Source organism: Paraburkholderia sp. BCC1884, assembly GCF_900996225.1.
Taxonomy (GTDB): domain Bacteria; phylum Pseudomonadota; class Gammaproteobacteria; order Burkholderiales; family Burkholderiaceae; genus Paraburkholderia.
Genome location: NZ_CAAJGL010000067.1, coordinates 1 through 57671, shown reverse-complemented (window position 1 = coordinate 57671; position 57671 = coordinate 1). Strand labels below are relative to the sequence as shown.

The 57671-nt window shown below is 61.7% G+C and carries 46 protein-coding genes and 1 pseudogene (1 of these 47 running past the window's edge); 31 read left to right on the top strand and 16 right to left on the bottom strand.

Going from position 1 to position 57671, the window contains the following annotated elements:
• Together FQ705_RS06805 and FQ705_RS06800 are read right to left on the bottom strand one after the other, a co-directional pair.
• Positions 1-201 carry the beginning of a flavin reductase gene (locus FQ705_RS06805; protein ID WP_144138666.1) on the bottom strand. It extends 342 nt beyond the left edge of the window, so 201 of the gene's 543 nt are visible here — the first part of the coding sequence; the start codon lies at positions 199-201; its stop codon lies off the left edge, out of view.
• A gap of 83 nt (positions 202-284) precedes the next feature.
• Positions 285-1679, bottom strand: a complete 1395-nt coding sequence (locus FQ705_RS06800; protein WP_144138665.1) for an LLM class flavin-dependent oxidoreductase — start codon at positions 1677-1679, stop codon at positions 285-287.
• Between the two features lie 183 nt (positions 1680-1862).
• Here FQ705_RS06800 and FQ705_RS06795 point away from each other — a divergent pair, with 183 nt between their 5' ends.
• Complete coding sequence (locus FQ705_RS06795; protein ID WP_144138664.1) at positions 1863-2432, top strand: helix-turn-helix domain-containing protein; 570 nt, start codon at positions 1863-1865, stop codon at positions 2430-2432.
• A 142-nt stretch (positions 2433-2574) separates the two neighbouring features.
• Here the strand turns inward: FQ705_RS06795 and FQ705_RS06790 are convergent, their stop codons facing one another.
• Complete coding sequence (locus FQ705_RS06790) at positions 2575-2934, bottom strand: BON domain-containing protein (protein WP_144138663.1); 360 nt, start codon at positions 2932-2934, stop codon at positions 2575-2577.
• A gap of 184 nt (positions 2935-3118) precedes the next feature.
• Positions 3119-4924, bottom strand: a complete 1806-nt coding sequence (locus FQ705_RS06785) for an acyl-CoA dehydrogenase (protein ID WP_144138662.1) — start codon at positions 4922-4924, stop codon at positions 3119-3121.
• A gap of 277 nt (positions 4925-5201) precedes the next feature.
• Between FQ705_RS06785 and FQ705_RS06780 the strand changes: the two are divergent.
• From FQ705_RS06780 to FQ705_RS06755, 6 genes and pseudogenes are all read left to right on the top strand, one after another.
• Positions 5202-5974 (top strand): annotated as a pseudogene (locus FQ705_RS06780) (SDR family oxidoreductase).
• A gap of 64 nt (positions 5975-6038) precedes the next feature.
• Positions 6039-7742 carry a long-chain fatty acid--CoA ligase gene (locus FQ705_RS06775; RefSeq protein WP_144138661.1) on the top strand — a complete coding sequence of 568 codons (1704 nt, stop codon included), beginning with the start codon at positions 6039-6041 and terminating at the stop codon, positions 7740-7742.
• A 355-nt stretch (positions 7743-8097) separates the two neighbouring features.
• The gene (locus FQ705_RS06770) at positions 8098-9276 is read left to right on the top strand and encodes a glycine betaine/L-proline ABC transporter ATP-binding protein (RefSeq protein ID WP_144138659.1); all 1179 of its coding nucleotides are present in this window, start codon (positions 8098-8100) and stop codon (positions 9274-9276) included.
• Positions 9269-10171 carry a choline ABC transporter permease subunit gene (choW, locus tag FQ705_RS06765; RefSeq protein WP_144138657.1) on the top strand — a complete coding sequence of 301 codons (903 nt, stop codon included), beginning with the start codon at positions 9269-9271 and terminating at the stop codon, positions 10169-10171. Before FQ705_RS06770 ends, choW begins: the two co-directional genes overlap by 8 nt.
• 7 nt (positions 10172-10178) lie before the next feature.
• Positions 10179-11177, top strand: a complete 999-nt coding sequence (locus FQ705_RS06760) for a GlxA family transcriptional regulator (RefSeq protein ID WP_144138654.1) — start codon at positions 10179-10181, stop codon at positions 11175-11177.
• A 60-nt stretch (positions 11178-11237) separates the two neighbouring features.
• Positions 11238-12173, top strand: coding sequence for a choline ABC transporter substrate-binding protein (locus FQ705_RS06755; RefSeq protein WP_144138652.1), 936 nt, complete (start codon positions 11238-11240; stop codon positions 12171-12173).
• A gap of 34 nt (positions 12174-12207) precedes the next feature.
• On the opposite strand, the gene FQ705_RS06750 is transcribed toward FQ705_RS06755, so the two are convergent.
• Entirely contained in the window at positions 12208-13290 is a 1083-nt protein-coding gene (locus tag FQ705_RS06750) for a GlxA family transcriptional regulator (protein WP_144138650.1), read from the bottom strand.
• Between the two features lie 295 nt (positions 13291-13585).
• Here FQ705_RS06750 and FQ705_RS06745 point away from each other — a divergent pair, with 295 nt between their 5' ends.
• From FQ705_RS06745 to FQ705_RS06715, 7 genes are all read left to right on the top strand, one after another.
• Positions 13586-14980, top strand: a complete 1395-nt coding sequence (locus FQ705_RS06745) for an L-serine ammonia-lyase (protein ID WP_144138648.1) — start codon at positions 13586-13588, stop codon at positions 14978-14980.
• Positions 14981-15049: 69 nt separating this feature from the next.
• Positions 15050-16294 carry a sarcosine oxidase subunit beta family protein gene (locus tag FQ705_RS06740; RefSeq protein WP_144138646.1) on the top strand — a complete coding sequence of 415 codons (1245 nt, stop codon included), beginning with the start codon at positions 15050-15052 and terminating at the stop codon, positions 16292-16294.
• Positions 16295-16310: 16 nt separating this feature from the next.
• Positions 16311-16625, top strand: a complete 315-nt coding sequence (locus FQ705_RS06735; protein ID WP_144138643.1) for a sarcosine oxidase subunit delta — start codon at positions 16311-16313, stop codon at positions 16623-16625.
• Entirely contained in the window at positions 16622-19624 is a 3003-nt protein-coding gene (locus FQ705_RS06730) for a sarcosine oxidase subunit alpha family protein (protein WP_144138641.1), read from the top strand. The genes FQ705_RS06735 and FQ705_RS06730 overlap by 4 nt, the downstream gene beginning before the upstream one ends.
• On the top strand, positions 19614-20270 hold the full coding sequence (locus FQ705_RS06725; RefSeq protein WP_144138639.1) for a sarcosine oxidase subunit gamma: 657 nt from the start codon (positions 19614-19616) through the stop codon (positions 20268-20270). The genes FQ705_RS06730 and FQ705_RS06725 overlap by 11 nt, the downstream gene beginning before the upstream one ends.
• Positions 20271-20329: 59 nt before the next feature.
• The gene (locus FQ705_RS06720; protein ID WP_144138637.1) at positions 20330-20593 is read left to right on the top strand and encodes a hypothetical protein; all 264 of its coding nucleotides are present in this window, start codon (positions 20330-20332) and stop codon (positions 20591-20593) included.
• 150 nt (positions 20594-20743) lie between these two features.
• A complete protein-coding gene (locus FQ705_RS06715; protein WP_144138635.1) occupies positions 20744-22162 on the top strand; it encodes an MFS transporter in 1419 nt (472 codons plus the stop codon).
• Between the two features lie 58 nt (positions 22163-22220).
• On the opposite strand, the gene FQ705_RS06710 is transcribed toward FQ705_RS06715, so the two are convergent.
• The 6 genes from FQ705_RS06710 to betI all read right to left on the bottom strand — a co-directional run bounded on the left by FQ705_RS06710 (position 22221) and on the right by betI (position 30464).
• Positions 22221-22712 carry a hypothetical protein gene (locus FQ705_RS06710; protein WP_260854406.1) on the bottom strand — a complete coding sequence of 164 codons (492 nt, stop codon included), beginning with the start codon at positions 22710-22712 and terminating at the stop codon, positions 22221-22223.
• 17 nt (positions 22713-22729) lie between these two features.
• A complete protein-coding gene (locus FQ705_RS06705; RefSeq protein WP_144138631.1) occupies positions 22730-25195 on the bottom strand; it encodes a DUF6531 domain-containing protein in 2466 nt (821 codons plus the stop codon).
• A 147-nt stretch (positions 25196-25342) separates the two neighbouring features.
• A complete protein-coding gene (gene ampC / locus FQ705_RS06700) occupies positions 25343-26521 on the bottom strand; it encodes a class C beta-lactamase (RefSeq protein WP_409934683.1) in 1179 nt (392 codons plus the stop codon).
• Between the two features lie 158 nt (positions 26522-26679).
• Complete coding sequence (gene betA, locus FQ705_RS06695; RefSeq protein ID WP_144138626.1) at positions 26680-28365, bottom strand: choline dehydrogenase; 1686 nt, start codon at positions 28363-28365, stop codon at positions 26680-26682.
• Between the two features lie 12 nt (positions 28366-28377).
• Positions 28378-29847 (bottom strand): betaine-aldehyde dehydrogenase, encoded by a 1470-nt coding sequence (gene betB, locus FQ705_RS06690; protein WP_144138625.1) that lies wholly within the window; start codon positions 29845-29847, stop codon positions 28378-28380.
• 29 nt (positions 29848-29876) lie between these two features.
• Positions 29877-30464 (bottom strand): transcriptional regulator BetI, encoded by a 588-nt coding sequence (betI, locus tag FQ705_RS06685; RefSeq protein ID WP_144138624.1) that lies wholly within the window; start codon positions 30462-30464, stop codon positions 29877-29879.
• 204 nt (positions 30465-30668) lie between these two features.
• Here betI and fdhA point away from each other — a divergent pair, with 204 nt between their 5' ends.
• On the top strand, positions 30669-31868 hold the full coding sequence (fdhA, locus tag FQ705_RS06680) for a formaldehyde dehydrogenase, glutathione-independent (RefSeq protein ID WP_144138623.1): 1200 nt from the start codon (positions 30669-30671) through the stop codon (positions 31866-31868).
• Positions 31869-31946: 78 nt separating this feature from the next.
• On the opposite strand, the gene FQ705_RS06675 is transcribed toward fdhA, so the two are convergent.
• Positions 31947-32942 (bottom strand): GlxA family transcriptional regulator, encoded by a 996-nt coding sequence (locus tag FQ705_RS06675; RefSeq protein WP_144138622.1) that lies wholly within the window; start codon positions 32940-32942, stop codon positions 31947-31949.
• Between the two features lie 444 nt (positions 32943-33386).
• Here FQ705_RS06675 and FQ705_RS06670 point away from each other — a divergent pair, with 444 nt between their 5' ends.
• The 10 genes from FQ705_RS06670 (at position 33387) to FQ705_RS06625 (ending at position 45885) form a co-directional block, all read left to right on the top strand.
• Positions 33387-34661 carry a serine hydroxymethyltransferase gene (locus tag FQ705_RS06670; protein WP_144138621.1) on the top strand — a complete coding sequence of 425 codons (1275 nt, stop codon included), beginning with the start codon at positions 33387-33389 and terminating at the stop codon, positions 34659-34661.
• Positions 34662-34679: 18 nt separating this feature from the next.
• Positions 34680-35651, top strand: a complete 972-nt coding sequence (locus FQ705_RS06665) for a dipeptidase (protein ID WP_144138620.1) — start codon at positions 34680-34682, stop codon at positions 35649-35651.
• Between the two features lie 48 nt (positions 35652-35699).
• Positions 35700-36242: a DUF5943 domain-containing protein gene (locus tag FQ705_RS06660; RefSeq protein ID WP_144138619.1), complete on the top strand. Its 543-nt coding sequence runs from the start codon at positions 35700-35702 to the stop codon at positions 36240-36242.
• A gap of 37 nt (positions 36243-36279) precedes the next feature.
• Entirely contained in the window at positions 36280-38343 is a 2064-nt protein-coding gene (locus tag FQ705_RS06655) for an NADH:flavin oxidoreductase (RefSeq protein ID WP_144138618.1), read from the top strand.
• 2 nt (positions 38344-38345) lie between these two features.
• The gene (locus FQ705_RS06650; protein WP_144138617.1) at positions 38346-40259 is read left to right on the top strand and encodes a (Fe-S)-binding protein; all 1914 of its coding nucleotides are present in this window, start codon (positions 38346-38348) and stop codon (positions 40257-40259) included.
• 4 nt (positions 40260-40263) lie between these two features.
• The gene (locus FQ705_RS06645) at positions 40264-41436 is read left to right on the top strand and encodes an electron transfer flavoprotein subunit alpha/FixB family protein (protein WP_144138616.1); all 1173 of its coding nucleotides are present in this window, start codon (positions 40264-40266) and stop codon (positions 41434-41436) included.
• Entirely contained in the window at positions 41433-42209 is a 777-nt protein-coding gene (locus FQ705_RS06640; RefSeq protein ID WP_144138615.1) for an electron transfer flavoprotein subunit beta/FixA family protein, read from the top strand. The genes FQ705_RS06645 and FQ705_RS06640 overlap by 4 nt, the downstream gene beginning before the upstream one ends.
• Positions 42210-42283: 74 nt before the next feature.
• Positions 42284-43597, top strand: a complete 1314-nt coding sequence (locus FQ705_RS06635; RefSeq protein WP_144138614.1) for an aromatic ring-hydroxylating oxygenase subunit alpha — start codon at positions 42284-42286, stop codon at positions 43595-43597.
• A 33-nt stretch (positions 43598-43630) separates the two neighbouring features.
• Positions 43631-44878, top strand: coding sequence for a hybrid-cluster NAD(P)-dependent oxidoreductase (locus tag FQ705_RS06630; RefSeq protein WP_144138613.1), 1248 nt, complete (start codon positions 43631-43633; stop codon positions 44876-44878).
• A gap of 149 nt (positions 44879-45027) precedes the next feature.
• Entirely contained in the window at positions 45028-45885 is an 858-nt protein-coding gene (locus FQ705_RS06625) for a glycine betaine ABC transporter substrate-binding protein (RefSeq protein WP_144138612.1), read from the top strand.
• Positions 45886-45970: 85 nt separating this feature from the next.
• Here FQ705_RS06625 and purU read toward each other — a convergent pair whose 3' ends face one another.
• Together purU and FQ705_RS06615 are read right to left on the bottom strand one after the other, a co-directional pair.
• Positions 45971-46846 carry a formyltetrahydrofolate deformylase gene (gene purU, locus FQ705_RS06620; protein ID WP_144138611.1) on the bottom strand — a complete coding sequence of 292 codons (876 nt, stop codon included), beginning with the start codon at positions 46844-46846 and terminating at the stop codon, positions 45971-45973.
• Between the two features lie 138 nt (positions 46847-46984).
• Positions 46985-47899, bottom strand: a complete 915-nt coding sequence (locus FQ705_RS06615) for a choline sulfate utilization transcriptional regulator (protein ID WP_144138610.1) — start codon at positions 47897-47899, stop codon at positions 46985-46987.
• 121 nt (positions 47900-48020) lie between these two features.
• Here FQ705_RS06615 and betC point away from each other — a divergent pair, with 121 nt between their 5' ends.
• The 3 genes from betC (at position 48021) to FQ705_RS06600 (ending at position 51972) form a co-directional block, all read left to right on the top strand.
• Positions 48021-49559, top strand: a complete 1539-nt coding sequence (betC, locus tag FQ705_RS06610; RefSeq protein ID WP_144138609.1) for a choline-sulfatase — start codon at positions 48021-48023, stop codon at positions 49557-49559.
• Positions 49560-49599: 40 nt separating this feature from the next.
• Positions 49600-50553: a choline ABC transporter substrate-binding protein gene (locus FQ705_RS06605; protein ID WP_186307806.1), complete on the top strand. Its 954-nt coding sequence runs from the start codon at positions 49600-49602 to the stop codon at positions 50551-50553.
• Positions 50554-50823: 270 nt separating this feature from the next.
• Positions 50824-51972, top strand: a complete 1149-nt coding sequence (locus FQ705_RS06600) for a porin (RefSeq protein WP_144138608.1) — start codon at positions 50824-50826, stop codon at positions 51970-51972.
• A 46-nt stretch (positions 51973-52018) separates the two neighbouring features.
• Here FQ705_RS06600 and FQ705_RS06595 read toward each other — a convergent pair whose 3' ends face one another.
• Entirely contained in the window at positions 52019-52927 is a 909-nt protein-coding gene (locus FQ705_RS06595; RefSeq protein ID WP_144138607.1) for a LysR family transcriptional regulator, read from the bottom strand.
• A 108-nt stretch (positions 52928-53035) separates the two neighbouring features.
• On the opposite strand from FQ705_RS06595, the gene FQ705_RS06590 reads away from it, so the two are divergent.
• Both FQ705_RS06590 and FQ705_RS06585 read left to right on the top strand, forming a co-directional pair.
• On the top strand, positions 53036-53677 hold the full coding sequence (locus FQ705_RS06590; RefSeq protein ID WP_144138606.1) for a glutathione S-transferase family protein: 642 nt from the start codon (positions 53036-53038) through the stop codon (positions 53675-53677).
• A gap of 46 nt (positions 53678-53723) precedes the next feature.
• The gene (locus FQ705_RS06585) at positions 53724-55784 is read left to right on the top strand and encodes a pyridoxamine 5'-phosphate oxidase family protein (protein ID WP_144138605.1); all 2061 of its coding nucleotides are present in this window, start codon (positions 53724-53726) and stop codon (positions 55782-55784) included.
• A gap of 156 nt (positions 55785-55940) precedes the next feature.
• Here the strand turns inward: FQ705_RS06585 and FQ705_RS06580 are convergent, their stop codons facing one another.
• Positions 55941-56876: a hypothetical protein gene (locus tag FQ705_RS06580; protein WP_222105633.1), complete on the bottom strand. Its 936-nt coding sequence runs from the start codon at positions 56874-56876 to the stop codon at positions 55941-55943.
• Between the two features lie 150 nt (positions 56877-57026).
• Between FQ705_RS06580 and FQ705_RS06575 the strand changes: the two genes are divergently transcribed.
• A complete protein-coding gene (locus tag FQ705_RS06575; RefSeq protein WP_144138723.1) occupies positions 57027-57455 on the top strand; it encodes a DUF1810 domain-containing protein in 429 nt (142 codons plus the stop codon).
• Positions 57456-57671 lie beyond the last annotated feature (216 nt).

Below are 57671 nucleotides of genomic sequence, written 5' to 3'. Positions count from 1 at the left end.
GAGCTTGCCGTTCGCGCGAAACGCCGCGTTGTTGCGGCTGCTGCGATTGATGCAGACGAGCAACGTAGGTGGCGCGTCGGTCACGGTGCAGACCGCCGAGGCCGTGCAGCCGGCCAGACCCGCTGCGCCATCGCTCGTGATGATGTTGACGGCGGCGCCCAGACCGGCCATCGCGTCGCGGAAAATGCGTGGGTCAAGCATGGGAGCCTCTGCGTTGACGAGCGAATGGAACCCTCACCGCGTGTGGCGCCACGCGGCAGCAACGAGATACACACAGGGTCATGTCAACGTGCAACATCGGCGGGTGTAGCCATTGCGTTCGACGGCGAACGGAAGCGCGCCGCCGTATGCGTCGCGGGCAAACGCGCATGACCGAAGAGTTTTTCACGCAACGTGCCATCGCGATACGCGCGCTTATAGGCGCCGCGTTCCTGCAGAATCGGCACCACGAGGTCGATGAAATCCGCGAAGCATTCCGGCGCGACGGTGCGCGACAGATTGAAGCCGTCTACGCCGGTCTGTTCGGTCCACGCGATCAGTTCGTCCGCGATCCGTTCAGCCGAACCGACGAGCGGCGCCTGGCGGCTGCCGAGCATCATCTGTTCGAGCAGCTTGCGTTTGGTCCATTGCGGGCCGGCCGCGCGCGTCATGGCTTCGACGTTCGACACGATCGCCTGACTCTTGCCGGTCTCGATCGGTTCATCGAGGTCGTAGCGCGCGAAGTCGATGCCGAGCGACGCCGCCGCATGCACGAGCGCGGCTTCGGAACTGACGTAGCGCCGATACTCCGCATACTTCTCCTGCGCCTCGCTATCCGTGCGCCCGGTGATGACGGTTTGCCCGAGCAATACCTTGATATCGTCCGCTTGTCGGCCACCAGCGAGCGCGTGCGCGCGGATATCGTCGACGATCGCTTTCACGGCGGGTTTCGCCTGGCCGTTCACGAACACACATTCCGCGTGCGCCGCGGCGAACTGCTTGCCGCGCGAAGAGGACCCCGCCTGATAGAGCACCGGCGTGCGCTGCGGCGACGGTTCGCTCAGATGCATGGCGTCGACCCGATATTGCTTGCCGTGATGATGGATCACATGAACCTTCGACGCGTCCGCATAGACGCCTTGCGTCCGGTCGCGCAGCACCGCGTCGTCTTCCCAACTGCATTCCCACAGTTTGTAGACCAGCTCCATGTATTCGTCGGCGAGGTCGTAGCGATCGTCGTGCGCCATCTGTCCCGTGAGGCCGATCGCGCGCGACGCGCTGTCGAGATAACCCGTGACGATATTCCAGCCGACCCGTCCGCGCGTCAGATGATCGAGCGTCGACATGCGGCGGGCGAACAGATACGGTTGCTCGACCGTGAGGTTCGAGGTGACGCCGAAGGAAAGATGGTGCGTGACGGCAGCCATGGCTGGAATCAGCAAGGTCGGATCGTTGACCGGCACCTGCACGGCACCGCGAATCGCCGCGTCCGGGTTGCCGCCGTAGACGTCGTAGACGCCCGCGACGTCCGCGAAAAAGATGCCGTCGAAAAGACCGGCTTCGAGCGTGCGCGCGTAATCGGTCCAGTAGTGAAGATCGGTGTAGCGCGTGGACTGGTCGCGTGGATGCGTCCACAGTCCTTGCTGGATGTGACCGACGCAGTTCATGTCAAAAGCGTTGAGAACGATTTCCTTCGGCATGGCGACTTCCCGGTGAGGTGGACGAATGCGCACGGCTGGTGTCCGTTTAATATAGTGGACGAAAAATCACTATGCAAGACATTGATTCCGGCTTTTAATGCTCGGGCGGTTGGCCGTCTCGTCGAGGCGCATCGCTATAATCGGGCGCTCTCCCGCTCTTTATTTCAACCTCAGGCACTTGCCATGTCCGACTCCACGGCTGTCGATCTGACCCAGGCGATCTCGTCCCGTGTGAGGACCGAGCGTGAAGCGCGCAACTGGTCGTTGAGCGAACTGGCCGAACGCTCGGGCGTGTCGAAAGCGATGATCAGCAAGATCGAGCGCGCCGAAGCAAGTCCGACCGCCACGGTGTTGGGCCGGCTGTCGGGTGCGTTCGGGCTGACGCTCTCGACTTTGCTGGCGCTGGCCGAGCAGACGGGCGAGAGGCTCGTGCGGCGTGCGGACCAGGCCGTCTGGCAAGACCCGGAAACCGGCTATATCCGGCGACGCATTTCGCCGCCCACCGGTGGGGTGCTGGAACTACTCGAAGTGGAATTGCCGGCGGGCGTGAAGGTGCCGTATCCATCGGATGCCTTCGTGTTTCAGCATCAGCAGATCTGGGTCACGCAAGGTGTGCTGACGTTTCGCGAAGGCGCTCAGGTGTATCGGCTGGAGGCGGGGGATTGTCTGCAACTCGGCGCGCCGGTGGCGTGCGAGTTCTTCAATGCGGGGCAAGCACTATGCCGCTACGTGGTGGGGCTGGTGCGACGCTGAGGTCGGCTGGGATGCTGCGATGTTGCAAATACCAGGAAAGCCACTCTGACCACGATCGGGGAAACTACCAGGATGCGGGTGACGCCACGCGCTCGTCACCCGACATCGTCCGGCCGACGCCCGTGAGGCGTCAGCCGCCGGATTAGCCTCCGCCGCCGCCTTGCGTGCCGATCGTCAGTTTGTTCGACACGGACTTCACGCCAGCCACGTTCTTGGCCACTTCTTCAGCTTGCGGGATCTGTGCGCCATCGGGCACGGAGCCCGTCAACGTCACGGCACCGCCGCGCGCCCGCACGAACACGTTCGAGACATCGAAGCCCTGCGCCTTAGCCAATGCCTTGCGCACCTGGAGACCCAGCGAGCGGTCCGTCTTCTTCATCGTCTTGGCGCTCGGAGCCGGCGCCATCGCTGCGTCCGCATCGCTCGCCTGGGCGTAGGCGCTGGACGCAGTTGCCACACACAACGCAAGACCGAGCGCCTTCAATAGATTGACTGTTTTCACGTTTTCTCCATCCTCGAAAAGTTGATGTCGCTTCGTTGCATGCAAAAAACCACGCGCTTGCGAGCGTTTTTTCGCCCACGGGGAGCCCTGTGTCTTCTAGAAGAGTCGTGCTGCGGCGCTCCCGGCGCGCTTAAACAATACTCCAGCCGACGCGCTCATGCTCGAAAAACTGACCAGCCTGGGGTTAGAACCACTGCGGCGCCATGCGAAGTGTGGTGTCGTCGAGACTACGCGAGGTGGAAAGCATCAACGCGACGCGCGGCAACTCCCAGCGGAAAAACCATTGGCATGCCTGCAACTTGCCGCGATAGAAGTCGGTGTCGGCCGCGCTCGTCGAACCTGCTAACGCGGCACTCGCGACGACGGCCTGCCTGAGCCAGGTCCATGCGATCACGACATGACCGAAGGCCTCGAGAAAAGCGTTTGCATTGGCGAGCGCCCGTTCGCTCTCGCTGGCAAGCGTGGGCAGCAGGGCGTCGACCGTCGCGTTCAGGTCGCTCAGTGCACGGGCGAGAGCGTCCGCATGGGCATGCAACGGCGCATGAGCGCGCGCGGCTTCGATCGTGCCGCCGACTTCGCGTGCCAGCAGTTTGAGCGCCGCGCCCTGTTTCATCACCACCTTGCGGCCGAGCAGGTCGATGGCCTGAATGCCGTGCGTGCCCTCGTGAATCATGTTCAGGCGGTTGTCGCGATAGAACTGTTCGACCGGATATTCGCGCGTGTAGCCGTAGCCGCCATGAATCTGGATCGCGAGGCTATTGGCTTCAAGGCACCACTGCGACGGCCAGGACTTCACCACCGGCGTCAACAGATCGAGTAGTAGCGCCGCCTCGGCGCGTGCCGTGTCGCTCTCGCCGGTGTTCTGCTCGTCGACGAGGCGCGCCGCATACAGACAGAGCGCATAAGCACCTTCCACGTAGGCCTTTTGTGCGAGCAGCATGCGCCGCACGTCGGCATGCTCGATCAGCGGCAGTTGCGGCTCGAGCGGGTTCTTGTTGTCGGGACGCCGGCCTTGCGGCCGTTCACGCGCGTAATCGAGTGAAGCCAGATAGCCGCGATAGCCGAGCATCACCGCGCCGAGACCGACACCGATGCGCGCCTCGTTCATCATATGGAACATGTAGGCAAGGCCTTGATGCGGCTCGCCCACCAGTTCGCCGACGCATGCGCCGCGCTCGCCAAACGACAGCATGGTCGAGGTGGTGCCGCGCCATCCCATCTTGTGGATCAGGCCGGCGAGCGCGACGTCGTTGCGCTCGCCGAGGCTGCCGTCGTCGTTCACGCGGAACTTGGGCACCGTGAAGAGCGAAATGCCCCTGACGCCCGGCGGCCCGCCGGGAATGCGCGCCAGCACGAGATGAACGATGTTTTCGCTCAACTCATGGTCGCCGCCCGAAATGAAAATCTTGTTGCCGCGAATCGAATAAGTGCCGTCTTCATTGGGTGTGGCACTGGTGACGAGGTCGGACAGGCTCGAACCCGCTTGCGGTTCCGTGAGCGCCATGGTGCCGAAGGCGCGGCCGTCGAAAAGAGCCTGCAGATACTTGCGCTTTTGCACGGCACTGCCAAACCGTTCGATCACGTTCGCGTTCGCCATGGTCAGCATCGCGTAGGACGAGGTGGCCATGTTGGCGCTCTTGAAGAGCGACAGGCAGGCAAACGACATCACCGACGGCAACTGCATGCCGCCCCATTCGTAGTCTTTGCCGGCGGCGAGAAAACCGGTGGCGCGCAGCGCGTCGAGCGCCTCTTTCACCTCGGCGGGCAGGATGACGCGTTGACCGTCGAACTGCGGTTCGTGTTCGTCGGAGAGGCGATTATGGGTGGCGAATTTTTCGACGGCGACGGCATGCGCGGTATCGAGCGCGGCGTTGAACGTTTCGCGGCTGTGGTCCGCATAACGCGGGCGTTGCGTGAGCTTCCCGGCCTCGAGAACTTCGAAGAGCTGGAACGCCAGATCGCGCGAATTGATGATCGAGGCATCTTGCATGAGAGACGACCTTCCAGAGTTGAGCCGCCATGCACGAACCGCTTCGCGACGCACACTGAAAGAGGCGCTGAAACAGGCGTAAACACGGGGATTCGGCCCGGTTGAACAGTGCGGTATGCGGGTAAGTCCCGATGAACTACCGACCGGCGATGCGTGTCAGTCTATCGCAAAAGTGAATGAGCGTGCTTTTATTTACAGGCGGAAAATCGGCACGTATGATGGCCCAAAAAACGTGACGATCAGTCTGCAATGCAGAACAACCTGGAGGAGACACTGCATGTCGGTAAAGGACCTGTTTCAACTGGACGGCAAGGTGGCCTTGATTACCGGCGGCTCGCGCGGACTCGGCCTGCAAATGGCCGAAGCGCTCGGCGAAATGGGCTGCCGCGTGGCCATCACCGCGCGCAAGGCCGGCGAACTCGCTGAAGCGAAGGCGCATCTGCGCGAACTCGGTATCGAGGTGCAGACGGTGGTGAACGACCTGCAGCATTTCGAGGGTATTCCCGGCCTTGTCGACGAGATACTCGGCGTGCAGGGCGACATCGATATTCTGGTGAACAACGCGGGCGCGACATGGGGCGCCCCGGCTGAAGACTACCCGACGAAGCGTGGCACAAGGTGATGAACCTGAACATCAACGCACCGTTTTTTCTGGCGCGTGAGGTGGGCAAACGCAGCATGATCGCGCGGCGTGCCGGCAAGATCATCAACATCGCTTCGGTGGCCGGACTGAAGGGTTCGCTGCCCGGCATGAATACGATTGCGTACAACACCTCGAAGGCCGCGGCGATCAATTTCACGCGTGCGCTGGCGTCGGAATGGGGCAAGTACAACATCAACGTCAACGCGATTTGCCCAGGCTTTTTCCCATCGAAAATGTCGGCCGGATTGCTCGACAAGATCGAAGACTCGATCGTCTCGCGCACGCCTTTGCAACGTCTTGGCGGCGACGAAGACCTCAAGGGCCCGGTGGTATTTCTCGCGAGTGAAGCGTCGCGTCATATCACGGGCCAGTACTTTGCCGTGGATGGCGGCTCGGTCGTCACCTGAGCGGATCGCCGAGTCCGAGTCTTTTCGCTTACGCGACCCACCGCCCGTCGAGCAGGAGTGCCCCATGAACGAACGCCATTTCCCGCACTGGCCGCCGCAGGTGCCGTTGCATCTGACGCTGCCGCAGACCAACCTTTTCTACAACGCCGAAGTCTCGGCGGCGCGCTTTCCCGACAAGCCGTTCATCATCTTCTACGACACGCCGCTTGGCTTCGCCGAATTCAAGGACGAAGCCGAGCGCGTGGCCGGTTTTCTGCAGCAGGAATGCAAGGTGAAAGCGGGCGACCGCGTGCTGCTGTATATGCAGAACAGCCCGCAGTGGATCGTCGCGTATTACGGCATTCTTCGGGCGAATGCGGTTGTCGTACCGGTCAATCCGATGAACATGGGCGCCGAGTTGGCGCATTACGTCGAGGATAGCGGAGCGAATACGATCATCGCGCCGCAATGCCTGTTCGCCAATGTCGAACCGTTGATCGGCAGCGGTCCGGGGCGAGGCATCGAGCACGCAATCGTCGCTACGTATAGCGATTATCTGAAGCGGTCGTCGCCGATCGACGTGCCGGAATTCGTCGCCGCGCCGCGTAGGCGCTTCGATCTGCCTGGCGTCACGCCCTGGCACGACGTGCTCGAACGGCGCCTGAAGCCGGGGCCGCTCACCGCCGGTCCCGACGATCTGTGCGTGATGCCCTACACGTCGGGCACCACCGGCAAGCCCAAAGGCTGCATGCACACGCATCGCAGCGTGATGAGCACCTTGCTGGGCGGCTGCGTGTGGTTCGCATCGCCCTCGGACGGCGTCTATCTGTCGGTGTTGCCGCTCTTTCACGTGACCGGCATGCAAGGCGGCATGAACAGCGCGGTGTATGCGGGCGCCACCATCGTGCTGTTGCCGCGCTGGGATCGCGAAGCCGCCGCGCAATGCATGCAGAAATATCGCGTCACCGCATGGCAGTCGATCTCGACGATGATGGTCGATTTTCTGTCAAACCCGAAACTCGGCGAGTACGACCTGTCGAGTCTGAGCGGCACGCGCGGCGGCGGCGCGGCGATGCCCGATGCGATCGCCCGCAAGCTCAAGGCGCTCACCGGCCTCGATTACGTGGAAGGCTACGGTATGTCCGAGACGATCGCGGGTACGCACATCAACCCGCCGCATCGTCCCAAGCCGCAGTGCCTCGGGATTCCCGTTTTCGACGTCGACTCGCGCGTGATCGACCCGCTCACGCTGCAGGAACTGCCGCAAGGCGAAACCGGCGAGATCGTCACGCACGCGCCGCAGAACATGCAAGGCTACTGGCGCAATCCGAAGGCGACGGCCGAAGCGTTCATCGAACTCGACGGCAAGCTTTTTCTGCGCACGGGCGACTTGGGGCATATCGACGAAGAAGGCTATTTCTTCATGACCGATCGCCTCAAGCGGATGATCAACGCATCCGGCTACAAGGTCTGGCCGGCCGAGGTCGAGGCGCTGATGTACCGGCATCCCGCGATTCACGAAGTGTGCGTGATCGGCGTGAAGGACGACAAACGCGGCGAGACCGTGAAGGCGCTGGTGGTGCCCGCCGCGGCGCAGGCGGGCACGATCAGCGAGCAGGACATCATCGACTGGGCGCATGAGCAGATGGCGTCTTACAAGGCGCCGCGCATCGTCGAATTCGTCACATCGTTGCCGAAGTCAGGCAGCGGCAAGATCCTCTGGCGCAAATTGCAGGAGGAGGATGCGGCTCGCAGCGCGGCGTCGAGTGGTGCGAACGGAGCAGGCTGAGCGCTTCCTGGTCCGGCGGGGGCGCGTGACGAGCGCCTCGCCGGGGCAAAAAAGGCGCTTGCTGCATCGCCACAACCGTGCGCATCGTCCTTTTATTGAAACCGGCTCCTCCTGAAGCGGGTTATTTTCACTTTTCGCCTCACCACTTGCTCTGGCGCGACACGCCCGCCAGCCCCGCCGATCTCCCGCAACCCCCTGTCCCACAAGGCTCTCCCAGCCACGCACCGAGGCTCGCCCGGCGCGGTTGTCGCATTTCCACATGTGGTTGTCGCAAATAGTCGGCTAGGCGCACTTTTTTCTGGCAACTATGTATGCACAGCGCGGACGGACGTCCGCCACGCTAGGAGAGCATTCAATGAATTCCCCCAAGGTCGTGGTCGAAGGGCTGTGCAAAGTGTTCGGCACTAACCCGAAACAGGCGGTCGCCATGCTGGCAGGCGGCGCCACCAAAGAAGAAGTCTTCTCACGTACCGGCCAGATCGTCGGTGTTCACAACGTGTCGTTCGAAGTCAAGGAAGGCGAGATCTTCGTGCTGATGGGCCTGTCCGGCTCCGGCAAGTCGACGCTCATCCGTCTCATCAACCGTCTCGTCGAACCGACCGCCGGCAAGGTGCTGATCGACGGACGCGATGTGGCCAGCGTGCCGCGCTCGGAACTGACGGCGCTACGCCGCAAGGACATGAGCATGGTGTTCCAGTCGTTTGCGCTGATGCCGCAGCGCACCGTGCTGGCGAACGCGGCGTTCGGTCTGGAGGTCGCGGGCGTGGGCCGCAAGGAGCGTGAGAAGCGGGCCATGACGGTGCTCGAACAGGTCGGCCTCGCACCGTTCTCAGAAAAGCTGCCCGCGCAACTCTCCGGCGGTATGCAGCAGCGCGTGGGTCTCGCGCGGGCGCTGGCAGTCAACCCCTCGCTGATGATCATGGACGAAGCCTTCTCGGCGCTCGATCCGCTCAAGCGCAAGGAAATGCAGAACGTGCTGCTCGATCTGCAACGCGAACAACAGCGCACGATTCTGTTCGTCTCGCACGATCTGGAAGAGGCCATGCGCATCGGCACGCGCATCGCGATCATGGAAGGCGGGCGCGTGGTGCAGATCGGCACGCCGCGGGAAATCATCACCAACCCGGCCGACGATTACGTACGTGCGTTCTTCGAAGGCATCGACACCAGCCGCTATCTGACGGCCGGCGACCTGATGCAGACCGACGCCGTGCCGCTCATGCAGCACTCGCCGGCAATCGACGCGTCGAGCGTAGCGGCCACGCTCAACGGCAGCGCCGATTACGCGTTCGTGCTCGACAGCGAGCGCAAGATTCGCGGCTTCGTGTGCCGCGACGCTTTGGGCAGTGCTTCACCGCAGCTCAACCAGATCGAATGCATCCGCCGCAGCACGCCGCTCGACGACGTGGTCGAACGTGTCGTGGCGAGCCGCGCGCCGCTGCCGGTCGTCGAAGTCGACGGCTCCTATTGCGGTTCGGTCAACAAGACGAACGTGCTGAACGTTCTCACGCGCCATAGAGGTTCCCATGTCTGAAGTCATTCCACTTGGCGCCTGGGTCGATCACGGCGTTCACTACCTGCTCGACCACGACGCAAAAACTTTCGATTCCATCGGCAAGGTCATCGAGAGCTTTGCCGCGGTGATCGAGCACAGTCTCCAGGCGATCCCGATGTGGGCGCTGATGGCGATTTTCGTGGGCATCGGTTTGTGGCGGGTAGGCTGGCGTTTCGCGCTGTTCACCTTGCTGGCGATGCTGCTGATCTACGGCACCGGCTTCTGGGATCAGATGGTGATCACGCTGGGCCTCACGCTGTCGTCCACCTTGATCAGCTTGCTGCTGGGCATACCGCTCGGTATCTGGATGGCGAAGAGCCGCACGGTGGAAACGGTGGTGCGTCCGGTGCTCGATCTGATGCAGACCATGCCCGCGTTCGTCTACCTGATTCCGGCCGCGATGCTGTTCGGTCTGGGCCGCGTGCCGGGGATTCTGTCGACGGTGATCTTCGCGATGCCGCCGGCCGTGCGTCTCACGTCACTTGGCATCAAACATGTGAACCGCGAAATCGTCGAGGCGGGGCAGGCCTTTGGCTGCACGCCGTGGCAGTTGCTCTACAAGGTGCAGTTTCCGAACGCGCTGCCGTCGATCATGACCGGCGTGAATCAGACTATCATGATGGCGCTCTCGATGGTCATCATCGCGTCGATGGTGGGGGCGGGCGGCCTCGGCAACGACGTGCTGGCAAGTATTCAACGCCTCGATATCGGGCTGGGCTTCGAAAGCGGTCTGTCGGTGGTGATGCTCGCGATCATTCTGGACCGCATCACGGAAAGCTTCGGCCGGGCGCCGGGCATGGCACGCGCACCGCTGCTGTCGGGCTTGCGCAGCGTCATGAAGGTGCGCCGCGAGCCGGCGGCGCAACACGGCTGAGCCGCCGATGAAGCGCGACGCGATCACACCGGTCGAGCCCCAGGCGGATTCCCCGCTGTCCGGGCTCGCGCATGTCGGCTTTCTGACGTTGCCGAACTTTTCGATGATCGCCTTCACCAGCGCGGTCGAAGTGCTGCGCATGGCCAACTACGTCGGCCGCGCGCAGCACTATCGCTGGTCGGTCATCACGCCGGACGGCGAACCGGCGCGCGCCAGCAACGGCATCACGGTGAAGCCCACCACGACGCTGGCCGAGGCCGGCACCCCGGATGTGCTGTTCGTGTGCGCCGGCTGGCATGTGCGCGAGTATGTGAACGACGAAGTGATCGCCTTGTTGCGCGACGTGGCCGCCCAGGGCATTCCGCTCGGCGGCATCTGCACCGGACCGTATGCGCTACTGGCGGCCGGTCTGCTCGACGGGTATCGCGCCACCGTGCATTGGGAAGACATGTCGCCCTTGCACAAGAGCTATCCGGACGTGCGTTTCGCCGACGAGCTATTCGTGATCGATCGCGATCGCATGACCTGCACCGGCGGCACCGCGCCGCTCGATCTGATGCTGAAGCTGGTCGGTTTGCGTCTGGGTCACGCCGTGGCGGCGCAAGTGTCGGAGCAGTTCATCGTCGAGCGGATTCGCGGCTCGACCGATTATCAGCACATTCCGGTCGACGCACGGGTTGGTTTTTCCCGCGCCGAACTGATCGAAGTCGTGCGCCTGATGGAAGCGAACATCGAAGAGCCGCTCTCGCTCGATGAACTCGCGCGCCTCGTGCATCTGTCGCAACGGCATTTGCAGCGCATGTTCAAGATGTTCCTGAGCGTGTCGCCCACTCACTACTACCTGACGCTGCGTCTGCGCCGCGCGCGCGAGTTGCTGCGCAATTCGGACGCTTCGATTGCGCGTGTCACCGCCGTGTGCGGTTTTCATTCGCCGTGTCATTTCAGCAAGGCCTACCGCGCGCAGTTCGGCCATGCGCCGAGCGTCGAGCGGCGGCTGTCTTCCTAGACCGGCTGAACGATCGCCGCGATCACGCCGGTCGCACATCACCTACTCTGAGGGAACGCCATGAAACGTTTGTGGGCTGCGTCGCTGTGCGCGCTGTCTGTGTCGTCCGTGTGGGCCGCGGAACCTGCTACCTGTCGCGATGTGCGTTTCGCCGATGTCGGCTGGACCGATATTGCCGCGACCACGGGCCTGGCCTCGACGCTGCTCGAAGGGCTCGGCTACAAGCCGACCAAGACGATCGCCTCGGTACCCATTACGTTCGCGGGCGTGAAGAGCAAGCAGATCGACGTGTTTCTCGGCTACTGGTCGCCCACCATGGACCCGATGATCGACCCGTTTAAAAAGGCCGGTCAGCTCACCGTACTGCCCACGCCGAACCTGACCGGCGCGAAATACACGCTGGCCGTGCCGGACTATGCGTATCAGTCGGGCATCAAGACTTTCGCCGACATCGCGAAGAACTACGACAAGCTCGACGGCAAGATCTACGGTATCGAACCGGGTAACGACGGCAATGCGTTGATCAAAAAAATGATCGACACCAATCAGTATGGACTCGGCAAATTCAGGCTGGTGGAGTCGAGCGAGGCGGGCATGCTGGTCGAGGTGAACCGCGCAGTACGCGACAGGAAGCCGATTGTGTTTCTCGGCTGGGAGCCGCATCCGATGAACGTGCAGATGAAGATCGATTATCTGTCCGGTGGCGACGCCGTGTTCGGTCCGAACTACGGCGAAGCGAAAGTGCTGACGGTCGTGCCGAACGATTATGCGTCGCGCTGTCCGAACGTCGCGAAACTGGTGTCGAACCTGCAATTCACGACCGACATCGAGAACCACGTGATGCTGCCGATCATGAACAAGTCCGACCCGAACAAGGCCGCGCGTGACTGGCTGAAAGCGAATCCGGCAGTGCTCGACAAGTGGCTCGCGGGTGTGAAGACCTACGACGGCAAGGATGGCTTGCCGGCGGTGAAGGCGTATGTAGCCGGGCAGTGACCCTCCGCTGACGGTGACGTCCCGGCCTGGCGTTTCAGATTGCCTGGGCGCGGCCCGGGAAGGTCTCGTCGTAGCCTGAGCCGTCTTCCACCTGGGCGGCCGTGCCGCGCTGTTCGCGGTACATCATCGGCGGCAGGCCGAACTGCTTGCGGAACTCGCGGCCCAGATGCGAAGCGTCGGAAAAACCGCAGCTCGACGCGATATCGGCCACGGTTTTATCGGAACTGGTGAGCAGCCACGCGGCGGTGCGCAAGCGCACCTGCTTGGCGTAGGCCTGCGGCGCCTTGCCGGTTTCCGCCTTGAAAAGCCGTTCCAGTTGACGCGGCGACAGATCGAGTTTGCCCGCGAGTTCATCGAGTGAAAGCGAACGGCCGATATGTTGCTCCATCAGCAGGATCGCGCGCTTCACCTTCGGATGCGATGCGGGCGCGAGGCCCGGCGGATGCGGCTGCGGCGCATTGCCTTTCTGCATGTCGTCCACCAGCAGAATGCGCAGCGCCTTCTGCACCGTGGCGGTTTCGAAGTGACGCAGCAGGATCGCCGCAGCCACGTCGATCGAGGCGCGTCCGCCGGAACACGTAATGCGGCGGCGGTCGATCACGAAGAGGCGATCGGCGACCAGCGCTTCTTCATTCACCGACGGAAAGCGCTCGATGAAATCCCAGTAGTGAAACCAGCTTACGCAAATACGATGGCCGTCCAGCACGCCCGCGCGCATCAGCGAGAACACGCCGGTGCACATGCCGACGAGCGTCGCCTCGGTGGCGGCGGCGCGGCGGATGAAGGCGAGCGTGGCGTCGCTCGCGGCGGGCCCGGAATGCAGCAGGCCGCCCACCACCACCACGTAATCGAACGGCTCGGCGTGCTCGAACGTTTCCCACGGCGTGATCTGGATGCCGCAACTCGCGCGCACCGGAGCGAGGGTTTCCCCTATCACGCTCCACGAACAGCGCACGGGTTTGCTGAAGTCGCCTTCGTCGGCAGTCAGGCGCAACAGGTCGACGAAACCCGAAAACGCCGTCAGCGTGAAGTTCGGCAGCAGGATGATGCCGAAGCGGATGCGCTGCTTCGAGGTGCCGTCGATCGATTGAAGGGGAAGCGGTTCAGCGGAATTCATGCGTGCAGCCAGAACGGGAGAAGGGTTAGAGAGCAAGCTTAGCACCGGGGGCCAGGACGGTTCGCCGGGCGCTTGTACGGACAGCGCAACCCGTGCCGCCAGCATCGCCAGCCGCAACGTGCGGGCCTGTCGCAAATGCGTCAGAAGTCGTCGCAAATCCGCCGCCGCGCTTTGCGGGCGGGGCGCTTGACGCCACTATCCCACTGTCATGCCGTTTTTATTCTATCGGTACAAATTGACGTGCGGTGCAATAGGGGCAATTCCACCCAAGGCATCGCAACGCACAAGGCAAGTCATGAACGTCAGCGTCTTCGATCTGTTCAAGATCGGTATCGGTCCTTCGAGTTCCCACACGGTGGGGCCGATGATCGCTGCATGCCGCTTCGCCTCGCACATCGAAGACGCCAACCTGCTCGGGTTCGTGCGCCGCGTGAAAATCGAACTGTTCGGCTCGCTCGGCGCAACCGGCAAGGGGCACGGCACGGACAAGGCCGTGCTGCTCGGCTTGGAAGGCAATCTGCCCGATCTGATCGAGCCGGACCTGATCGAGCCGCGTCTCAAGTCGATTCGCGAGACGAAGGAACTGATGCTGCTCGGCAAGCATCCGGTGAAATTCGACGAGCGTGACCAGTTGAGCTTCTTCCGCAAGCTGATGCCGGGTGCGCCCGGTTCGAGCATCGTGCATCCGAACGGCATGCGTTTTCAGGCCTTCGATGAGAACGGCCAACTGCTGGTGGAGAAAGAGTATTACTCGATCGGCGGCGGCTTTGTCGTCAATCGCGAGGGCGATCGCGTGAACGGTCTGCGTAGCGGCGCCGCGGTGCCGTATCCGTTTCGCACCGGCGACGATCTGATGCGCGTGTGCCGCGAAAGCGGACTTTCCATCGCTCAGATCACGTTGCGCAACGAAAGCGCGTCGCGCCCCGAGCAGGAAGTGCGCGACGGCTTGCTGGCAATCTGGCGCGCGATGTCGGCTTGCGTCGAACGCGGCTGCAAAGTGCGCGGCGAGTTGCCCGGTCCGATGCAGGTGAAGCGCCGCGCCGCCGATCTGTGCTCGCAATTGCGTTCGCGCTCGGAAGAGTCCTTGCGCGATCCGCTGTCCATGCTCGACTGGGTCAATCTCTACGCGATGGCCGTCAACGAAGAAAACGCGGTGGGTGGGCGCGTCGTCACGGCGCCGACCAATGGCGCGGCCGGCGTGATTCCCGCCGTGCTGCATTACTACGTGAAGTTCATGCATGCCTCGAACGACGCGGGCATCGTCGACTTTCTGCTGACGGCCGCCGCGATCGGCATCATCTACAAGGAAACCGCCTCGATTTCCGGCGCCGAAGTGGGTTGCCAGGGTGAAGTGGGCGTGGCCTGCTCGATGGCGGCCGCCGCACTCTCCGCCGTGATGGGTGGCACGCCGACGCAAGTCGAGAACGCCGCCGAAATCGGCATGGAACACAACCTCGGCATGACCTGCGACCCCGTTGGCGGGCTCGTGCAGATTCCGTGTATCGAACGCAATGCGATGGGCGCGGTCAAGGCCCTGAACGCCGCGCGCATGGCAATGAAGGGTGACGGCCAGCACTACGTGTCGCTCGACAACGTGATCAAGACCATGCGCGAAACCGGTGCCGATATGAAGACGAAATACAAGGAGACGTCGCGCGGCGGCCTGGCCGTGAACGTCATCGAATGCTGAAAAGCACTTCGAACCCGCTTTGAACCTGTTACGACGTATCAGTAAAGACAGTACCGACAAGGACCAACAATGAGCCGCTATTCGATATTCAGCCTCCTGCGCAACGGGATGTCGTATCACGAGAACTGGGAGCGCCAGTGGAAGAGCCCGGAGCCCAAACGTGAATACGACGTGGTGATCGTCGGCGGAGGCGGGCATGGTCTCGCCACGGCGTATTACCTCGCGAAAGAGCATGGCGTGCGCAATATCGCCGTGCTGGAAAAAGGCTGGATCGGCGGCGGCAATACCGCGCGCAATACGACGATCGTGCGCTCGAATTATCTGTGGGACGAGTCGGCTGCGCTATACGAAAAGGCCATGAAACTGTGGGAAGGACTCTCGCAGGATCTGAACTACAACGTAATGTTCAGTCAGCGCGGCGTGATGAACCTCGCGCATACCTTGCAGGACGTGCGCGACACCGAGCGCCGCGTGAATGCGAACCGGCTGAACGGCGTGGACGCCGAGTTCCTCACGCCCGCGCAGATCAAGGAAATCGAGCCGACCATCAATCTGAACAGCCGCTATCCGGTACTCGGCGCATCGATCCAGCGGCGCGGCGGCGTGGCGCGTCACGATGCGGTGGCCTGGGGCTTCGCGCGCGGCGCGGATCAGGCCGGCGTCGATATCGTGCAGAACTGTCAGGTGACGGGTATTCGCCGCGACGGCAGCCAGGTGATCGGCGTGGATACCACCAAGGGTTTCATCAAGGCGAAGAAAGTCGCCGTGGTGGCAGCGGGCAATACGTCGACGCTCGCCGACATGGCCGGCGTGAGATTGCCGCTCGAAAGTCATCCGTTGCAGGCATTGGTGTCCGAGCCGATCAAGCCGGTGGTCAACACCGTGGTGATGTCCAACGCGGTGCACGCGTACATCAGCCAGTCCGACAAGGGCGATCTGGTGATCGGCGCAGGCGTCGATCAGTACACGGGTTTCGGCCAGCGTGGCAGCTTCCAGATCATCGAAGGCACGCTCGAGGCGATCGTCGAAATGTTCCCGGTGTTCTCGCGGGTGCGGATGAACCGTCAGTGGGGCGGCATCGTGGACGTATCCCCGGATGCGTGCCCGATCATCAGCAAGACCGATGTGAAAGGGCTGTACTTCAATTGCGGCTGGGGCACCGGCGGCTTCAAGGCGACGCCGGGCTCGGGCTGGGCCTATGCGTACACGATCGCGAAGGACGAACCGCATCCGCTGAATGCGCCGTTCTCGCTGGATCGCTTCTACACCGGTCATCTGATCGACGAACACGGCGCTGCCGCTGTCGCCCACTAATTTCGAGGAAAACTCCATGCTGCTGATCGAATGCCCATGGTGCGGGCCGCGCGCCGAAACCGAATTCTCCTGCGGCGGCGAAGCCGACATCGCCCGACCGCTCGACACCGAAAAACTCTCCGACAAGGAATGGGGCGACTACCTGTTCATGCGCAAGAACCCGCGCGGCGTGCATCGCGAACAATGGTTGCACACGCAAGGCTGCCGCCGCTGGTTCATGGCGCAGCGCGACACGGTGAGCTACGAGATCCAGGGCTACGACACGTTCGATCGTCCGCTGCTCACGATGGACAGCAACGAGGGCAAGGCACAAGAGGGTAAGACGCAATGAACCAGAAAGACCGACTCCCCAACGGCGGGCGCATCAACCGCGCCTTGCCGCTGACCTTCACGTTCAACGGGCGCCAGTATCAGGGCTACCAGGGCGACACGCTGGCTTCGGCGCTGCTCGCCAACGGCATGCATTTCGTCGCACGTAGCTGGAAGTATCACCGGCCGCGCGGCATCGTCACGGCGGGTGTCGAAGAGCCGAATGCCGTCGTGCAACTCGAAACCGGCGCGTATACCGTGCCAAATGCACGGGCGACCGAAATCGAGTTGTATCAGGGGCTCGTCGCCAGCAGCGTGAATGCGCAGCCGAGCATCGAGAAGGACCGCATGGCGGTCAATCAGAAGATCGCGCGCTTCATTCCGGCCGGTTTCTACTACAAGACCTTCATGTGGCCGCGCAAGTTCTGGCCGAAATACGAAGAGGTGATTCGCGACGCGGCCGGTCTCGGCAAGGCACCCGAACACACCGACGCGGACCGCTACGACAAGTGTTTTGCGCATTGCGACGTGCTGGTGGTGGGCGGCGGCCCGACGGGACTCGCTGCGGCGCATGCGGCGGCCTTGTCCGGCGCGCGCGTGACCCTGATCGACGATCAGCCGGAACTCGGCGGCTCACTGCTGTCGTGTCGCGCGGAGATCGACGGCAAGCCCGCGCTGCAATGGGTGCATAAGATCGAAGACGAACTGCGGCAGATGCCCGACGTCAAGATCCTGTGCCGCAGCACGGCCTTCGGTTATCAGGATCACAACCTGGTCACGGTGACGCAGCGGCTCACCGAACATCTGCCGGTCTCCCAACGCAAAGGCACGCGCGAGCTGATGTGGAAAATCCGCGCGAAACGCGTGATCCTCGCGACCGGCGCACATGAACGTCCGATCGTGTTCGGCAACAACGATCTGCCGGGCGTGATGATGGCCTCGGCGGTATCGACCTATCTGCATCGTTACGCCGTGCTGCCGGGCCGTAACGCGATCGTGTTCACGAACAACGACGACGGCTATCAATGCGCGCTCGACCTGAAGGCGGCCGGCGCGCAGGTGACGGTGGTCGATCCGCGGGCGAGCGAGTCGAAGGGCACGCTGCCGGCGTTGGCACGTCGATACGGTGTGAAGGTGATGAACGGCACGGTGATTACCGCCGCGCACGGCAAACTGCGCGTGGCGGCAGTCGATCTGGCGTCGTATTCGAATGGACAGGTCGGGGCGAAGCAGGGCGAACTGTCGTGCGATCTGCTCGCGATGTCCGGCGGCTGGAGCCCGGTATTGCATCTGTTCGCGCAGTCGGGCGGCAAAGCGCACTGGCATGACGAAAAAGCCTGCTTCGTGCCGGGCAAGGCGATGCAGCCGGAAACGAGCGTCGGCGCTTGCGCAGGCGACTTTACGTTGGGCCAGGGCATCCGCTTTTCGGTGGATGCGGGTATCGAAGCGGCGCGTGCGGCAGGCTTCATCGTCGCGCGGCCCAATCCGGTGCAGGTCGCGGAAATCACCGAAGCGAAGATGCAGCCGCTGTGGCTGGTCGGTGGCCGCGAGATGGCGACGCGCGGGCCGAAGCAGTTCGTCGACTTCCAGAACGACGTGTCGGCCGCGGATATTTTTCTCGCCGCGCGTGAAGGTTTCGAATCGGTCGAGCACGTCAAGCGTTATACGGCGATGGGCTTCGGCACCGATCAGGGCAAGCTCGGCAACATCAACGGTATGGCGATTCTCGCGCAGGCGCTCGGCAAGACGATTCCCGAAACCGGCACGACCACCTTCCGGCCGAATTACACGCCCGTCACCTTTGGCACCTTCGCGGGCCGCGAGCTGGGTGAGTTTCTCGATCCGGTGCGCAAGACGGCGGTACATGAATGGCACGTCGAAAACGGCGCAGCCTTCGAGGACGTCGGCAACTGGAAGCGCCCGTGGTATTACCCGAAGGCGGGCGAAGACATGCACGCGGCGGTCGCGCGCGAATCGCTCGCGGTGCGCGAGAGTGTCGGCATTCTCGATGCCTCGACGCTCGGCAAGATCGACATTCAGGGCCCGGATTCGGCCAGGTTGCTCAACTGGGTCTATACCAATCCGTGGAGCAAGCTGGAAGTGGGCAAATGCCGCTATGGCCTGATGCTCGACGAAAACGGCATGATCTTCGACGACGGCGTGACCGTGCGCCTCGCCGACCAGCACTACATGATGACCACCACGACCGGCGGCGCGGCACGCGTGCTGACATGGCTCGAACGCTGGCTGCAAACCGAATGGCCGGACATGCGCGTGCGGCTCGCCTCGGTGACCGATCACTGGGCCACCTTCGCCGTGGTCGGCCCGAACAGCCGCAAGGTGCTGCAGAAGGTCTGCCACGACATCGACTTCGCGAACGCGGCGTTTCCGTTCATGAGCTATCGCGAAGGCACGGTGGCCGGTGCGGCCTCGCGTGTCATGCGCATCAGCTTCTCGGGCGAACTTGCTTATGAAGTGAACGTGCCGGCGAACGTGGGCCGCGCGGTGTGGGAAGCGCTGATGGCCGCGGGCGCGGAATACGACATCACGCCGTATGGCACCGAAACGATGCACGTGCTGCGCGCGGAGAAAGGCTACATCATCGTCGGCCAGGATACGGACGGTTCCATGACGCCGTACGACCTCGGCATGGGCGGGCTGGTGGCGAAGTCGAAGGACTTTCTCGGCAAGCGCTCGCTGACCCGCTCGGACACCGCGAAGGCAGGGCGCAAACAACTCGTCGGGCTGCTTTCGGACGATCCGTCGTTCGTGATACCCGAGGGCTCGCAGATCGTTGCCGGACCCTTCCAGGGCGAGACGGCGACGATGCTCGGCCACGTCACGTCGAGCTATTACAGCCCCATCCTGAAGCGTTCGATTGCGATGGCGGTCGTAAAGGGCGGGCTCGACAAGATCGGCGAAACGGTCACGATTCCGCTTTCGAGCGGCAAACAGATTGCAGCGAAGGTCACCAGTTCGGTGTTCTACGACAGCGAAGGAGCACGGCAACATGTGGAATGAAACTAGAGGCACGGGGTCGGTCGTGGATCGCGCCGTCGGCAAGCAAACGGGCGTGTGGCAGGAGTCGCCGCTGGTGGGCGCGGATTCGCTGCTGAAGAAGCATCAGGCGACGGCATCCGCCGCCTTCAGGTTGAGCGAACGGCCGTTTCTGGAACTCGTGAACGTGCGCGGCGATATGCGCGACGCGGCCTTCGTGGAGGCGATAGAAAGCGTGCTCGGCTGCACGCCGCCGCAGAAAGCGAACACTATCGCGCGTGGCAATGGCTACGACATGCTGTGGCTCGGGCCCGATGAATGGCTGGTGCGCTCGGCCACTGCGCACGATGCAACGCGTACCGCGCCCTTGCAGGCGAAGCTCGGCGCCGTTTTTGCGGGCGTGTTCGCCTCGGCGGTGGATATCGGCAGCGGCTTCACGGTGCTGGAAATCAGCGGCGCGCGTGCGCGCGAAGTACTGGTGCGCGGCTGTCCGCTGGATTTGCATCCCAAGCTGTTTGGGGTCGGACAGTGCGCGCAGAGCCACTATTTCAAGGCCTCGATGACCTTGGTGCCGACTGCCGCGGATAGCTTCGACATCATCGTGCGTCGCAGCTTCGCGGACTACTTCGTCAAGATCATGCTCGACGCAGCCGAGCCGCTGATGTCCTGAGACGCGACGAGCGGTGGCCTGTCGTGTGCGGCCGCTCGTGCGTTTCTTCCGACCCGCCCATGACGTCCACTCGTCTAGCCACGGCGCGCCTTACCGAGCGCGCGTGTCAGGAAGGCGATGCCCACGCCGCGCTCGCGCTGCTCGATCAGAGCATCGTGTTGCGGCATCGGCGCATCGCGCTGATTCGCTATCTCCTTGCGCAACAACTCGGTGCGCCATTGCAGGCGCGTCATCATGAATACGTCGAAAAAATCGCCGCGCGGCTGAGTGCGGACACGCTCGCGCGCGTGGTCGGCGCCGCGCGCGCACGCTTGCGGCCGTAGTGCGCGCGACGCCCTGGTAGGGAACGACGCCCCCGTTCCATCCCGATGACGGTTTTCTTCTATGTGGCCGATTTATGTCGGCATCTACTGAAAACACATTGGAACCTTTGAACACCCACGCGGCATTCGCCGCATCCACCAGGGGATGACATGTCTACCGTTTTTCAGCCTCGCGCGAGTGCCGCTGCCCGACTCGAACGACTGCCGTTCTCCGGTTATCACCGGACGATATTTGTCATCATCGCCGTCGCGTTCTTTTTCGATTCGGTCGATCTCGGCACGATGACCTTCGTGCTCGGCTCGATCAGAACCGAATTCCATCTGTCGACCGCGATGGCAGGACTCGTCGCCAGCGCCAGTTTCTTCGGCATGGTGCTCGGTGCGGCGGTGGCAGGCCTGCTGGCTGATCGTTTCGGACGACGCCCCGTATTTCAGTGGAGCATGGTGCTGTGGGGGATCGCGTCGTATCTGTGTTCGACCGCGCAGAGCGTGGAAGCGCTGATTTTCTTTCGCGTGCTGCTCGGCTTCGGCATGGGCATGGAATTTCCGATTGCGCAGACGTTGCTCTCGGAGTTCGTTCCGGCGGCGTCGCGCGGACGATTGATTGCGCTGATGGACGGTTTCTGGCCGTTGGGTTTCATCGCATCGGGCGTGGTGTCGTACTTCGTCTTGCCGGCGTTCGGTTGGCGCACCGAGTTCGCGTTGCTCGCGATTCCCGCTGTGTTCGTGCTGATCGTGCGCCGCATGGTGCCCGAATCGCCGCGTTGGCTCGAGCATCGCGGACGCCTGGAGGAGGCGGACAAAGTGCTGGCCGAAGTCGAAGCGAAGGTCATGAAGGCTGCGGGCCTGAAAGAACTGCGCGCGCCGGTGATGCTGACTGAAGCGCCGGCGGCGAAGGGCACGGGAGCGTTCCGCGAGATCTGGAGCATGGCTTACCGGCGCCGCACGATCATGGTGTGGACGCTGTGGTTTTTTGCGTTGCTGGGTTTCTATGGGCTGACGTCGTGGCTTGGTGCGCTGATGCAACAAGCCGGTTTTGCCGTGACGAAATCGGTGCTGTATACGGTGTTGATTTCGCTTGGCGGGATTCCGGGGTTCATCTGTGCGGCGTGGCTGGTTGAACGTTGGGGACGTAAGCCGACGTGCATCGCGTCGCTGGCGGGCAGCGCGGTGATGGCCTACGTCTACGGGCAAACGGCGCTGCATGCGCAGACGCCGACCTTGCTGATCTGCGCCGGACTTGCGATGCAGTTCTTCCTGTTCGCGATGTGGGCGGTGTTGTACACCTACACGCCCGAGCTTTACGGCACGGGTGCGCGTGCGACCGGTTCGGGATTTGCGTCGGCGATTGGCCGCGTCGGTTCGCTGATCGGACCGTACGTGGTGGGCGTAGTGTTGCCGGTGTTCGGACAGGGTGGCGTGTTCTCGCTCGGCGCGATGTGCTTTGTGATCGCGGCGGCGGCAGTGTGGATACTCGGGATCGAAACGCGTGGGTTGGCGTTGGAGACGCTGGTGTCAGAGGCGGTGGAGACGGATGGGCATGGGGTGATGAGTCCGGTGCGGGAGTGAAGGGGCATGAGGTGCTGCCTTACGGCTGCACCTCATGTCGCCGGGCGATTGCCAGAGATCAGTTGCCGGTGATCCTGAAGCCGGGTTCCGGTGTCAGGAAAAATGGGTAGAAGCCTCGGGCCAGCTCCATTACGTCGGATGGGCCGCTAAGTGCACCCATCTGCCAGTCTCGGTCGGCGTACATAAACCAGTCACCGACTATCGGCAGAACAACGTACTGGATAGCGTTGTATGCGATTGCATCGGCTGGACTGTTGCCCGGGTCGCGATGCAACACATCGTAGTAGTCGTCGACTGTATTTTTTGCGCCGTGAAGAAAGGCCGGGTATTTCTCGAAATAGGAGAAGTGACCAAAAGGGTCGGGCTTCAATGAGAGCACGCAAAACTGTGCTTCGTCTTGCGACGCGAGAAGGTGGCGGATAAGGTCAAAAAATTTGTCCGTCAACAGGTCGATCGAGTCGAAGTAAAGCCTCGGACATGCCGTATCCGTAAGCCTGTCGACGTCAGCGCGAGCGCGGTCGAATAGGCGCTTGAACTGATGCTCGTCCATGATGAATTCGATTTTAGTCATTTGCCCCCCAACCGGATTTTCACGGTCGCGTTCCTGGTGCCTGGGAAAAAATCCGCTGTGATGGAGCCTTCGTTGGAATTTTCCCTGATGGAAAACTTGAAGTCACCCTTAGTGAAAATATCGGCATCCCCTCTTGCACTCGATGATTGAGTCCAACCGTTTTGAGTCAAGTTGCCCTCGAATTCTGCTTTGCCGACATCGGTCCTGATGTTCCTGACACTCCGCCCAACAGTAATATCAGTGTATTCGGAAGTAACCCGTCCCGGTGGAATCCCGTCGACCTCGGTCTCAGCCGCCGGTTTGCACATCTCTTTGAGCCGATCCAGCTTTTCCGCCGCCTTCTTCGCACCCTGTCCGATTCCATACCGGACGACAGGAATTTTAGCGAGTCGCCAGGCAAACAGAATGCCGCGCGCGACACCGTCGATGAGTCCGGCTTCGAAATGACAGCCCATACAAACGGTGCTCGCGCTTACGCCAGGCCCTGCAAGTAGGAGCGATCGTGAACCTTGAAGGTTCGCCGGTGGTCCTATAGGCGAATCGCCATAGTTGTAGTTATCAATCCACTGGTCGATTTCATCGCTGCTAATCGGCACGTCCGTGCCGTCGTTCAGATCAAGAAGACTTCCGTTCCTGGCGACGGTCCCGGTCCGCGATATGACCTGGTTGTCCGGTGAGTAATTAAACCTGACCTTCAGTACCCGTCGGACGCCGCCGTTCGCCGGACTCGCATACTCATTGAACTTGAAGACGTCGATCCGCGCGCGCTGGTCATAGCGCATGAGAAAGTCGCCGGTCGGGTTGTAACCGTACAACGCGCGATGGGCCGCATCGCGCGCCACCATCTCGCTGGCGACATTTTCTGCCCGTGAATAGATCGAGAATACATTTCCCGTGGCATCACGCGTGACGACCCACTGCGCCGTTACCTTACCCGCTGTCTGCTGCTGAACGAATGACAGCCGGTTCGTCGCGTCGTAGGTCAACCCGTACGCAACCGTCGTCCCACCGGCTTTTGCCGCATCAAATCCGCTCGCCCCGGTCGTATCGAGGGTTGGAGTTTCGCTGATACCGATAGCGTTGCCGTGCGAATCGTAGACGAAGGACTGAATCGAGCCGGGCGAAGCGATCATCGCAGGTCGCAAGCTTGTCACGTCGGCATAGCGGAGCGTGATGATCGACGTGCCCGATGCGTTCTTCACGGTCGCGCGCACGGGGCGCCCAGCTTCGTCGTAGCTGAATTCTGACGTTCCGCCGCTTGCGTCGACGTCCTTTAGCAAATTGCCCGAGGTGTCCCAACTCGAACGGGTTGTTCCTGCAGATGAACTCGAGTTGGTGGGTCGCAGCATCCCGCCGACTGACGACAGATTCAGCGTTGTGGAGCGCCTGCTGTCGGTGATGACCGTCGAGTCACCGTTGTAGGCAAACTGAACGTTGCGCGCCGCATCGGGATGAGTCACCGCAACTGCACGGCCTTGTGCGTCGTAAGTCCACGTTGCGATGCGTGTACCGGTTTCATCGATCTCTCCGGTTAGCCCATTCGTGAAGCGGGTATCGTCGTACACGTAACGGTGGACATAGCCGTCCGGCCAGGTGACCGAAGCAAGATTGCCGTGCGCGTCATAGCCGTACGCGGTCTGGCCACTCATGGGATCATTCAGACGCGATAGGCGGCGTTTGTCGTCGTAGTCGAGACGAACGGTTATGTCCTGTTTCGCGTCTGTCCCTGCGGCGTGCTGGGTGATCGAGGTTAGCAGGCCAGAACCTTCATACGTGAGCGTGCGGACAAAACCTGTTTTAGTACTTTCCGATAGCAGCAGCCCTTGCGCTGAATATGATTCGACCGTCTCCGTCTGCAGATCGGTCAGTGTCCAACCCGAGCTGCTTTGCGCTAACGACAGCCCGGAAAATCCCGAGGAACGCCAATTACCGGTTGACCAGTTGAACGTAACGGGTTCACCATTACCGCGATACGCAAGAATCTTCGACGGACTGCCGCCATTCGCATTCGTCAGGTCCAACTGCCGCTGCCAGTTATGGAACCACACAGGTCCCATTGCGCTGACATTTTTTGCAAGTGGTGTAGAGCGGTAAGTGCGTGTGAACGACAGCGGTATGTCGTCGCCGCTGACGAAGTCGGCTTCGCGCAACGTGACCACACCGCTGCCGGGATAAACCGGATCGGCAACCGCACATGATTTTTCCGGCTCGGGAGCGCCGCCGCACCAGGCTCTTATACGGTCCGGTTCGGCGGTGCAATAGAAGCTGCCCATACCGATTGGGGTATTGCTTGCCGCAATGGAAAAGCACTGCGGATCGCCCTGAATAGCGCCAGATTTCTGATAAAGACTCGGGCAGATGTCGTCGGCATTTGCGCCGAACGCGGCCATTAGCAACACAAACGCGCCGAATAATCGGGCCAAGGTTGCTCGCAGGCCAATTGACGATTTTTTGAGTTTCATGAATCTCCTTGTTGTTGTAATGCGACGTCAGAAATACGTAATATTTCGACGTTGCATCAAGGAGTCAGAAATCAGAAATAAGAGAAGTCGGAAAAGCTTGGCCGTGCAACCAAGCTTTACAAAAGTGCGTGTTTAGTACGCTCGCTTTCAACGCCCACCGTCACCCAGCGCTTCCATAATCCGATACGCCGCAATCACCCGATCTTCGATCGGGAAGTTCTTGTTGCCCAGAATCACAATGCCCAACTGCTTCTGCGGCACGAAAGCGACATACGCACCAAAGCCATTCGTCGAGCCGGTCTTATTGATCCAAACATCCTGACGCGGCGCGAGCGGTGGCTTGATTTCGGTAGCGGGCGTCGCGTCCGTTGCCATCGCCGGCGCATTGCCTTCCTCCAAGGTCTTCTGTGCAACCGGATACGTGTATTGCTCCCAGATCAGGTCCTGAGTCATCACGCCAGCCTTGAAATAGCCAGTGTGCGTCGCGGTGATCGCGCTTTGTAGTCTGCCGTCGATCGGCACCATGTTCATGTTGGCTTGCAGGAAACGGTTCATGTCAGCGGCCGTCGTTTTGATTCCATACGCCTGCGCCGATAGCACGCCCGGCGACATGCGAGTCGGCGTACCGTCTTTCTTATAGCCTTGTGCGTAGTCAGCCGTCCGGGCTGTCGGCACATCGATATAGGTGTTCTTCATGCCGAGTGCCGGAAGAAGACGATGTTCGATCAGCGGCGTGAATGCTTCACCCATGCTCTTCGCCGTGATGAGACCAAGCGTGCCAATGCCAGGATTGGAATAAGTCCGGCAGGTACCTGGCGCGCAACTGGGTTTCCACGCCTTGAGATACGCCATGAACTCGGCGTCGTCGTGAATCTCTTCGGGCACCTGCAAAGGCAGCACGCCAGGCGTGTGCGTGCCCAGATTCAGCAGGCTTACATTGCCGAACGGGCTGCCACGTAGCGAGGGCAGATACTTGTCCGTCGGATCCGACAACGAAAGCTTGCCACTGGCTTGTGCATAGGAGGTCAGCGTCGCGGTGAACGTCTTGCTCACCGAACCCAGTTCGAACAGGGTGTTCTGTGTGACGGGCTTGCCGGTCGCAGTCGAGCTTACGCCGTAGTTGAACACGTAGGTCTTGCCCCCGGCGACGATGCCGACCGCCATGCCGGGAATACCGTCCCGGCTCATCAGGGACTGGATGATGGGGTCGACCGTGTGTCGTATTCCGGTTTGCGTATCGTCGCTAGCGTCTGTCGCGGAGGTTGTGCCGAGCGTGACGACAAGCGCCGCCGCGAGGCTGATGGCTCTGAAGTTCATCTCCAGCATTTTCCTTGAGTGTCGGTTGGCGGACGTCTCGCGAGAAGACCTGCTGCGTGGCGTCCCGAGCCCGCACTATCCGGCTTTTACAGCGCGCCGACAATCGAGGATAAGTTGCGCGAGGGTAAAGAAAATCTTGTAGCGAGGAATCCAGGCGCGCCTGTCGATTAAACCGTCGCCGTCTCACGCTTCCTGGAAGGCAGACCATTCGCCACGAAATAAGGTGTCTCCACTCGCGCGAGCGCTTCCCGTCCACGAATCCGGTCGGCAATTTTTTCGGCCAGCATGATGGTCGGCGCATTCAGATTGCCGGTCGTGATCCTTGGCATGATCGACGCATCGACCACGCGCAGCCCTTCCATGCCGTGCACGCGTCCTTCGTTGTCGACTACGGCCATGTCGTCGTAGCCCATCTTGCATGAGCACGAAGGATGAAACGCCGTCTCCGCGCGCATTCGCACGAAACTGTCGAGTTGCTCGTCCGTGACCAGTTCCGCACCCGGATTCAGTTCACGGCCGCGATAACGATCGAGTGCCGGTTGACGCATGATCTCGCGTGTAATGCGAATGCCGTCGCGGAACTCGCGCCAGTCGAGCGGATCGGCCATGTAGTTGAAGAGGATGCCCGGATGCCGGTTGGGATCGCGAGAAGTGAGCTTTACGCGGCCGCGGCTAGGCGAGCGCATCGACCCGACGTGAGCCTGAAAGCCGTGCATCCTGATGGCATTCGAGCCGTTGTAATTGATCGCGACCGGCAGAAAGTGATACTGGATGTTCGGCCACAGGTCGTCGTCGCGCGTGCGGATGAAGCCGCCCGCTTCGAACTGGTTACTCGCACCGACACCCGTGCCGTCGAGCATCCATTCGAGCCCGATGGCGGGTTGATTCCACCATTGCAATGCCGGGTAGAGCGAGACCGGTTCCTTGCACTCGTACTGGATGTACATCTCCAGATGGTCTTGCAGATTATCGCCGACGCCAGGCAGATCGTGCACGAGCGGCACGTCCAGTTCCCGCAGCCAACTGGCGCGGCCCACGCCCGAGCGTTGCAGCAATTGCGGCGAGGCGATCGCGCCGCTGCAGACCAGCACCTCCCGGCGCGCATGCGCTGTCACCGCATTGCCGTGATGCAGATAAGCCACGCCCACCGCGCGCTTGCCGGTGAATAACACCCGATCGGTCATGGCATGCGTGACGATAGTCAGGTTCGCACGCGTTTTCGCGCGATCCAGATAGCCTCGCGCCGTGCTCGCGCGCCGGCCGTTCGCGGTGACCGTGCGATCCATCGGACCGAAGCCTTCCTGCTGGTAGCCGTTCAGATCGTCCGTACGCGGAAAGCCGGCTTGCACGCCGGCTTCGACCATCGCCGCAAACAGCGGATTGTTGCCGGGCTTACTGGTGGTCACATGCACCGGCCCGTCGCCGCCGTGATACGGATTCGCGCCGATGTCGCGTGTTTCAGCCTTGCGGAAGTACGGCAGGCAATCCAGATAGCTCCAGTTTTCCAGACCGGGGCGCGTCGCCCAGCCGTCGTAATCCAGTGCGTTGCCGCGGATATAGCACATACCGTTGATCAGCGACGAACCGCCGAGCCCCTTGCCACGGCCGCATTCCATGCGGCGGTTGTTCATATGCGGCTCGGGGTCGGTCTCGTAGGCCCAGTTATAGCGGCGTCCCTGTAGCGGATAGGCGAGGGCGGCCGGCATTTGCGTGCGGAAGTCGAAACGGTAGTCGGGACCGCCTGCCTCGAGGAGCAGCACGCTGACGTCGGCGTCTTCGGTGAGACGCGCGGCGAGCACGTTGCCCGCCGAACCGGCGCCGACGATGATGTAGTCGTATTCGTTCGAAGCCATCGCGACGTCTCCTTAGAACACGGGTTGATAGGGGCCGAGCTCGACCTGCACGGACTTGATGCGGGTGTAGTGCTCCAGCGTGGTGATCCCGTTTTCTCGCCCTACGCCCGATTGTTTGTAGCCGCCCACCGGCATTTCCGCGGGCGATTCGCCCCACGTATTGATCCAGCAGATGCCCGCTTCCATTCGATGAATCACGCGATGCGCGCGCGCCGAGTTCTCGGTCACGACGCCCGCGGCGAGACCATACGCCGTACGGTTGGCGCGCCCGATCACTTCTTCTTCGTCGTCGAATACGAGGATGCTCATCACGGGGCCGAAGATTTCTTCGCGCACGATGCGCATATCGTCACGGCAACCGGCGAACACGGTCGGCTCGACATATTGGCCATTGCCGAAGTGGCCTTGGGTCATCCGTTTGCCGCCTGCGAGCAGGCGTGCGCCTTCCTTCACACCGCTTTCGATGAAGCCGAGCACCTTGTGCAATTGCGCGGCGCTGACTAGCGGCCCGAAGTTGGTGTGCGGATTGGTAGGGTCGCCCACGCGAATCCGCTTGACGCGCTCCAGCACCAGCGCTTCGAATTGCTCCAGTACGCCGCGCTGTACGAATACCCGCGTGCCATTGGTGCAGACCTGGCCGGAGCTGAAGAAGTTGGCGCTCATGGCGATGTCGGCGGCGCGTTCGAGGTTGGCGTCGTCGAAGACGAGCAGGGGCGATTTGCCGCCGAGTTCCATCGTCACTTCTTTCAGTGACGAGGCGCCCGCCATCGACATCACCTTCTTGCCGGTTTCTACGCCACCTGTGAACGAAATCTTTTCGATCTCCGGATGCGCGGCGAGCATCGCGCCAACCCGTCCATCGCCTTGCACGACGTTGAACACACCGGCGGGAACACCGGCTTCGGTATAGATCTCGGCGAGCTTCAATGCCGACAGTGGGGTGATCTCACTGGGTTTGAAAATCATCGCGTTGCCTGCTGCGAGCGCGGGCGCCGACTTCCAGCAGGCGATCTGGATCGGGTAGTTCCATGCGCCGATACCCGCGCAAACGCCCAGTGGCTCGCGCCGCGTATAGACGAACGACGACGGCCGCAGCGGAATCTGCTGTCCTTCGATCGCGGTGGCGAGGCCTGCGTAATACTCGATTACGTCCGCGCCCGTGACGATATCCACTGCCAGCGTTTCCGCAATCGGCTTGCCGGTATCGCGTGTTTCGAGCGCGGCAAGTTCATCGTTGCGTTCGCGTAGAAGTTCGACCGCACGGCGCAAAATGCGTGAGCGTTGCATGGCGGTCAGTGCCGCCCATTCACGTTGACCGTCCCGTGCGGATTGCACCGCGCGCCCGACATCCGCCAACGACGCCTGCTGCACGCTGGCAAGCGTTTCGCCGGTTGCGGGGTCGAGCGTATCGAAAGTTTCGCCGCTGGTTGCGTCGACGTAACCGCCACCAATGTAGAGACGTTGAGTTGCAAATACCGCCATGACTGGCTCCTTCTAAAGATGTCGTTGACCTAGTTGCGTGCTTCGAGCACCAGGTCGATGTAGTCGTTGGCGATGCGCAGCGCCGCCCTGGTGTCGAACGGCTCGCCCGCCAGCGCGCCGCGCAGCCACAAGCCGTCGATCAGCGCCGCCAGGCCGCTTGCCGCGCGTCGAGCCGCGACACGCGGTAGCACCTTGGAAAAGTCCGCGCACAGATTCGAGTTCAGGCGCCGCGTGTTCACGTATTGCAGCCGCCGCAGTGAGGGCTTGTGCATGCTCTCGCACCAGAATGCGAGCCACGTCTTCATGACAGGAGCGCTGGTTTGCTCGGCGTCGAAATTCGCCGCGACGACGGCACGCAGTTTCGAACGCGGATCGGCCTTCGCCGCACGGCGGCGGCGCGAGGTGGCGTGCCACAGATCGCGTAGCACGTGACGCATGGTGGCTTCGAGCAGGCCGTCTTTGTCGCCGAAATAATGGCTGACGATGCCGGTGGAAATGCTTGCGCGCTGCGCCACCGAGGCAAGCGTGGCGCCCGCGAGACCGGTTTGGTCGATGGTGAGCAGCGTGGCGTCGATGAGCTGCGCGCGGCGGATTTCGCGCATTCCGAGTTTGGGCATGGTGCTGGAATTGGATTCGATGGGCCATCCTGGCTTTTTTATATTGAACGGTCAATCAATAAAAACCGGCCGCGGCGGCTGTGTCGGTTCCAGCCAAACCGGTGTCGCGTTCGGACCATGCGCTTTGTTCAGTGGGCGCTACGCTCGTTGAACGGCGTGCCACGCGGAGTCGGTCGCGCCGCTCACAAGACATGGAGACAGACAATGAGCAGCAATCGCGGCGTCGTGTATCTTGGGCAGGGCAAGGTGGAAGTGCAGTCGATCGATTTTCCGAAGATGGTCGATCCTCGTGGCCGCTCGATCGGCCACGGCGTGATCCTGAAGGTGGTGAGCACCAATATTTGCGGCTCCGATCAGCATATGGTGCGTGGCCGCACGACCGCCGAAGTGGGCCTCGTACTGGGCCACGAGATCACCGGCGAAGTCGTCGAGGTAGGCCGCGACGTCGAAACGCTGAAGGTGGGCGACCTCGTCTCGGTGCCGTTCAACGTGGCCTGCGGACGCTGCCCGACCTGCAAGGCGCAGCACACCGGCGTGTGCCTGAACGTGAATCCGTCGCGCGCGGGCGGCGCATATGGTTACGTGGACATGGGCGGCTGGATCGGCGGGCAGGCCGAGTACGTGCTGGTCCCTTACGCCGACTTCAATCTATTGAAATTCCCCGACTACGCGCAGGCCATGGCGAAAATTCGCGACCTCACGTGTCTGTCGGACATTCTGCCCACCGGCTATCACGGCGCGGTGATGGCGGGCGTGAAGCCCGGCGCCACGGTGTATATCGCAGGCGCGGGACCCGTAGGCATGGCGGCCGCCGCGTCGGCGCACTTGCTCGGCGCGGCCTGCACGATCGTCGGCGACATGAACGAGGAACGCCTCGCGCACGCGCGCAAGATGGGTTTCCAGACGGTCGATCTCTCGAAAGACGCGACGCTCGGCGAGCAGATCGAACAGATCCTCGGCAAGCCGGAAGTGGATTGCGCGGTGGATTGCGTGGGCTTCGAAGCGCATGGTCACGGCAGCAGCGGCTCGCATGAAGAAGCGCCGGCCACCGTCCTCAATTCGCTGATGGAAATTACGCGCGCGGCGGGCGCGATCGGCATTCCGGGCCTCTACGTCACCGACGATCCGGGCGCCGCCGATGCCGCCGCTCGCAAAGGCAGCCTGAGCATCCGTTTCGGACTCGGTTGGGCCAAGTCGCATTCGTTTCATACCGGTCAGACGCCCGTGATGAAGTACAACCACAATCTGATGCAGGCGATCTTGTGGGACCGTCTGCCGATTGCGGATATCGTCAACGTGACCGTGGTGTCGCTCGATCAGGCGCCCGACGGTTATCGCCAGTTCGATGGCGGCGCGCCCAGGAAGTTCGTGATCGACCCGCATGGGCTGCTGAAAGCGGCCTGATGTCGAGCGGCGGCCGATAAAAAAACGCGTTGAACGTAAAACCGTTCAACGTGCTTTTTAATGCCCGGCGTACCGAAGTCAGGCCGCCATGACCGGCACCACCGCCAGCGAAGGTGCCTGCTTGCGGCGCTCGCGTGTCGGCGCCGTGCCGAACGAATCGCGATAGCTTTTCGAAAAATGGCAAGCCGACTGGAAGCCGCACGCCATCGTGATGTGCATGATCGACATGTCGGTTTGCAGCAGCAACTCGCGCGCGCGCCGCAGACGCAGCGTCAGATAGTAATGCGTCGGCGTCATCCCGAGATGTTCGCGGAAAAGCCGCTGCAATTGCCGTTGCGACATACCGGCCAGCCGCGCGAGTTCTTCGCGCGAGAGTGGCTCTTCGATGTTGTTCTCCATCAGCGAGATCACTTCGAAGAGCGACTTGTTGGCCGAACCGAGCCGCGCCACCAGCGGCATCTTCTGTTGCGCGCTGGTATCGCGCACATGTTCGACGATGAACTGCTCGGCGATCTGCGTGACGCGCGCCGTACCTACGCGCGGCGCGATCAGGTTCAGCATCATGTCGAGCGGCGCCACACCGCCCGTGCAGGTGACGCGATCGCGATCGATCACGAACAGTTCTTTCAGAAAGCGCGTGTCGGGAAACTCTTCCTTGAGCGCCGACATGTTTTCCCAATGAATCGCGCAGGCATAACCGGCCAGCAGGCCGGCACGCGCAAGCGCATAAGTGCCGGTGCACAGACTGCCGAGCACACTGCCGAGCCGGGCGAAGCGGCGCAACGCGGAGAGATGCGCGAGCGTGGTGGCGTGCTGGACGTTGATGCCGCCCACCACGAACACGATATCGGGTTGACCGACGGATTCGACCGGACCGGTGTCGACAGAGAGACCATTGCTTGCGGTGACCGGGCCGCCATCGGGGCTAACGATCGACCAGCGGTACAGCGTTTGTCCCGTCAGGTAGTTCGCCATGCGCAGCACTTCGATGGCGTTGGTGAACGCGATCATCGTGAAGTTGGGAAGCGGCATGAACGCGAAGTGGGACAACGACGCCGTGCGATCGGTGGACATGTGAGGAATGATTCCTTCGAATCTGTAATATCGCGTCGCCGTGGGGAACTGCGACTTTTTCAATTTTGCGTATTAGCGCAACTACCATGCCATCAGGCTAAACCCTCGATAGCGCATGCATTCAACGGGGATAGCCAAATAAACGGCACCACAACAGCGCAGCGAAGGTTTCGCGCGCACCCGAACTGCGCGCGACGAGCGAGTGCAGTGCGCCATCGCCCGCTTTGGCGAACGGTCGTTCGATGAAATGCAGTGAGATGCGAGATCGCCGACTTGTCGAAAAAGGACGCCGATGGCGGAAAAGGCAAAGAACGCGTCTGAATTCGTAAATTGACATGCGGGGCTAACGTCAAGAATAGACGCAATGCAGACCGGCAGCAGCATCGCCGCAGCGGACACCCAGCGGTGCTTGCGGCCTACCGTCAACGACTTCACGGACTTTTCATGTCGAACCCGAATCCCTTCTTCGAAGAATCGCTCGCGACGCACGATGCGGCGGTGCGCGGCGCCATTTTGAAAGAGCTGGAGCGCCAGCAATCGCAGGTCGAGTTGATCGCGTCGGAAAATATCGTGTCGCGTGCGGTGCTCGAAGCGCAGGGCTCGGTGCTGACCAACAAGTATGCGGAAGGGTATCCGGGCAAGCGTTACTACGGCGGTTGCGAATACGCGGACGTAATCGAGACGCTGGCGCTGGATCGTATCAAGCAACTATTCAACGCGAAATTCGCCAACGTGCAACCGCATTCCGGCGCGCAGGCGAACGGCGCGGTGATGCTCGCACTGGTCAAGCCAGGCGACACGGTGCTCGGCATGTCGCTCGACGCGGGCGGCCACCTGACGCACGGCGCGAAGCCCGCGATGTCGGGCAAGTGGTTCAACGCCGTGCAATACGGTGTGAATCGCGACACGATGCTGATCGATTACGAGCAGATCGAAGAACTCGCGCAGCAGCATAAACCGGCGTTGCTGATCGCCGGCTTCTCGGCCTACCCGCGGGCGCTCGACTTCGCACGGCTGCATGCGATCGCCGATAGCGTCGGCGCGAAGCTGATGGTGGATATGGCGCATATCGCCGGCGTGATCGCGGCGGGCCGTCACCAGAATCCGGTCGAGCATGCGCATGTGGTCACGTCCACCACCCACAAGACCCTGCGCGGTCCGCGCGGCGGCTTTGTGCTGACGAACGACGAAGACATCGCGAAGAAGATCAACTCGGCCGTGTTCCCCGGCTTGCAAGGCGGCCCGCTGATGCACGTGATCGCCGGCAAGGCGGTGGCGTTCGGCGAGGCGCTGCAACCCGGCTTCAAGACGTATATCGACAGCGTGCTCGCCAACGCGAAAGCCTTGGGCGAAGTGCTGAAAGACGGCGGTGTCGATCTGGTCACGGGCGGCACCGACAACCATCTGCTGCTGGTCGATTTGCGCCCCAAGAGTTTGAAGGGCAATCAGGTCGAGCAGGCGCTGGAACGCGCGGGCATCACCTGCAATAAAAACGGCATTCCTTTCGACACCGAAAAGCCGACGGTCACGTCGGGGGTTCGCCTCGGCACGCCGGCCGGCACCACGCGCGGCTTCGGCGTAAGCGAATTCCGCGACGTGGGGCGCCTGATCGTCGATGTGCTCGACGCACTGCGCGATCACCCGCAAGGCCATGCCGCTACCGAACAACGTGTGCGCCGCGAGATTTTTGCGCTGTGCGAACGCTTTCCCATCTACTGAGCACGCCTGGAGCAAACGATGAGCACTCTGCACGACAACAGCATCATCATCGACGGTCTGAACATTTCCAAGTTCGAGCGTTCGGTATTCGAGGACATGCGCAAAGGCGGTGTGACCGCGGTGAACTGCACGGTGTCGGTCTGGGAAAGCTTCCAGAAGACCGTCGACAACATCGCCGAGATGAAGCAGCAGATCCGCGAGTACGGCGAGATCCTGACGCTCGTGCGGACGACCGACGACATCTTCCGCGCGAAGAAAGAGAACAAGACCGGCATCATCTTCGGTTTCCAGAACGCCCATGCCTTCGAGGATAACCTCGGCTATATCGAGGCATTCAAGGATCTCGGCGTGAACGTGGTGCAGCTTTGCTACAACACGCAGAACCTGGTGGGCACTGGTTGCTACGAGCGCGACGGCGGTCTGTCCGGTTATGGCCGCGAAGTGATTCAGGAAATGAACCGCGTCGGCATCATGGTCGATCTCTCGCACGTGGGCGGCAAGACTTCATCGGAGGCGATTGCCGCTTCGAATAAGCCGGTGTGCTACTCGCATTGCTGCCCGTCGGGTCTGAAAGAACATCCGCGCAACAAAAGCGATGAACAGTTGAAAGAAATCGCGGACGCAGGCGGTTTCGTCGGCGTGACGATGTTCGCACCGTTCCTCAAACGCGGCCCGGACGCGACCGTCGATGACTATATCGAGGCGATCGACTACGTCGTGAATCTGATCGGTGAAGACCAGGTCGGCATCGGCACGGACTTCACGCAAGGCTATAGCACCGAGTTCTTCGACTGGATCACGCACGACAAGGGCCGTTATCGCCAGTTGACGAACTTCGGCAAGGTGGTGAATCCGGAGGGCATTCGCACGATCGGCGAGTTTCCGAATCTGACGGCCGCGATGGAGCGCGCCGGCTGGAGCGAGACGCGCATCAAGAAGATCATGGGCGAAAACTGGATACGCGTTTTCGGCGAAGTCTGGAAGGTCTGACTCTTCCGCCGCCTCTCAAGAAGCCAAACTTATAAAGCGAGCCTCCACATGCAACCCCAACTGCCTATCGACGTCGACGCGAACACCGGCGTCTGGACCACCGACGCGCTGCCGATGCTCTACGTGCCGCGTCACTTCTTCACGAACAACCACACCGCCGTGGAAGAAGCACTCGGCCTCGACGCGTATGCGGAGATTCTCTACAAGGCCGGCTACAAATCCGCCTATTTCTGGTGCGACAAGGAAGCCAAACAGCACGGTATTTCAGGCATGGCGGTGTTCGAGCATTACCTGAAGCGTCTGTCGCAACGCGGCTGGGGCATCTTCACGATCACGGAATCGGATCCGTCGAGCTCGCACGCTCGCGTGGAATTGCACTACTCGTCGTTCGTGCTCGCGCAGCCGGGCAAGGAAGGCAAGCTTTGCTACATGTTCGCCGGCTGGTTTGCGGGCGCCATGGATTGGGTGAACGACACCGCGCCGGACGGCGCCCGCAAGGGGCCGCCGTCGCATTCGAAAGAATCGCGCTGCGCGGCCGAAGGCCACGATCACGATCATTGCGTGTTCGAAGTGTCGCCGCTCGCAGCATAACAACGCACCCAGCCTATTCATTCCGAGGTCGATCGCGATGCGTTACCCGAACCTTTTCAAGCCTCTTACGCTGAACAAGCTGACTTTGCGCAACCGCATCGTCAGCACCGCGCACGCGGAGGTGTATGCGGAACCGGGCGGCCTGCCTGGCGAGCGTTATATCCGTTACTACGAAGAGAAGGCCAAGGGTGGGGTCGGCCTCGCGATTTGCGGCGGCTCGAGCCCGGTGTCGATCGACAGTCCGCAAGGCTGGTGGAAGTCGGTGAACCTGTCGACCGACAAGATCATCGATCCGCTCGCGCGTCTCGCCGAAGCGATGCACGCGCATGGCGCGAAGATCATGATCCAGGCTACGCACATGGGTCGTCGTTCGGCATTTCATGGCGAGCATTGGCCGCATCTGATGTCGCCTTCCGGCGTGCGCGAGCCGGTGCATCGCGGTAATGCGAAGATCATCGAAGTCGAAGAGATTCGTCGCATCATCAGCGATTTCGCTGCGGCTGCGAAGCGCGTGAAAGACGCCGGTATGGACGGCGTCGAAATCTCGGCGGCGCACCAGCATCTGATCGATCAGTTCTGGAGCCCGCGCACCAACTTCCGTACCGACGAATGGGGTGGCTCGCTCGAAAACCGTCTGCGTTTCGGCACTGAAGTACTGAAGGCGGTGCGCGAAGCCGTCGGCCCGGACTTCTGCATCGGTCTGCGCATGTGCGGCGACGAGTTCCATGAAGACGGGCTCGATCACGAACAGCTCAAGGAGATCGCTCAGGCGATGAGCGAAACCGGTCTCATCGATTACCTCGGCGTAATCGGTTCCGGCGCGGACACGCACAACACGCTCGCCAACTGCATGCCGCCGATGGCGCTGCCGCCCGAACCGTTCGTACATCTTGCGGCCGGCATCAAGTCGGTGGTGAAGCTGCCGGTCATGCACGCGCAAAGTATTCGCGATGCGGGCCAGGCCGAGCGTCTGCTGGCAAGCGGCATGGTCGATCTGGTCGGTATGACGCGCGCGCAGATTGCCGATCCGCACATGGTCATCAAGATCCGCGACGGTCGCGAGGATGAAATCAAGCAGTGCGTCGGCGCGAATTACTGTATCGACCGCCAATACAACGGACACGACGTGCTGTGCGTGCAGAACGCCGCGACCTCGCGTGAGGCGACCATGCCGCATGTGATCGCGAAGACGCGCGGACCGAAGCGCAAAGTCGTGGTGGTCGGGGCGGGGCCCGCGGGACTGGAAGCGGCGCGTGTCGCGAAGTCGCGCGGTCACGACGTGGTGCTGTTCGAGAAGAACGACTATGTCGGCGGCCAGATCATGCTGGCTGCGAAAGCGCCGCAGCGCGAGCAGATGGCGGGCATCGTGCGCTGGTTCGATATGGAAACGAAGCGACTCGGCGTAGAGCGTCGCCTGGGTGTCGCCGCCGACGAAAAAACCATCATGGCCGAGAAGCCGGACATCGTCGTGCTCGCAACGGGCGGCTCGTCGTTCACGTCGCAAGTCGCGGCGTGGGGTGTGGATGAAGGTCTCGCGGTGAGTTCGTGGGATGTCCTTTCCGGCAAAGTCGAACCGGGCAAGAACGTGCTGGTGTACGACGGCGTCAGCACGCATGCCGGTGCGGGCGTGGCCGATTTCATGTCGAGCCGTGGTTCGAATGTCGAGATCGTGACGCCTGATGTGAAGGTCGCCGACGACGTCGGCGGCACCACGTTCCCGATTTTCTATCGACGTCTCTACGCACAAGGCGTCATTCATACGCCGAACTACTGGCTCGACAAGGTCTACGAGGAAGACGGCAAGAAGATCGCCGTGATCCGCAACGAGTACACCGAGGAGCAGGAAGAGCGCGCCGTCGATCAGGTGGTGATCGAGAACGGCAGCACGCCGAACGACGAGTTGTACTGGACGCTCAAGCCCGAGTCGCTCAATCGCGGCCAGGTGGACGTGCACAAGCTGTTCGCGTCCGAGCCGCAGCCGTCGCTGTCGGAAGAACTCGGCAATGGCCGTTTCCTGCTGTTCCGCGTCGGCGACTGTATTTCCATGCACAACATTCACGGCGCGATTTACGACGCGCTGCGCCTTTGCAAGGATTTCTGACGATGAGCCCCGTGTTTGTCATCACCGTCCTGTTGTGGTTGTCGATGGCGGGTCTGGCGTTTGCGCTCGTGAAGCGTGCCGCGTACTGGCGTGAAGGCCGCGCCACGGCGGCGGGGGCGTATGGCTGGACCAATCTGCTGGCGATCCCGAAGCGCTATTTCGTCGACCTGCACCATGTGGTGGCGCGCGATCCGTACATCGCCAAAACGCACGTGGCGACCGCGGGCGGCGCGATTCTCGCGATGGCGCTGGTGTTCCTCAATTACGGGCTGGCGATCTATTCGCCATGGCTCGACAAGCTGATCTTCCTGGCCGCGCTCGTAATGCTGGTGGGGGCGGTGTTCGTCTGGCGTCGACGGCATGGCGCGAAGGCCGTACCGGCGCGCCTGTCGCGTGGACCTTGGGATCATCTGCCGCTGTTGCTGGGGTCGTTCGCGCTGGGGCTGGTGCTGTTTATCGCGTTGCCGGCGGGTGCGATGTCGGGCGCGCTGGCCGTGATCGTCGCGCTGCTGATCGGAGCGGGTGCGTTCACCATGACGTTCGGCGCCGCACGGGGTGGTCCGATGAAGCATGCCATGGCCGGCTTGCTGCACCTTGCGTTTCATCCGCGTCAGGAGCGGTTTGCGCAGCGTAACGATAACGATGTCGTGCCGCCGACCGCATTGAAGGTGCCGCTGCTCGACGCGAAAGAGTATGGCGTCGGCAAACCGGTGGAGTTTCGCTGGAACCAGTTGCTCAGTTTCGATGCGTGCGTGCAATGCGGCAAATGCGAAGCGGCGTGCCCTGCGTTCGCCGCCGGTCAGCCGCTCAACCCGAAGAAGCTGATTCAGGACCTGGTCACGGGCATGGTGGGCGGCACGGACGCAGAATACGCGGGCAGCCCGACACCGGGCATTGCGCTCGGCAAACATGCCGGTGCGCCGGGCAAGCCGCTGATTTCCGGTCTGATCGAAGCGGACACGCTGTGGTCCTGCACGACCTGCCGCGCTTGCGTACAGGAGTGCCCGATGCTGATCGAACACGTCGACGCGATCGTGGATATGCGTCGCAACCAGACACTCGTGGAAGGGAGCGTGCCGGGTAAAGGCCCGATCACGCTGGCGAATCTGCGCGAGACCGGCAGTGCGAACGGCTACGACATCGGCGCGCGTTACGACTGGGCAGTCGATTTGCAGGTCCAGGTCGCGCAGCCGGGTCGACCCGTCGACGTTTTGCTGATCGCCGGTGAAGGCGCGTTCGACATGCGCTATCAACGTACCTTGCGCGCGCTGGTCAAGGTGTTGAATCGCGCGGGCATCGACTATGCGGTGCTGGGTGGCGTGGAAACCGATACCGGCGATACGGCACGGCGACTCGGCGACGAAGCCACGTTCCAGCAACTCGCGCACAAACTGATCGGCACGCTGTCGCAGTATGAATTCCGCAAGATCGTCACGGCCGATCCGCACGTCCTGCATAGCCTGCGCAATGAATATCGCGCACTGGGTGGCTTCTACGAAGTGCAGCACCACACTGCGCTGATCGAAGAACTGGTCGCGAGCGGCAAGCTGACGCCGCGTGCGGTCGCCGCCTTCGCCGACCGCAAGATCACGTATCACGATCCGTGCTATCTGGGCCGCTACAACGGCGAGACGGAAGCGCCGCGCCGTTTGTTGAAAAGCATCGGCATCAAGGTCGTCGAAATGGAGCGTAACGGCATGCGCGGACGCTGCTGCGGCGGCGGCGGCGGTGCGCCCTTGACTGACATTCCGGGTAAGCGTCGCATCCCCGACATCCGTATCGACGATGCGAAAACCATCGGCGCGGAGATCGTCGCAGTGGGATGCCCGAACTGCACGGCGATGTTGGAAGGCGTGGTCGGCGTGCGTCCGGAAGTGCTGGACATCGCCGAACTGGTTGCAGCAGCGCTGGAGTAACGCGATGAATACGCTGAAAAGAATCGATCCGCGCCGACCCTTCACGATCACGGCCGAAGGGCTTAGACGTATCACGCTGGGCATGACAGGCGTGGCTGCGGCGATGGACTTCGCCGCCTCGGGCAGCGCCGCGCATCGTGAACATGCCAGATCGCGCCGCACTACGGCCGCCCCGCAGCGCGTGTTGCTGGTGGCCGCCCGCGCAGACCGTGGCGCTCTGGACGATCACGCGCGCCAGACGCTGGCTGGCGCCGCACTGATTGCCGACGCCACCACCGAGGTCGTGCTGCTCGTGTTCGGCGAATTCACCGGCGATGCCGCCGAACTCGGCGCGGACAAGCTGATCGAGTTGCCCATGTTCGATCGCCGCAGTTTCGCGCCGCTCGACGAATTGAACGCGCTGGCCGCGTGCGTCGCGGCCTATGCACCGGCGCATGTCTTCCTGCCCGATAACGCGACCGGCGATGGCGACCTTGGCCGTCGCTATGCCGCCGTGGCGAATGCCAGCGTCGCGACCCATGTCGTCGAGATCGACGCTGTACACGTCGCGGCTTATATCCATGCGAATACGGCGTTCGCGGTGCGTTCGCTGCCCGACGTGGTGCTGCTCGCGCCCAATGCCGTCGAACCGAAGCTGCCGTTCGTCGGTGCCGGCGAGCGGGTGGTGTGGCGCTTCGACGGCGAGCCGGCATCGACCCGAGGTACGGTCCGCGATCTCGGCATCGAGGAAATCGATGCGGCGCAGCTGGCGCTGGAAGAGGCGGACTTCATCGTTTCGGCCGGCAATGGCGTGAACGATGTGCCCGCGTTCGAACGCCTCGCCGGCACGTTGGGCGCGGCAATCGGGGCAAGCCGGGTCGCCGTGGACGACGGCAAATTCACCCGCGACAAGCAGATCGGCGCGACGGGCAAAACCGTGGAAGCGAGTGTCTATATCGCGTTCGGCATTTCGGGCGCGGTGCAGCATCTGCAGGGCATCAAGGATTGCCGTCATGTGATTGCGGTGAACCTCGATGCGAGCGCTCCCATTGCCAAACGCGCGAATCTGACCGTGATCGCGGACGCGCAGGAAACCATCGCGGCGCTAAACGAAGCAGCGCTGGCGGCACGCACTGCGCGCGGCACGGGCGTCGCCCTGTTGAATACGACTGCAATGGCCGAAGGAGCGCTCGCATGAAGATCGCCGTCCTCGTTTCCGTGGGCCGCCACCCGGTGAGCGGCACAGTGCGCTACAGCCGCAACGACGCCGCCGCTTTGACGATGGCCCTGTCGCTCGCCAAAACGCACAAGGCGACGCTCGACGTGCTGCACGCGGGCGATCCGTCCAATCCCGCGCTGCAGGAATATCTTGCACTCGGCGCGCGCACCGTCGAGGTGCTCGAAATCTCCACCGGCGCAGACGCACGGACCGACGCAACCGCGCCGCTCGCCGCGCGTCTGCGTGGATATGACCTCGTGTTGACCGGCACGCGTGCCGAAGGCGCATTCGATAGCGGCATGCTGCCGTATCGCGTCGCCAATGCGCTCGAACTGCCGTTGGTCGGCGCCGCTGTCGATCTGAGCATAAGCGATGGCTACGCACAGGTCCGCCAGTTCATGCCGAAGGGCTTGCGCCGGCGCGTCGAAGTGCGCCTGCCCGCGCTGATCGCCGTGCATCCCATGGCGAACGCCGCGCCCAGTTATGCCTATGCGCGTCTGCGCGAAGGCACGATCCGGCCGGTCGCCACACAAGCCACGGCGAACTCCGACGAGCTTGCCTGGAGCGTGCGTGCAGCCACCGCCAAACCGGTGCGTCTCGCCGCCGCCGAAAAGCGCTCCGGCCACGCCCGCATGCTCTCGGCGACCACCACCGAAAGCCGGGGCGGCAGCGTCGTAATTGAAGGGAGTTCCGTCGAAAAAGCACAAGTGATCCTCGCGTATTTGCGCGAGCATCAACTCGTGGATTACTGATTTTCCGGCTCGGGCCAGCACGCGACCAGGAGGGCCTGGCGCGGCGCCAGACGTGACATGCAACGGAGCAAACAATGAAAGTTTCGGCAGACGTTCGCGCAATGATCGAACGCCGCAAAAAGAATTACACGCTGGAAGCGCCGTTCTATACGAGCGAGGATATTTTCGCGCTCGACATGGACGCGATCTTCCGGCAGCACTGGATTCAGGTTGCGGTCGAGCCGGATGTGCCGGAGCCGGGCGATTACATCACGGTGGAACTGGGCCACGATTCGATCCTGATCGTACGCGACGACGACATGCAGGTGAGGGCGTTTCATAACGTCTGCCGTCATCGCGGCGCGCGTTTGTGCAATACCGACAAAGGCTCGCTCGGCAATATCGTCTGCCCGTATCACAGCTGGACCTATAACCTGAACGGCGATCTGATGTTCGCCGAACACATGGGCGACCAGTTCGATCGTTGCAAGCACAGCCTGAAGGCCGTGCACGTCGAAAACCTCGCCGGGCTGATTTTCATTTGCCTCGCTGAGAATCCGCCCGCCGACTTCTCCGTGATGCGTGCAGCAATGGAACCGTATCTGCTGCCGCACGATCTGGCGAGCTGCAAGATCGCCGCGTCGATCGATATCATCGAAGACGGCAACTGGAAGCTCACGATGGAGAACAATCGCGAGTGCTATCACTGCGTCGCGAACCATCCTGAACTGACGATTTCGCTCTACGAATACGGCTTTGGCTATCAACGCACGCCTGCCAACGAAGAAGGCATGGCCGCTTTCGAAGAGACCGTGGCGCGCCGTACCGCGCAGTGGGAAGCAATGAAGCTGCCGTCGGCGGAAATCGAACGGCTGGCCGATCTGGTGACGGGTTTTCGCACGCAGCGCCTGCCGCTCGATCGCGACGGCGAATCGCAGACGCTCGATGCGAAAGTCGCCTCGAAAAAACTGCTCGGCGGTTTCGAGCAGGCGGATCTCGGCGGTCTGTCGTTCTGGACCCAGCCGAATTCGTGGCATCACTTCATGAGCGACCATATCGTCAGCTTCTCGGTGATTCCGCTATCGGCGGGCAAGACGCTGGTCCGCACCAAGTGGCTCGTGCACAAGGACGCGCGCGAGGGTATCGACTACGACGTCAACAACCTGACCGCCGTCTGGCGCGCGACGAACGACCAGGATCGTGCGCTTGTCGAGTATTCGCAACGCGGCGCGAACAGCAGCGCTTATGAGCCGGGTCCGTATTCGCCGTTCACCGAAGGTCTCGTCGAAAAGTTCTGCGAGTGGTACATCGCGCGCATGGCCGACTACAGCGATGCACCTCAGTCCCACGGCGCCGGCGAACCGACACCGGCTTCACACGGCGAGAAAGTCGTGTCTTTCAAGCGCTGAGCGCGACACCGCAACCAGGAGCGGGAGAAAACAATGATGCGCGATCAGGCGACGTTTCAGTCGAGCGCCGAGCTGGCTAAAAGCCACGCTGCCAGCCGTGTCACGCAGCCGCGTTTCTGGGATGCGTTGCCGGCGCGTTGGGATAGCGATACCGACGACACGCTGGTGTGCTGCCAGGTTCGTCAGGAAACGCACGACGTCAAGAGCTTTTTCTTTCGTGCGCCCTCCGAGCGGGCCTTCGTGTTCGAGCCGGGGCAGTTCATCACGCTCGAACTGGAGATCGACGGCGAGTCGGTGAATCGTTGCTATACGATTTCCTCTTCGCCGACGCGGCCGCACACGATTTCGATTACGGTGAAGCGGGTGCCGGGCGGCAAGGTCTCGAACTGGCTGCACGACAATCTGCGGGTGGGTTCCGATGTGCGCGTGCTGGGTCCGTCGGGTGAGTTCACCTGCGCGCGGCATCCGGCGCGAAAATTTCTTTTTCTCTCGGCAGGCTCGGGCGTTACGCCCTTGATGTCGATGAGCCGCGCGCATCACGAACTCGGTGAAGACAGCGACATTGTCTTCGTGCATAGTGCGCGCACGCCGGACGACATCATTTTCGCGCGTGAGCTCGATCTGATTGCCGCCAATCAGGCACATTTCCGCACGTCGTTCGTTTGCGAGCGTGTTGGTGCACGCACGAACTGGCCCGGCGTGACCGGTTTTCTGACCTTGCCGCTGCTCAAGCTCATCGCGCCGGATTACCTGGAGCGCGAAATCTTCACATGCGGCCCGGCGCCGTACATGCAGGCAGTACGTAATCTGCTGGACGAGGGCGGCTTCGATCGCAGCCATTACCACGAAGAAAGTTTCTCGTTCGAGACGGTCAGCGACGTAGCGGCGCAGTTGACTACCGCGCATGTAGCGGATGCCTTGCGAGGCGCGAGCATACCGATCGCGGCGGAAAATTTCGAGCAGGCGCGTGAAGAGGCGCCGGGTTTCGAGCCGGCTCCCGCACCCGTCGAAACGGAAACCCGGTTCAAGGTCAGTTTCGCCAAAAGTCATCGCGAGATCGAATGCGGTAGCGGCCAGCATGTGCTGGATGCGGCGAAGAAGGCCGGGGTGCGTTTGCCGGCATCGTGCACCCAGGGCATGTGTGGCACCTGCAAGGTCAAGCTGGTGTCCGGCGAGGTCGCAATGAAGCATGCGGGCGGCATTCGTCAGCGGGAAATCGATCAGGGCATGGTGCTGTTGTGCTGCAGCAAGCCACTCAGCGATCTCGTCGTCGACAAGTAGGGGCCTTAGGTAAGACAAGAAAAAAACCAGCGCAGCGAGCTAAGTCGCCTGCAGACAACTGGATGTCGTAAAACAACGCTACCCGGTATTTCTGGCTGGCGATTCTAAATGCTCAATGGGTTGTTTGGACGGCGAACGGGAGAAAGACGATGAGACTGATCAAAAAGGTTTTCGTATTGAGCGCCCTGAGCGCGGCACTGGCGGCGAGCAGTGTGAGTGTGTCGGCCGATACCAAGCCGACCATCAAGATTGGCTACGTGGAAGGTTGGGACGACAGCGTCGCGACGTCGAACGTGGCGGCGCAGGTGATCGAGAAGCGCCTGGGTTATCAGGTGCAACTCGTGCCGGTCGCAGCCGGGGTGATGTGGCAAGGCGTGGCACGCGGCGATCTCGACGCGACGCTTTCCGCGTGGCTGCCGGTGACGCACGGCGCCTACTGGAACAACTTCAAGGACAAGGTGGTCGACCTCGGCCCGAACTTCAACGACGCCAAGATCGGCCTGATCGTGCCGGATAACGCCGACGTGAAAACCGTGGGCGATCTCGAAGCGAAGAAGGCCGAGTTCGGCTCGCGTATCGTCGGCATCGATGCAGGCGCGGGCGTGATGCAGAAAACCAGCGAAGCCATCAAGGCGTATGGCCTCGACTATCAATTGATGCCGAGTTCGGGCAGCGCCATGACCGCCGAACTGGCGCGTTCGGAAGCGGCCAGCAAGCCGATCATCGTGACCGGCTGGAAGCCGCACTGGATGTTCGCGAAGTACAAGCTCAAGTTCCTGGACGACCCGAAGAAGGTGTTCGGTGACTCGGAGCACGTGGATAGCGTGGTGAATCCTGAGCTCGAAAAGAAGGCGCCGACCGTGGTGGCGTTCCTGAAGAAATTCCAATGGAAGCCGGGCGAGATCGACAGCGTGATGCTGGCTACGCAAAACGGCGAGAAGCCGACTGCGGCAGCCGATGCATGGATCAGCGCTCACGGTGATCGTGTGGACAGCTGGGTGAAGTAAGGCTGCTGCCCGGGTAATCGAAGATGCCGCTTTCTCGAAGCGGCATCGCGTCATAAGAAACGCCGCTATTTAGCGGCGTTTTTCTTTATTGCAGCACGACAGTGCGATCGCCGTTGATAAATACGCGTCGTTCGATAAATGCTTTAACCGCGCGCGCGAGTGTGATGCATTCGACGTCGCGCCCCGTTGCGAGGAGCCGGTCCGGGCTGTATGAATGGTCCACGCGCTCGACCACCTGTTCGATGATCGGACCTTCGTCGAGGTCGTCGGTGACGAAGTGGGCGGTGGCGCCAATCGACTTCACGCCGCGCGCATGCGCCTGGTGATAGGGCTTCGCCCCCTTGAAGCCGGGCAGAAACGAATGATGTATGTTGATCGCCCGTGCCGCCAAAGCACGACTCGTCTCGCCTGAAAGGATCTGCATGTAACGGGCGAGGATCATCAACTCGGCGCCCGACGTTTCGAACAGGTCGAGCAAGCGCGCTTCCTGCTGCGGCTTCGTGTCCGCGGTGATCGGCAGATGATGGAAGGGCAGGCCATGCTGCTGAGCCAGCCCTTCGAAATCGCGATGATTCGAGCCGATGCCGACGATGTCCATTTTCAGTTCGCCCATGCGCCAGCGAAACAGCAGGTCGGCGAGACAGTGTTCGAGCTTCGAGACCATGATGAGAACTTTAGGGCGAGTGTTGACGTCGTGCATCGCCCATGTCATCCGGAAGCGCTCGGCGATCGGTTCGAATTCGCGCCGTAGCTCGGCGATATGCAGATTTTCGGCGCGCTCGACAGCGTGAAAGACGCAGCGTACGAAGAAGCGTTCGCTGAGATCGTCGTCGAATACGGTGAGTTCGTCGATATAGCAATGATGCCGGTCGAGAAAGCCGACCACGGCGGCAACCTGGCCTGCCGCGCTCGGACACGCGACGGTGAGAACCAGTTGATCAGGACGGGAATCGGCGGACATGCGCTCTCCACTTGAACGATAGGGCGACGCCGCGGGACGCGGCATGCATCATCGCAGTAGAGCAAATCAGGACATGGCGCGGATAGAAGCTAACCGCCGTCGCGCTGGAACGGGAGCGTCAGGTGCATGCATGGCGGCTCATTCGGCGTCGAGTCCGCACTCGCCCAGTAGCCACTGGCGAAAAGCGCTGACCGCCGGCGTGGCTGCACGTTGCGTGACGAGCAGATAGCCGCGTTCGGTGACGACCGGCGTGTCGAATAGTTCGACCAGCTGGCCGGTTGCGAGCAGTTCGTCGACCAGCGGCGCCCAGCCGAGCGCGACGCCCTGGCCCATGATCGCCGCATGGGCGACGAGCGTGAAGCTGTTGAACGTGATGCCGCGATGCGCAGCGGGCGCATCCAGAGCGTGCGCCGCGAACCAGTCGGTCCAGGACAGCCAGCGTGCAGGTTGGGTGGGTTCGAGATGCAGCAGTGGCAGATTCCGCAGGTCGGCGGGCGAGCGCAACTCGGGGTGAGCTGCGAGAAAGGCTGGGCTGCAGACCGGCGTGACCTGTTCGGGAAAGAGTTTCACCGCACCGCGTGCGGTCCAGTCCGCATGCTCATCGCCGAATGCAATCGCAATGTCCGCCTGATCGTGAGTGGGATCGAACACGCTTTGCGACGTGATGATCTTGACGTCGACATCGGGCATCAACGCTTTGAACTGCGAGAGACGCGGCATCAGCCAATAAGTGGCGAAGCCGAAGTCGGTGGACAGGGTAAGCGTTTGCGGCGTGCGCCGGGCGCGGATCCCGGCAGTGGCGACGCGAATGGTGTCGAGCGCGCTGCGCACCGCTTCGAAGAGACGCACGCCATCTTCTGTCAACGTGACGCCACGGTGGCCGCGTTCGAAGAGCGGCGCGCCGAGCGCTTCTTCGAGCTGCACGACGCGCTGACTGACCGCCGGCTGTGTCGAGCCCAGCTCGCGTGCCGCAGCCGTGAAGCTCGCCAGACGCGCGGCGGATTCGAACATCGTCAACGCCTGCATCGGCGGCAAGCGATCCTGCCTCGACATAACACCCCCTTATAGACACATAACGAATTGCCGTCTTCACAGCGGCGAATTGGACGGCAATAGTGGTGCTCACGGCAGTACTCTGCACCGACACTTGCGATTCTATTCGAGGCGCGTATCCATGCTTGAAACCAAAAAGAATATTCTCATTCTGATGGCCGACCAGATGACGCCATTCGCCCTCGCGGCTTACGGACATAAACTGACCAAGACCCCCAATCTCGATCGTCTGGCAAAACAGGGCGTCGTATTCGATTCAGCTTACTGCGCGAGCCCGCTGTGCGCGCCGTCGCGCTTCTCTTTTCTGTCGGGCAAGCTGCCCTCGGCGATCGGCGCCTATGACAATGCAGCAGAATTTCCGTCGCAGACGCTGACGTTTGCCCACTATCTGCGGGCCGAAGGTTATCGGACCATCCTGTCCGGAAAAATGCATTTTTGCGGCGCCGATCAGTTGCATGGTTTCGAAGAGCGACTCACCACCGACATCTATCCAGCCGACTTCGGCTGGACACCGAATTGGGACGATGCCGCAGCGCGCCCCACGTGGTATCACAACATGAGCTCCGTGATCGACGCAGGCCCATGCGTGCGAACGAATCAACTCGACTTCGACGACGAAGTGACTTTCACGACGCGTCAGAAGCTCTTCGATATCGCGCGCGAACGTCATGCCGACAAAGATGCCCGTCCGTTCTGCATGGTCGCTTCGTTGACGCATCCGCACGATCCGTATGCCATTCCACAAAAGTACTGGGACATGTATCGCGATGAAGACATCGACATGCCCACTCACCGCGATTCGCTGGAAGAGTCGGATCCACACTCGAAGCGCTTGCGTCACGTCTGCGAGACCGACCGCACGCCGCCGACCGATCAGCAGATTCGCCATGCACGGCGCGCTTATTACGGCGCAATCTCCTATGTCGACGATCAGTTTGGCGCCATCCTCGAAGCACTCGAACAATCCGGGCTCGCGAACGACACGGTGATCGTCGTCACGTCCGATCATGGCGAAATGCTCGGCGAACGTGGCCTCTGGTACAAGATGACCTTCTTCGAAGGCGGCTGCCGCGTGCCGCTCATCGTGCATGCACCGCAGCAATTCGACGCGCATCGCGTGCAAGCCTCGGTCTCGCATCTCGACTTGCTGCCGACTCTGGTCGAACTCGCGCGCAACGAGTTGCCCACGGCGTGGCCTGATTCCCTCGATGGCCAGAGCCTCGTGCCGCACCTGCGCGGCACGCCAGACGGCCACGACGAAGCGATCGGCGAATACCTCGCGGAAGGTGCTATCGCACCGATCGTGATGCTGCGCCGAGGACGCCTCAAATTCATTCACACGTCCGCCGATCCCGATCAGCTCTACGACGTCGCCGCGGACCCGCTCGAGCGTGAGAACCTCGCCTCCCGGCCCGAATACGCGGCTCAGGTTGCGAGCTTGCGCGAAGAGATCGCCCGGCGCTGGGACCTCGACACGTTGCACAACGACATCCTGCAGAGCCAGCGGCGGCGACATTTTCATTTTGCGTCGACTACGCAAGGCGTGGTCGCCTCATGGGACTGGCAGCCACACGTAGACGCGAGTCAGCGCTACATGCGCAATCACATCGATCTCGACACCCTTGAGGCGATGGCGCGTTTTCCCGCCGTCGCCCGCTGATTCCCCACTGCTGTTTCTTTACTCACGACAGGTAGCCGATATGATGAAAAAGCTCTTCAAACAGGCGATATCCGGCGTGGCGCTGCTGTGCTCGGCGGCCACCTTCGCCACGGCTGCCGAGCCGCAGTCCTGCACGCAGGTCAACATGGCGGGGCCGGGCTGGAGCGATATCGACGCCACCAACGCCATGACGGGTGTGCTGTTAAAAGCGCTCGGCTACAAGCAGAACGTGGCCAACCTGTCGGTCCCGATCACCTATCAGGGACTGAAAAAAGGCCAGCTCGACGTGTTTCTGGGTAACTGGATGCCGGCGCAAGCGCCAGTCGTCAAGCCGTTCGAAGAGGAGAAGTCGATCGAGGTCGTGCATCCGAATCTGAACAACGCCAAGTTCACGCTGGCCGTGCCGGATTACGTGGCGGCCGCGGGCATCCATTCCTTCGCGGACCTCGCAAAGAACGCGGACAAGTTCGATAGCAAGATCTACGGCATTGAACCCGGCGCGCCCGCGAATCAGAACATCAGGAAGATGGTGGACGACAAAGCGTTCGGACTCGGCAACTGGAAGCTCGTGGAGTCGAGCGAGACTGCCATGCTCACACAAGTGGAGCGCGCGGTACGGGAGAAGAAGTGGATTGTGTTTCTCGCGTGGGAGCCGCATCTGATGAACACGAAGTTCAAGCTGACCTATCTCGACGGCGGCGACAAGTACTTCGGGCCGAATTACGGCGGGGCGACCGTCAACACGGTAGCGCGCAGTGGGTATGCCGAGCAGTGTCCGAATGTCGGGCGTCTCTTTAAGCAACTCACTTTCAATGTCGATCTGGAAAACGGCGTGATTACCGAAGTACTGGAGAAGAAAACCGGTGTCGATGTTGCAGCCACTGAAGCACTCAAGCAACACCCGGAATTATTGAAGACCTGGCTCGACGGCGTGAACACCGCTAACGGTGCGAATGGGTTGCAAGCCGTGCAAGCGGCACTTGGGGTGAAGTAAGCGCAGCGATGCTTTATCGCGAGGTCGCTATGCGGCAGATTCGTGTCGTATCCGCTCGACTCATCGATTATCTGGACCCGTATTCTTGATCCGTCGATCGAGGTGTGCAAAGTCACCATAGGCACCGCTGTCAGCTTCGATCCGACTCAATCAGTCTCAGCCGGTTCCGAATTGCCCGTCATGCGTGAAGTGCTGCGCGTTGCCTGATCGCGCGCGGCGGGGAGCGCTTTATCCATCGAAATAAGCAGGCAAAGAGCAGGGGAGAAGCAAATGAATAAAAGCAATGCCTTCCGTCTTTCAGGACTCGCACTCGCAGCTGGCGCCGCATGCGCGCCGACTCTGGTTCACGCGCAAAGCAGCGTGACGCTATACGGTATTCTCGACGCCGGCATTACCTATGTGAACAACGCGGGCGGGGCCCACCAGTTCAAATTCGACGACGGCATTTCATACGGTAACCGGATTGGATTCAAAGGCGTTGAAGATCTCGGCGGCGGTTTGCAGACGGTTTTCGTACTCGAATCGGGCTTTCACTTAGGCAATGGCAAATATGCTTTCGGCGGGGCGGAATTTGGACGTCAGGCTTATGTCGGCCTGAAAAATAGCTGGGGCACGTTGTCGTTGGGTAATCAGCTCGACGTGACCGAAGAGTTTGTCTACCTGTATAACATTTCCGCGTGGGCCAGCGGTTATGCCATCCATCAGGGGGACTTTGACCGGATGAATGGCGACCGGCTGCCGAACTCCGTCAAGTTTCTCTCGAACGACTTCTCCGGCTTTTCTTTCGGCGGCATGTATTCGTTCGGCAATACGGCCGGCAACTTCCACCAGAACAGCGCATGGAGTGCGGGCGCGCGTTATGAACGCGGTGCATTCAACATGGGCGCGGCCTACACACAATTGAACGACCCGAACGGCATTTACGCATTCGACCCGTATGCGATGATCGGCACCACCACCTTCCTCGGCAAGCCGACCATTTCCGTCGATCCGGCTACAGGCGCGATCACCGACCTGTACAGTTCTTCGTCGTTCCCGGTCGACAAGCAAGGGGCCTTCGCGGTCGGCGCGGCCTACACGATCGGCAAGGTGATGCTGACCGGCGATTTCACCTATACGACCATCAAGGGACTCGGCGAGACCTCGCATATGCAGGTGTACGAGGCGGGTGCCGCCTACACCTTCACACCCGCGTTGATGCTATACGGCGGATACCAGCACACGAGTTTCGAAGGCAATCACTGGAATCAGGGTTCGCTTGGTCTGCATTACCTGCTGTCCAAACGCACGGACGTCTATGTCTCCGGCGATTATCTGCGCGCGTCCGACGGTGTGAACGCGGTGATCGGCTATAGCTTCACGCCGTCCACTTCGAACACGCAGACCGATGTGCGGATCGGCATGCGGCATTCGTTCTGACGCGAGTTCAAGGCAGAGTGCCGTTTCGACGGACTCCGCCGGCTCCTCAGGACGCGTGCGCGAGTTGCTTTTTTAACGTCTCGATCAGCGCCCGCACTTTCGCCGGAGGATGATTGGTGGGCGGGAAAACTGCCTGAATGCTCGCGGGTTCGGTCGCCCAATCGGGCAGCAGACGGATCAGTCGGCCAGCAGCGACATCGCCGCCGATGGAGAACTCGGTCAGCAGGCCGAAGCCGCCGCCCGCCAGCGTGGCTGCCCGGCATGCGTCGGCGACATTCACCTGGAACGCGTTTTCGCAGCGCACGCTTTCTTCGTCGCCATTCTGGTGGCGCAATTCGAGTGTCAGCGGGTGGGGCAGGACCGACATGGCGCAAAAGGGCATGGCCGACAATTCCGCGGGTGTTTGCGGTTCGCCCCAGATGTCGATAAATTCCCGGCTGGCGACGAGCCACCTGACGAAGCTGCCGAGCTTGACCGCCCGATGGTTGGAATCCGCCAGCCGGCCGAGGCGGATCGCCACGTCGATATGCTCGGCGATCAGATCCACGTAATTGTCGCTGCACAACAGTTCGATGCTCAGTTGCGGATGGCTGCGACGCAATTCCACCAGCGCGGGTGCGACCACGAGTGAGCCGTAGTCGTTCGGGGAACTGACGCGCAGTGTGCCACGCACCGGTGAGGTCTCGCCGCCGATTGCCGCCAACGCTTCTTCGGTGGCGTGCAGGATCTTCACGCTTGCCTCGTAGAACGCCCGTCCCGCTTCCGTCACGCCGAGGCGGCGGGTGGTGCGCACCAGCAGACTGGCGCCCACTTCGGCTTCGAGTCGTTGCATGTGCGTGCTGACCATGGTTTTGGCGAGCCCCAGGCGGGCTGCCGCAGCGGTCAGCGAGCCCGCGTCGACCACTGCGACGAAGATTGTCAGGCGATTCAGATTTACGTCGCGTACATCGGCCATGGTCGATTGTCCATCTTCGATTGATTGTGTTTCCCGCATTATCCGGCTTCTGCCGCCTACCCCGTACGGATTATGCTCACTCCAATCCTTCCTTCTCTGGAGCGTGTGATGCCTGCTGCCAAACCTGACCAACCAATCCGCCTGTTCACCACCTCGCTGTCCGGACACGGTCATCGTGTGAAGCTCTTTCTGACGCTGCTCGATTTGCCGTTCGAAGTGGTCGAACTGAATATGCAGGCGGGCGACAATCGCAAGCCCGACTATCTGGCGCTCAATCCGTTCGGACAGGTGCCGACGATCCAGGACGGCGAAATCACGCTGACCGATTCGAATGCGATTCTGGTCTATCTGGCCAAGCGTTACGGCGACGCGTCCTGGCTGCCGGAGGATCCGCTCGGCGCGGCTGCGGTGCAACGCTGGCTCTCGCTGGCTGCCGGGCAGATTGCGTACGGCCCATGTGCGGCGCGGCTCGTGACCGCGTTCGGCGCGCCGCTCAACCATGAGACAGCCAAAAGCATCGCGGTCAAACTGTTCGGCCTGATCGAACAGGAACTGGCCGACAAGCCTTTCGCCGCGGGACAACACGTGACGATCGCCGACGTCGCGGCGCATACCTACATTGCTCACGCGCCGGAAGGCGGCGTGTCGCTCGACCCGTATCCGAACATTCGTGCCTGGCTGCGCCGTGTCGAGGCATTGCCGCGTTTCGTCGCCATGCCGACGACCAAAGTGGGGCTGCTCGCTGCTTGAGTGAGCCGGCGACACCGCCAGATTCTTACGATGCCGGAGTGTGATCATGTCCAGTTTCATTCCATTGAACGGGTGGGGCGCCGATGTGTCACCGTTCCACGCCGGCGAATTGGCCGTTCAACTGCGCGCGGGCGTCGCGAGCGAGGCGGATTCGTCGGGTCGGCGAGGTATTCGTCGGTCCATGCCGGACCAGCATCGCCAGTTTTTTGCCGAATTGCCGTTCATGGTGTTCGGCGGTGTCGACGCGCAAGGGCAGCCGTGGGCGACCGTGCGGGCGGCGGCGCCCGGTTTCGTGTCGTCGCAGAATGCACGCTCGCTTCGTATAGCAGGCGGCGAGTTGCCGGGCGATCCGCTGGCCGGACGTTGGGAAGAGGGCGCCATGATCGGCGGTCTTGGACTGCAATCGCAAACCCGACGGCGCAACCGGATCAATGGTGTGGTGCAGTCGGTGGAAGAGGGTGCGATCACCCTCGAAGTGCGGCAGAGTTTCGGGAACTGCGCGAAATACATCCAGAGCCGTACGCCGAGTTTCATTGCGCGGGAGGCGGGTTGGACGGCACCGCCCGTGGAACTCGCCACGGAACTCAGCGACGCCGACCGTAGCTTGCTGGCCGGTTCAGATACGTTCTTTATCGCGAGCGCCAATCTCGCGGACGAAGCGGGACTCGCGCGTGGCGTCGATGTCTCGCATCGCGGTGGCGCCCCGGGTTTCGTTCGTATCGACAATGCGAACACGCTGACCACGCCCGACTATAGCGGCAATCGTTTCTTCAACACGATCGGCAACCTGAGCCACGACCCGCGCGCCGGGTTGTTGTTCATCGATTTCGCCTCGGGCGATCTGCTCTATCTAGCTGCGCGAGCGGAAATCGTTTGGGAGGGCGACGAACTCGCTGAATTCGACGGTGCGCAACGGCTCGTGCGCTTTCATGTACAGGAAGTCCGGCGTAGCCGGGGCGTGTTGCCGTTCCGTTGGTCCGAGGTCGAGCTTGCGCCGCAGTTCGCGAATCAGAAGGCGCCCGTTGCTGCTGAGAGCGCCGCCGTGTCTGCGTGGCAAAAGATGAAAGTGGTGCAAGTCGTCGAGGAGACGTCTTCGATTCGCTCGTTCTATTTCGAATCGGCCGATGGCCAGGCGTTGCCCCTATTCAAAGCCGGACAGTTCCTGCCGATCCGCGTTCCGGTTTCGCTCACCGATGCACCGCTGATGCGGACCTATACGCTCTCCGATTCGCACGATGCGCGGCGCTACCGGATCAGCGTGAAGCGCGAAGGGGTTGCCTCGAACTGGCTGCACGACCATCTCGCGGAAGGCGCGCAGATCGAAGCGATGACGCCGCGCGGCACATTCACTTATGACGAAGAGAGTCAGCGTGCGGTGGTGTTCATTTCGGCGGGTATCGGCATTACGCCGATGCTGGCGATGTTGCATCACGCAGTGAATGCAGCTGGCGAGACCGGTAAGGACAACAAGCGGCTGTTCTTTTTTCACGGCGCGCGTGGCGAACACGAGCGACCGTTTCGGACGCAATTGAAGGAGCTTGCCTCGCAATATCCCGCAGTAGGTCTGCATTTCTTCAATAGTGCAGCAGAGGTAGTGAGCGATGGCGTGTCGCCCGGACGGGTGACTATCGAAGCGCTGAAACGCGCGCTTCCATTCGACGATTACGATTTCTACCTGTGTGGTCCCGGCGCGTTCATGCAATCCATGTACGAAGGTCTGCGTGGATTGAACGTCGCGGATGAGCGTATTCGTTTCGAAGCGTTCGGCCCGGCAAGCGTAAAGCGCACTGCGCGTCCCAAGGCGCTGGAAGAAGAAGCATCGGCGAAGGACGTCGTCGGCGTGCCGGTTACGTTCTCGCGTTCCAGGCGTACCGTCGAGTGGAAGCCGGGCGACGGCAATCTGCTCGAGTTTGCCGAAGCGCATGGCGTCGAAGCGGCTTCGAATTGCCGCTCGGGAATTTGTGGCACGTGTTCGACGCGTCTATTGTCCGGCCGTGTCTGTTACGACGGCCAGGTAGAAGCCGATATCGAACCGGGCGCAGCGCTGGTTTGCATGGCGCACCCGGTTGTCGAGGAGGGCGGGGCCGGGCTGGTGCTGGACTTGTGATTCGTTTGCCCGCTCTGGCTGGTTTTTGCCATGACGTCTGCGTCGCCTAATGCCAGAACAGAGCAATCAGGATGATGATGGGGATCGGCACGCCGATCATATAAAGAAGAATCGAACGCATGGAAAGCTCCTTCGAAAAGTGAGGGGATGCACAGATCAGAGCTGCCGTACCCGGCCGCCATAGGTGGCCATCAGGGTTGCGGAGAACGCGCCCATCAGAAGCGAAACGAACAGCCACAGTGAAGCGCCGATCGCGATTCTGCGTGCTTTCTCGGCGGCATCTTTGGCGGCGGCGTCGAGTGCCGAGACTTTCTGCAATAGACGCGTATAAGTGGTCAGCACGCGCGCCTGCGCAGCTTGCGGTGCAAGTCCGGTGCGCTGTGCGACCAGCTGGCTGAGATAGGCGGTATCTTCCGGCGACAACTGATCGCCCGTGGCCAGGCTGTTGAGGAAGATGCGCGCGGTTTCGGCGCGTGGCATCTCGCTACTACCGGTCGTCGCTGGGGGTGTCGCGCTTTGCGCGCCTGCAGGCATGCGGAATAGGGAGTCGACGAAATAGCCGAGCGGCCACGTGTTCATTGCGGCCATGGGATTGCCGCGCTGCATCGACTCCATCGTGACGGTGCCGCCCGTTGCCGCCGCTGTTGCGGCGGCCTGCGCGCCGGTACGCACGATGCCCGTTAGCGCCGACGTCAGGATCGCGGCCGTCAGAAGCGTGGCCACGGCCCAGCTGAGGAAGCCGTGAGCCGTATCGCGGAAATGGACTTCGTCGCCGTCGACTCCCAGCCAGTAACGACGTAGCCGCCCGGCGAGATAGCCCCCGAGGCCCGACGTCAGAATCGAAGTCACGCAAACCCATAACACGGCGGCAAAGCCGAACGCCTTCGCATTCGACGCCGCTGACGACCAAGGCGAGATCGACGTCAAGCCGAGACCCGTGCCCAACGTGAGCAGAATCAACGCGAACGCTGCTGCACCGACGCCGCCAGCAAACACCGCGCCCCACGACACCACGCCCTCGTGCTGATGCACGAGCGTCGCCGGATCGTTTCCTGGCTGCGTGTAGTCCACGGGATATTTTGTATAGTTCATCGAGAGCCTCCATCACCTTGCCGGCATGTTGCGCGCTTCTGGCGCGACGGCGACGCCGTGCGCGGTTGGAACGTCAACACTGGAGCATTTTTTGTGCCGCTGACTGCCCGTGATGGCTGGTTGATCGGACGGCTGAAAAAGGAGTTCATGATGGACGATCGTTATGATCTTCAGCGCTTTGTAGACGCCCAGAATCCCGTGTACGCGAAGGTGTGTGACGAACTGGCGGCTGGCGATAAACGCAGTCATTGGATGTGGTTCGTGTTTCCGCAGATCCGAGGTTTAGGGACGAGTGCGATGGCTCGGCGTTTCGCGATTTGTTCGTTGCAGGAAGCCGAGGCGTATTTGCGGCATCCACTGCTGGGGCTGCGCCTGTATGAAACGACGCGGCTGGTCAACGCCGTGCAGGGGCGCTCGATTGAGGAAATTTTCGGATATCCCGATGACCTGAAGTTCCACTCGTCGATGAGCCTTTTCGCGCGCGCTGAGGGCGGCAAGGGGGTCTTTGTCGAAGCGCTGGGTAAATACTTCAACGGGGAGGCTGATTCCCGGACATTGAGTTTGCTGCGACCGGGATAGGAGATGCGTTGATGGGGAAGCTTCAATGCGGGTTTGGGAAATTCATAATTTTACATAATATAAATTAGCACCCAAATGTATGTGACGGCTATTTAGATGGAATGGTCGCCTCCCGCCTTAACGGTCCGCCCGGTGCCGCGGCCTCGCGCTCCGGAACGTGTCACATTGCGGGTTCGGCAGTCCTGCCGTCAAGGAGAACCAGATGGAACCCACGAC

What these genes read in the sequence shown, in the direction of transcription:
- FQ705_RS06800 (WP_144138665.1), bottom strand. Translation starts at nt 1,679, where the DNA reads ATGCCGAAGGAAATCGTTCTCAACGCTTTTGACATGAACTGCGTCGGT.
- FQ705_RS06795 (WP_144138664.1), top strand. Translation starts at nt 1,863, where the DNA reads ATGTCCGACTCCACGGCTGTCGATCTGACCCAGGCGATCTCGTCCCGT.
- FQ705_RS06785 (WP_144138662.1), bottom strand. Translation starts at nt 4,924, where the DNA reads ATGCAAGATGCCTCGATCATCAATTCGCGCGATCTGGCGTTCCAGCTC.
- FQ705_RS06775 (WP_144138661.1), top strand. Translation starts at nt 6,039, where the DNA reads ATGAACGAACGCCATTTCCCGCACTGGCCGCCGCAGGTGCCGTTGCAT.
- FQ705_RS06770 (WP_144138659.1), top strand. Translation starts at nt 8,098, where the DNA reads ATGAATTCCCCCAAGGTCGTGGTCGAAGGGCTGTGCAAAGTGTTCGGC.
- choW (WP_144138657.1), top strand. Translation starts at nt 9,269, where the DNA reads ATGTCTGAAGTCATTCCACTTGGCGCCTGGGTCGATCACGGCGTTCAC.
- FQ705_RS06760 (WP_144138654.1), top strand. Translation starts at nt 10,179, where the DNA reads ATGAAGCGCGACGCGATCACACCGGTCGAGCCCCAGGCGGATTCCCCG.
- FQ705_RS06755 (WP_144138652.1), top strand. Translation starts at nt 11,238, where the DNA reads ATGAAACGTTTGTGGGCTGCGTCGCTGTGCGCGCTGTCTGTGTCGTCC.
- FQ705_RS06750 (WP_144138650.1), bottom strand. Translation starts at nt 13,290, where the DNA reads ATGAATTCCGCTGAACCGCTTCCCCTTCAATCGATCGACGGCACCTCG.
- FQ705_RS06745 (WP_144138648.1), top strand. Translation starts at nt 13,586, where the DNA reads ATGAACGTCAGCGTCTTCGATCTGTTCAAGATCGGTATCGGTCCTTCG.
- FQ705_RS06740 (WP_144138646.1), top strand. Translation starts at nt 15,050, where the DNA reads ATGAGCCGCTATTCGATATTCAGCCTCCTGCGCAACGGGATGTCGTAT.
- FQ705_RS06735 (WP_144138643.1), top strand. Translation starts at nt 16,311, where the DNA reads ATGCTGCTGATCGAATGCCCATGGTGCGGGCCGCGCGCCGAAACCGAA.
- FQ705_RS06730 (WP_144138641.1), top strand. Translation starts at nt 16,622, where the DNA reads ATGAACCAGAAAGACCGACTCCCCAACGGCGGGCGCATCAACCGCGCC.
- FQ705_RS06725 (WP_144138639.1), top strand. Translation starts at nt 19,614, where the DNA reads ATGTGGAATGAAACTAGAGGCACGGGGTCGGTCGTGGATCGCGCCGTC.
- FQ705_RS06720 (WP_144138637.1), top strand. Translation starts at nt 20,330, where the DNA reads ATGACGTCCACTCGTCTAGCCACGGCGCGCCTTACCGAGCGCGCGTGT.
- FQ705_RS06715 (WP_144138635.1), top strand. Translation starts at nt 20,744, where the DNA reads ATGTCTACCGTTTTTCAGCCTCGCGCGAGTGCCGCTGCCCGACTCGAA.
- FQ705_RS06710 (WP_260854406.1), bottom strand. Translation starts at nt 22,712, where the DNA reads ATGGACGAGCATCAGTTCAAGCGCCTATTCGACCGCGCTCGCGCTGAC.
- FQ705_RS06705 (WP_144138631.1), bottom strand. Translation starts at nt 25,195, where the DNA reads ATGAAACTCAAAAAATCGTCAATTGGCCTGCGAGCAACCTTGGCCCGA.
- ampC (WP_409934683.1), bottom strand. Translation starts at nt 26,521, where the DNA reads ATGCTGGAGATGAACTTCAGAGCCATCAGCCTCGCGGCGGCGCTTGTC.
- betA (WP_144138626.1), bottom strand. Translation starts at nt 28,365, where the DNA reads ATGGCTTCGAACGAATACGACTACATCATCGTCGGCGCCGGTTCGGCG.
- betB (WP_144138625.1), bottom strand. Translation starts at nt 29,847, where the DNA reads ATGGCGGTATTTGCAACTCAACGTCTCTACATTGGTGGCGGTTACGTC.
- betI (WP_144138624.1), bottom strand. Translation starts at nt 30,464, where the DNA reads ATGCCCAAACTCGGAATGCGCGAAATCCGCCGCGCGCAGCTCATCGAC.
- fdhA (WP_144138623.1), top strand. Translation starts at nt 30,669, where the DNA reads ATGAGCAGCAATCGCGGCGTCGTGTATCTTGGGCAGGGCAAGGTGGAA.
- FQ705_RS06675 (WP_144138622.1), bottom strand. Translation starts at nt 32,942, where the DNA reads ATGTCCACCGATCGCACGGCGTCGTTGTCCCACTTCGCGTTCATGCCG.
- FQ705_RS06670 (WP_144138621.1), top strand. Translation starts at nt 33,387, where the DNA reads ATGTCGAACCCGAATCCCTTCTTCGAAGAATCGCTCGCGACGCACGAT.
- FQ705_RS06665 (WP_144138620.1), top strand. Translation starts at nt 34,680, where the DNA reads ATGAGCACTCTGCACGACAACAGCATCATCATCGACGGTCTGAACATT.
- FQ705_RS06660 (WP_144138619.1), top strand. Translation starts at nt 35,700, where the DNA reads ATGCAACCCCAACTGCCTATCGACGTCGACGCGAACACCGGCGTCTGG.
- FQ705_RS06655 (WP_144138618.1), top strand. Translation starts at nt 36,280, where the DNA reads ATGCGTTACCCGAACCTTTTCAAGCCTCTTACGCTGAACAAGCTGACT.
- FQ705_RS06650 (WP_144138617.1), top strand. Translation starts at nt 38,346, where the DNA reads ATGAGCCCCGTGTTTGTCATCACCGTCCTGTTGTGGTTGTCGATGGCG.
- FQ705_RS06645 (WP_144138616.1), top strand. Translation starts at nt 40,264, where the DNA reads ATGAATACGCTGAAAAGAATCGATCCGCGCCGACCCTTCACGATCACG.
- FQ705_RS06640 (WP_144138615.1), top strand. Translation starts at nt 41,433, where the DNA reads ATGAAGATCGCCGTCCTCGTTTCCGTGGGCCGCCACCCGGTGAGCGGC.
- FQ705_RS06635 (WP_144138614.1), top strand. Translation starts at nt 42,284, where the DNA reads ATGAAAGTTTCGGCAGACGTTCGCGCAATGATCGAACGCCGCAAAAAG.
- FQ705_RS06630 (WP_144138613.1), top strand. Translation starts at nt 43,631, where the DNA reads ATGATGCGCGATCAGGCGACGTTTCAGTCGAGCGCCGAGCTGGCTAAA.
- FQ705_RS06625 (WP_144138612.1), top strand. Translation starts at nt 45,028, where the DNA reads ATGAGACTGATCAAAAAGGTTTTCGTATTGAGCGCCCTGAGCGCGGCA.
- purU (WP_144138611.1), bottom strand. Translation starts at nt 46,846, where the DNA reads ATGTCCGCCGATTCCCGTCCTGATCAACTGGTTCTCACCGTCGCGTGT.
- FQ705_RS06615 (WP_144138610.1), bottom strand. Translation starts at nt 47,899, where the DNA reads ATGTCGAGGCAGGATCGCTTGCCGCCGATGCAGGCGTTGACGATGTTC.
- betC (WP_144138609.1), top strand. Translation starts at nt 48,021, where the DNA reads ATGCTTGAAACCAAAAAGAATATTCTCATTCTGATGGCCGACCAGATG.
- FQ705_RS06605 (WP_186307806.1), top strand. Translation starts at nt 49,600, where the DNA reads ATGATGAAAAAGCTCTTCAAACAGGCGATATCCGGCGTGGCGCTGCTG.
- FQ705_RS06600 (WP_144138608.1), top strand. Translation starts at nt 50,824, where the DNA reads ATGAATAAAAGCAATGCCTTCCGTCTTTCAGGACTCGCACTCGCAGCT.
- FQ705_RS06595 (WP_144138607.1), bottom strand. Translation starts at nt 52,927, where the DNA reads ATGGCCGATGTACGCGACGTAAATCTGAATCGCCTGACAATCTTCGTC.
- FQ705_RS06590 (WP_144138606.1), top strand. Translation starts at nt 53,036, where the DNA reads ATGCCTGCTGCCAAACCTGACCAACCAATCCGCCTGTTCACCACCTCG.
- FQ705_RS06585 (WP_144138605.1), top strand. Translation starts at nt 53,724, where the DNA reads ATGTCCAGTTTCATTCCATTGAACGGGTGGGGCGCCGATGTGTCACCG.
- FQ705_RS06580 (WP_222105633.1), bottom strand. Translation starts at nt 56,876, where the DNA reads ATGAACTATACAAAATATCCCGTGGACTACACGCAGCCAGGAAACGAT.
- FQ705_RS06575 (WP_144138723.1), top strand. Translation starts at nt 57,027, where the DNA reads ATGGACGATCGTTATGATCTTCAGCGCTTTGTAGACGCCCAGAATCCC.